This window comes from Neptuniibacter sp. 2_MG-2023 (genome assembly GCF_030547495.1).
GTDB lineage: Bacteria > Pseudomonadota > Gammaproteobacteria > Pseudomonadales > Balneatricaceae > Neptuniibacter.
This window is the reverse complement of record NZ_JAUOQC010000012.1, coordinates 57,672-115,342: the sequence shown is the minus strand read 5'-3', so window position 1 is coordinate 115,342 and position 57,671 is coordinate 57,672. Positions and strand designations below refer to the sequence as shown.

General features: G+C 43.6%; 54 protein-coding genes, 1 other RNA gene and 1 pseudogene (2 of these 56 cut by a window edge). 23 read left to right on the top strand and 33 right to left on the bottom strand.

Translation table 11 applies throughout. The features are described 5' to 3' along the window. Both ptsP and Q4486_RS12320 read right to left on the bottom strand, forming a co-directional pair. A protein-coding gene (ptsP, locus tag Q4486_RS12325) for a phosphoenolpyruvate--protein phosphotransferase (RefSeq protein WP_303418100.1) crosses the window boundary here: on the bottom strand, positions 1-112 show its 5' portion. 2,162 nt of this gene lie to the left of the window's left edge; the window shows 112 of its 2,274 coding nt (coding positions 1-112); it begins with the start codon at positions 110-112; its stop codon lies off the left edge, out of view. Between the two features lie 13 nt (positions 113-125). Next, entirely contained in the window at positions 126-617 is a 492-nt protein-coding gene (locus Q4486_RS12320; RefSeq protein ID WP_067862931.1) for an RNA pyrophosphohydrolase, read from the bottom strand. 244 nt (positions 618-861) lie between these two features. Here Q4486_RS12320 and Q4486_RS12315 point away from each other — a divergent pair, with 244 nt between their 5' ends. Beyond that, positions 862-1,515, top strand: a complete 654-nt coding sequence (locus Q4486_RS12315; protein WP_303519620.1) for an HAD family phosphatase — start codon at positions 862-864, stop codon at positions 1,513-1,515. Positions 1,516-1,570: 55 nt separating this feature from the next. Here Q4486_RS12315 and Q4486_RS12310 read toward each other — a convergent pair whose 3' ends face one another. The 9 genes from Q4486_RS12310 to Q4486_RS12270 form a co-directional block, all read right to left on the bottom strand. Further along, complete coding sequence (locus tag Q4486_RS12310; RefSeq protein ID WP_303418106.1) at positions 1,571-1,978, bottom strand: CBS domain-containing protein; 408 nt, start codon at positions 1,976-1,978, stop codon at positions 1,571-1,573. 109 nt (positions 1,979-2,087) lie between these two features. Continuing rightward, positions 2,088-3,125 carry an NADP(H)-dependent aldo-keto reductase gene (locus Q4486_RS12305; protein WP_303519619.1) on the bottom strand — a complete coding sequence of 346 codons (1,038 nt, stop codon included), beginning with the start codon at positions 3,123-3,125 and terminating at the stop codon, positions 2,088-2,090. 18 nt (positions 3,126-3,143) lie between these two features. Then, entirely contained in the window at positions 3,144-4,340 is a 1,197-nt protein-coding gene (locus Q4486_RS12300) for a class I SAM-dependent rRNA methyltransferase (RefSeq protein ID WP_303418111.1), read from the bottom strand. Between the two features lie 113 nt (positions 4,341-4,453). Further along, positions 4,454-4,846, bottom strand: a complete 393-nt coding sequence (gcvH, locus tag Q4486_RS12295) for a glycine cleavage system protein GcvH (RefSeq protein WP_067862951.1) — start codon at positions 4,844-4,846, stop codon at positions 4,454-4,456. A gap of 42 nt (positions 4,847-4,888) precedes the next feature. After that, on the bottom strand, positions 4,889-5,995 hold the full coding sequence (gene gcvT / locus Q4486_RS12290) for a glycine cleavage system aminomethyltransferase GcvT (RefSeq protein ID WP_303418114.1): 1,107 nt from the start codon (positions 5,993-5,995) through the stop codon (positions 4,889-4,891). 240 nt (positions 5,996-6,235) lie between these two features. Continuing rightward, positions 6,236-7,498 (bottom strand): UbiH/UbiF/VisC/COQ6 family ubiquinone biosynthesis hydroxylase, encoded by a 1,263-nt coding sequence (locus Q4486_RS12285; RefSeq protein WP_303418116.1) that lies wholly within the window; start codon positions 7,496-7,498, stop codon positions 6,236-6,238. 10 nt (positions 7,499-7,508) lie between these two features. After that, complete coding sequence (ubiH, locus tag Q4486_RS12280) at positions 7,509-8,756, bottom strand: 2-octaprenyl-6-methoxyphenyl hydroxylase (RefSeq protein WP_303519618.1); 1,248 nt, start codon at positions 8,754-8,756, stop codon at positions 7,509-7,511. Further along, the gene (pepP, locus tag Q4486_RS12275; RefSeq protein WP_303519616.1) at positions 8,753-10,069 is read right to left on the bottom strand and encodes a Xaa-Pro aminopeptidase; all 1,317 of its coding nucleotides are present in this window, start codon (positions 10,067-10,069) and stop codon (positions 8,753-8,755) included. The genes ubiH and pepP overlap by 4 nt, the downstream gene beginning before the upstream one ends. Further along, a complete protein-coding gene (locus Q4486_RS12270; protein WP_303418122.1) occupies positions 10,070-10,681 on the bottom strand; it encodes a UPF0149 family protein in 612 nt (203 codons plus the stop codon). It abuts the gene before it with no gap. Positions 10,682-10,868: 187 nt separating this feature from the next. Between Q4486_RS12270 and Q4486_RS12265 the strand changes: the two genes are divergently transcribed. The 4 genes from Q4486_RS12265 to Q4486_RS12250 all read left to right on the top strand — a co-directional run bounded on the left by Q4486_RS12265 (position 10,869) and on the right by Q4486_RS12250 (position 12,308). Next, complete coding sequence (locus tag Q4486_RS12265; RefSeq protein WP_303418124.1) at positions 10,869-11,078, top strand: TIGR02449 family protein; 210 nt, start codon at positions 10,869-10,871, stop codon at positions 11,076-11,078. Continuing rightward, positions 11,075-11,398, top strand: coding sequence for a cell division protein ZapA (locus Q4486_RS12260; protein ID WP_303418126.1), 324 nt, complete (start codon positions 11,075-11,077; stop codon positions 11,396-11,398). Before Q4486_RS12265 ends, Q4486_RS12260 begins: the two co-directional genes overlap by 4 nt. A 132-nt stretch (positions 11,399-11,530) precedes the next feature. Continuing rightward, positions 11,531-11,711, top strand: a non-coding RNA gene (gene ssrS, locus Q4486_RS12255) — 6S RNA. A gap of 12 nt (positions 11,712-11,723) precedes the next feature. Continuing rightward, complete coding sequence (locus tag Q4486_RS12250; protein WP_303418297.1) at positions 11,724-12,308, top strand: 5-formyltetrahydrofolate cyclo-ligase; 585 nt, start codon at positions 11,724-11,726, stop codon at positions 12,306-12,308. A 7-nt stretch (positions 12,309-12,315) separates the two neighbouring features. Here the strand turns inward: Q4486_RS12250 and Q4486_RS12245 are convergent, their stop codons facing one another. Together Q4486_RS12245 and Q4486_RS12240 are read right to left on the bottom strand one after the other, a co-directional pair. Next, the gene (locus Q4486_RS12245; RefSeq protein ID WP_269454483.1) at positions 12,316-12,441 is read right to left on the bottom strand and encodes a hypothetical protein; all 126 of its coding nucleotides are present in this window, start codon (positions 12,439-12,441) and stop codon (positions 12,316-12,318) included. Positions 12,442-12,624: 183 nt separating this feature from the next. Beyond that, complete coding sequence (locus Q4486_RS12240; RefSeq protein ID WP_303519615.1) at positions 12,625-13,554, bottom strand: AEC family transporter; 930 nt, start codon at positions 13,552-13,554, stop codon at positions 12,625-12,627. 54 nt (positions 13,555-13,608) lie between these two features. Between Q4486_RS12240 and Q4486_RS12235 the strand changes: the two genes are divergently transcribed. Then, positions 13,609-14,127 carry a glycine cleavage system protein R gene (locus tag Q4486_RS12235; RefSeq protein WP_303418129.1) on the top strand — a complete coding sequence of 173 codons (519 nt, stop codon included), beginning with the start codon at positions 13,609-13,611 and terminating at the stop codon, positions 14,125-14,127. Between the two features lie 149 nt (positions 14,128-14,276). On the opposite strand, the gene argH is transcribed toward Q4486_RS12235, so the two are convergent. Further along, the gene (argH, locus tag Q4486_RS12230) at positions 14,277-15,671 is read right to left on the bottom strand and encodes an argininosuccinate lyase (protein WP_303418130.1); all 1,395 of its coding nucleotides are present in this window, start codon (positions 15,669-15,671) and stop codon (positions 14,277-14,279) included. A gap of 167 nt (positions 15,672-15,838) precedes the next feature. Between argH and hemC the strand changes: the two genes are divergently transcribed. The 4 genes from hemC to Q4486_RS12210 are packed head-to-tail and all read left to right on the top strand — an operon-like array spanning position 15,839 to position 20,156. Then, positions 15,839-16,780 carry a hydroxymethylbilane synthase gene (hemC, locus tag Q4486_RS12225; protein ID WP_303418131.1) on the top strand — a complete coding sequence of 314 codons (942 nt, stop codon included), beginning with the start codon at positions 15,839-15,841 and terminating at the stop codon, positions 16,778-16,780. 3 nt (positions 16,781-16,783) lie between these two features. After that, on the top strand, positions 16,784-17,569 hold the full coding sequence (locus Q4486_RS12220; RefSeq protein WP_303418132.1) for a uroporphyrinogen-III synthase: 786 nt from the start codon (positions 16,784-16,786) through the stop codon (positions 17,567-17,569). Positions 17,570-17,592: 23 nt separating this feature from the next. Next, positions 17,593-18,909: a uroporphyrinogen-III C-methyltransferase gene (locus Q4486_RS12215; RefSeq protein WP_303519613.1), complete on the top strand. Its 1,317-nt coding sequence runs from the start codon at positions 17,593-17,595 to the stop codon at positions 18,907-18,909. Beyond that, the gene (locus Q4486_RS12210; protein WP_303519610.1) at positions 18,909-20,156 is read left to right on the top strand and encodes a heme biosynthesis HemY N-terminal domain-containing protein; all 1,248 of its coding nucleotides are present in this window, start codon (positions 18,909-18,911) and stop codon (positions 20,154-20,156) included. Before Q4486_RS12215 ends, Q4486_RS12210 begins: the two co-directional genes overlap by 1 nt. A 77-nt stretch (positions 20,157-20,233) precedes the next feature. On the opposite strand, the gene Q4486_RS12205 is transcribed toward Q4486_RS12210, so the two are convergent. The 4 genes from Q4486_RS12205 to trxA all read right to left on the bottom strand — a co-directional run bounded on the left by Q4486_RS12205 (position 20,234) and on the right by trxA (position 24,635). Further along, complete coding sequence (locus Q4486_RS12205) at positions 20,234-21,274, bottom strand: FAD-binding oxidoreductase (RefSeq protein ID WP_303519609.1); 1,041 nt, start codon at positions 21,272-21,274, stop codon at positions 20,234-20,236. 3 nt (positions 21,275-21,277) lie between these two features. After that, positions 21,278-22,756: a 4-hydroxy-3-polyprenylbenzoate decarboxylase gene (gene ubiD / locus Q4486_RS12200; protein ID WP_303519608.1), complete on the bottom strand. Its 1,479-nt coding sequence runs from the start codon at positions 22,754-22,756 to the stop codon at positions 21,278-21,280. A 64-nt stretch (positions 22,757-22,820) separates the two neighbouring features. Next, the gene (gene rho / locus Q4486_RS12195) at positions 22,821-24,080 is read right to left on the bottom strand and encodes a transcription termination factor Rho (RefSeq protein WP_067862996.1); all 1,260 of its coding nucleotides are present in this window, start codon (positions 24,078-24,080) and stop codon (positions 22,821-22,823) included. A gap of 228 nt (positions 24,081-24,308) precedes the next feature. Next, complete coding sequence (trxA, locus tag Q4486_RS12190; RefSeq protein ID WP_067863000.1) at positions 24,309-24,635, bottom strand: thioredoxin TrxA; 327 nt, start codon at positions 24,633-24,635, stop codon at positions 24,309-24,311. A 259-nt stretch (positions 24,636-24,894) separates the two neighbouring features. On the opposite strand from trxA, the gene ppx reads away from it, so the two are divergent. Further along, positions 24,895-26,409, top strand: a complete 1,515-nt coding sequence (gene ppx, locus Q4486_RS12185; protein ID WP_303519607.1) for an exopolyphosphatase — start codon at positions 24,895-24,897, stop codon at positions 26,407-26,409. A gap of 80 nt (positions 26,410-26,489) precedes the next feature. Here the strand turns inward: ppx and Q4486_RS12180 are convergent, their stop codons facing one another. Further along, positions 26,490-28,037 (bottom strand): phosphoenolpyruvate carboxykinase, encoded by a 1,548-nt coding sequence (locus Q4486_RS12180; protein WP_303418143.1) that lies wholly within the window; start codon positions 28,035-28,037, stop codon positions 26,490-26,492. 171 nt (positions 28,038-28,208) lie between these two features. Continuing rightward, positions 28,209-29,081, bottom strand: coding sequence for an Hsp33 family molecular chaperone HslO (gene hslO / locus Q4486_RS12175; protein WP_303418145.1), 873 nt, complete (start codon positions 29,079-29,081; stop codon positions 28,209-28,211). A 123-nt stretch (positions 29,082-29,204) separates the two neighbouring features. Here hslO and Q4486_RS12170 point away from each other — a divergent pair, with 123 nt between their 5' ends. After that, positions 29,205-29,993, top strand: a complete 789-nt coding sequence (locus Q4486_RS12170; RefSeq protein ID WP_303418147.1) for a phosphatase PAP2 family protein — start codon at positions 29,205-29,207, stop codon at positions 29,991-29,993. A 66-nt stretch (positions 29,994-30,059) separates the two neighbouring features. Here the strand turns inward: Q4486_RS12170 and hslR are convergent, their stop codons facing one another. Both hslR and yrfG read right to left on the bottom strand, forming a co-directional pair. Then, complete coding sequence (gene hslR, locus Q4486_RS12165) at positions 30,060-30,467, bottom strand: ribosome-associated heat shock protein Hsp15 (RefSeq protein WP_303418149.1); 408 nt, start codon at positions 30,465-30,467, stop codon at positions 30,060-30,062. A gap of 11 nt (positions 30,468-30,478) precedes the next feature. Beyond that, a complete protein-coding gene (yrfG, locus tag Q4486_RS12160; RefSeq protein WP_303519606.1) occupies positions 30,479-31,132 on the bottom strand; it encodes a GMP/IMP nucleotidase in 654 nt (217 codons plus the stop codon). Positions 31,133-31,164: 32 nt separating this feature from the next. Between yrfG and nudE the strand changes: the two genes are divergently transcribed. Then, entirely contained in the window at positions 31,165-31,725 is a 561-nt protein-coding gene (gene nudE, locus Q4486_RS12155) for an ADP compounds hydrolase NudE (protein WP_303418153.1), read from the top strand. Positions 31,726-31,779: 54 nt separating this feature from the next. Next, positions 31,780-32,613 carry a 3'(2'),5'-bisphosphate nucleotidase CysQ gene (cysQ, locus tag Q4486_RS12150; RefSeq protein ID WP_303418156.1) on the top strand — a complete coding sequence of 278 codons (834 nt, stop codon included), beginning with the start codon at positions 31,780-31,782 and terminating at the stop codon, positions 32,611-32,613. Between the two features lie 137 nt (positions 32,614-32,750). Here the strand turns inward: cysQ and Q4486_RS12145 are convergent, their stop codons facing one another. Beyond that, positions 32,751-33,032 carry a hypothetical protein gene (locus tag Q4486_RS12145; RefSeq protein WP_303418158.1) on the bottom strand — a complete coding sequence of 94 codons (282 nt, stop codon included), beginning with the start codon at positions 33,030-33,032 and terminating at the stop codon, positions 32,751-32,753. Between the two features lie 290 nt (positions 33,033-33,322). Between Q4486_RS12145 and Q4486_RS12140 the strand changes: the two genes are divergently transcribed. Then, complete coding sequence (locus tag Q4486_RS12140; protein WP_067863030.1) at positions 33,323-33,904, top strand: superoxide dismutase; 582 nt, start codon at positions 33,323-33,325, stop codon at positions 33,902-33,904. Positions 33,905-33,995: 91 nt separating this feature from the next. On the opposite strand, the gene Q4486_RS12135 is transcribed toward Q4486_RS12140, so the two are convergent. Continuing rightward, positions 33,996-34,616: an arylesterase gene (locus Q4486_RS12135; protein ID WP_303519604.1), complete on the bottom strand. Its 621-nt coding sequence runs from the start codon at positions 34,614-34,616 to the stop codon at positions 33,996-33,998. Between the two features lie 11 nt (positions 34,617-34,627). On the opposite strand from Q4486_RS12135, the gene Q4486_RS12130 reads away from it, so the two are divergent. Together Q4486_RS12130 and Q4486_RS12125 are read left to right on the top strand one after the other, a co-directional pair. Beyond that, a complete protein-coding gene (locus Q4486_RS12130; protein ID WP_303418163.1) occupies positions 34,628-35,317 on the top strand; it encodes an ABC transporter ATP-binding protein in 690 nt (229 codons plus the stop codon). After that, a complete protein-coding gene (locus Q4486_RS12125) occupies positions 35,314-37,806 on the top strand; it encodes an ABC transporter permease (RefSeq protein ID WP_303519602.1) in 2,493 nt (830 codons plus the stop codon). The genes Q4486_RS12130 and Q4486_RS12125 overlap by 4 nt, the downstream gene beginning before the upstream one ends. Positions 37,807-37,887: 81 nt before the next feature. Here the strand turns inward: Q4486_RS12125 and Q4486_RS12120 are convergent, their stop codons facing one another. Further along, positions 37,888-40,617 (bottom strand): DUF748 domain-containing protein, encoded by a 2,730-nt coding sequence (locus Q4486_RS12120; protein WP_303519601.1) that lies wholly within the window; start codon positions 40,615-40,617, stop codon positions 37,888-37,890. A 417-nt stretch (positions 40,618-41,034) separates the two neighbouring features. Here Q4486_RS12120 and Q4486_RS12115 point away from each other — a divergent pair, with 417 nt between their 5' ends. Further along, entirely contained in the window at positions 41,035-41,157 is a 123-nt protein-coding gene (locus tag Q4486_RS12115; RefSeq protein ID WP_303519600.1) for a hypothetical protein, read from the top strand. Positions 41,158-41,417: 260 nt separating this feature from the next. Beyond that, entirely contained in the window at positions 41,418-41,708 is a 291-nt protein-coding gene (locus tag Q4486_RS12110; protein WP_303418167.1) for a hypothetical protein, read from the top strand. A 62-nt stretch (positions 41,709-41,770) separates the two neighbouring features. Here Q4486_RS12110 and rpiA read toward each other — a convergent pair whose 3' ends face one another. Beyond that, positions 41,771-42,442 carry a ribose-5-phosphate isomerase RpiA gene (rpiA, locus tag Q4486_RS12105; protein WP_067863047.1) on the bottom strand — a complete coding sequence of 224 codons (672 nt, stop codon included), beginning with the start codon at positions 42,440-42,442 and terminating at the stop codon, positions 41,771-41,773. A gap of 162 nt (positions 42,443-42,604) precedes the next feature. On the opposite strand from rpiA, the gene ilvA reads away from it, so the two are divergent. Further along, entirely contained in the window at positions 42,605-44,122 is a 1,518-nt protein-coding gene (gene ilvA, locus Q4486_RS12100; RefSeq protein ID WP_303519599.1) for a threonine ammonia-lyase, biosynthetic, read from the top strand. A 14-nt stretch (positions 44,123-44,136) separates the two neighbouring features. On the opposite strand, the gene Q4486_RS12095 is transcribed toward ilvA, so the two are convergent. The 5 genes and pseudogenes from Q4486_RS12095 to Q4486_RS12075 all read right to left on the bottom strand — a co-directional run bounded on the left by Q4486_RS12095 (position 44,137) and on the right by Q4486_RS12075 (position 48,784). Continuing rightward, the gene (locus tag Q4486_RS12095; protein ID WP_303519597.1) at positions 44,137-45,072 is read right to left on the bottom strand and encodes an RluA family pseudouridine synthase; all 936 of its coding nucleotides are present in this window, start codon (positions 45,070-45,072) and stop codon (positions 44,137-44,139) included. Between the two features lie 8 nt (positions 45,073-45,080). After that, positions 45,081-45,581 carry a hypothetical protein gene (locus Q4486_RS12090; protein ID WP_303418174.1) on the bottom strand — a complete coding sequence of 167 codons (501 nt, stop codon included), beginning with the start codon at positions 45,579-45,581 and terminating at the stop codon, positions 45,081-45,083. 190 nt (positions 45,582-45,771) lie between these two features. Next, positions 45,772-47,169: a TRAP transporter large permease gene (locus tag Q4486_RS12085; protein ID WP_303418176.1), complete on the bottom strand. Its 1,398-nt coding sequence runs from the start codon at positions 47,167-47,169 to the stop codon at positions 45,772-45,774. After that, a complete protein-coding gene (locus Q4486_RS12080; RefSeq protein ID WP_303519595.1) occupies positions 47,169-47,750 on the bottom strand; it encodes a TRAP transporter small permease in 582 nt (193 codons plus the stop codon). The genes Q4486_RS12085 and Q4486_RS12080 overlap by 1 nt, the downstream gene beginning before the upstream one ends. A gap of 174 nt (positions 47,751-47,924) precedes the next feature. Further along, a pseudogene (locus Q4486_RS12075) lies at positions 47,925-48,784 on the bottom strand (DctP family TRAP transporter solute-binding subunit). Between the two features lie 551 nt (positions 48,785-49,335). Here Q4486_RS12075 and Q4486_RS12070 point away from each other — a divergent pair. Further along, entirely contained in the window at positions 49,336-50,946 is a 1,611-nt protein-coding gene (locus tag Q4486_RS12070) for a methyl-accepting chemotaxis protein (protein ID WP_303519594.1), read from the top strand. Between the two features lie 115 nt (positions 50,947-51,061). On the opposite strand, the gene Q4486_RS12065 is transcribed toward Q4486_RS12070, so the two are convergent. Together Q4486_RS12065 and Q4486_RS12060 are read right to left on the bottom strand one after the other, a co-directional pair. Further along, a complete protein-coding gene (locus Q4486_RS12065) occupies positions 51,062-52,426 on the bottom strand; it encodes a sigma-54 dependent transcriptional regulator (protein ID WP_303418183.1) in 1,365 nt (454 codons plus the stop codon). Between the two features lie 21 nt (positions 52,427-52,447). Continuing rightward, a complete protein-coding gene (locus tag Q4486_RS12060) occupies positions 52,448-54,703 on the bottom strand; it encodes an ATP-binding protein (protein WP_303519592.1) in 2,256 nt (751 codons plus the stop codon). A 137-nt stretch (positions 54,704-54,840) separates the two neighbouring features. On the opposite strand from Q4486_RS12060, the gene pyk reads away from it, so the two are divergent. Together pyk and gshA are read left to right on the top strand one after the other, a co-directional pair. Beyond that, positions 54,841-56,277, top strand: coding sequence for a pyruvate kinase (gene pyk, locus Q4486_RS12055; RefSeq protein ID WP_303418187.1), 1,437 nt, complete (start codon positions 54,841-54,843; stop codon positions 56,275-56,277). Positions 56,278-56,409: 132 nt separating this feature from the next. Then, positions 56,410-57,671, top strand: partial view of a glutamate--cysteine ligase gene (gene gshA / locus Q4486_RS12050; protein ID WP_303519589.1) — the 5' portion only. It continues 343 nt past the right edge of the window; 1,262 of the gene's 1,605 nt are visible here — the first part of the coding sequence; the start codon lies at positions 56,410-56,412; its stop codon lies beyond the right edge, outside the window.

Here is a 57,671-nt window from a genome sequence, read left to right as displayed (position 1 = left end):
AAACCTGCGTATGCATTGAGCGCTGAATTCTCTGCACAATGAGGTTAAGCACAGTCTCTAAATCAGGAGCTACACTTACCTCTTGCACAATTTTTCTTAATACATTCAGCACTCAATTTCTCCACTCAGGTCTTTTTATCATTAATACGCGATAGCTTTGGAGATAACTCTCGCATTGCCTTTCGGTAAACCTCTCGCTTAAAAGACACAACTTGGCCAAGCGGATACCAGTAGCTCACCCATTTCCAACCATCAAACTCTGGCGAATCAGTGTGATCGATAGCAACAGCACTATCTGTACTTAACATCCTCAACAAAAACCATTTTTGCTTCTGGCCGACACACACTGGATGTGAATTGCGCCGGATCATTCGTTTGGGCAACCTATATCTGAGCCAACCGCGCGTCACCGCGACAATTTCGACATCTGATACTTTAAGTCCTATCTCTTCCCGCAACTCTCTATACATTGCATCTTCAGGTGTTTCATCTTCGTTGATACCACCCTGCGGGAATTGCCAAGCATCTTGGCCTATTCGTCTTGCCCAAAGGACCTGACCCAGCGAGTTTGCCAGAATGATACCGACATTCGGCCTGAACCCATCTGAATCAATCACTGTACAATCCCTAAATTCTTTTCAGCTATTGTTCCACACTTCTTTCATACTCAGCAAATCCTCAGACAAAATATTACCCCTGAATACGACTATTAAGCACAAGAACAGCCTGTTTTAGGCGAAAAAATTATAAAAAGCATATAACCCTCACAAGCTTATACAATGGCGATTGCATTCATTTGCGTTCCTCCCTATGCTCTCGAACTGACATCGTGTTCATCTAATACAGATAGGAGATACCCCATTGAGCTTAGCTATTTTTGATTTAGACAACACCTTATTGGGTGGTGATAGTGATCACGCTTGGGGAGAGTTTTTATGTGAAAAAGGAATCGTCGACAGTGATGAATACCGCCGCGCTAATGACTATTTCTATGACCAGTATAAAAATGGCGGTTTAGATATTTATGAGTTCCTAGATTTTGCACTCCGTCCTCTAGCAACACTCAATAAAGAAAAGCTAAATACACTACATCAGCAATTTATGGCAGAAAAAATAGAGCCCATTATCTTACCAAAAGCCCTAGAACTACTGAAAAACCACAGGGAACGCGATGATTATCTATTAATTATTACAGCAACTAATCATTTTGTTACTGGCCCCATTGCGAACAGATTAGGCGTTGATGCCATTATCGCGACAGATCCTGAGATGATTGATGGCAATTACACGGGCAAAGTAACAGGCATCCCATGCTTCCAAGAGGGAAAAGTCACTCGACTTAATGACTGGCTATCAGCAAATCCCTATACGTTAGAAGATAGCTATTTTTATAGCGATTCCCATAACGATCTACCTTTACTCCAACTAGTCACTAATCCGATTGCTGTTAATCCAGATGAAACTCTAGAAGCCCATGCCAACGAACACCTATGGCCGGTATTAGATCTACGTTAGATCTATTTAAAGCATACTCTGCTTCTTAGCGGAGTATGCTCAGCCTAGATAAACATCACGCTACCGCATTACACTGCTTCAGAGCCTCGTTTAACGTCTTCATCAGCATACTTCGCGTTATTACACCTAGCAATTTACCTTGTTCCACAACCGCATAAACCTTAGGTTTATCTAGAGCCATCTGCTGGGCAAGATCAACAATACTCATAGTCGGCGACACCACTAGCGGATTTTTCTGCATTAACGTCTCAACCGTCACATGACTATCGCAGTGGTAGCTATCCCTTAACAGATGGGGCAGACAGTCAAATTCAGACAAAAAACCCACGACTATTGAATCAACATCCACCACCGGCAACCCCAGATAGCCCGATTCAAGTATCGTCTCTACAGCATAAACCAACGACATATCAGTTCTAAGTGGGCGACTAACGGGATACATAGCGTCTTTTACTTGCAACATAAGATCACCTTATTTGTCTTATCACTAAACAAAGTCTGGCAAAAAACTTACAAATGGCAATAAAAAAGAGATTAGAGCAACAGGACGTTGCTCTAAGATAACCTAACAACTATGGGCAAGGGTTAGGGAAACGAACATTAATTTCCTCAATGGCAGCAAGTAATTCACTGCTTAGATCAACGTCGATAGAATCAATATTATTTTTTAGCTGCGCTATATTGCTCGCCCCTATAATATTGCTCGATACAAAATCGCGACTGTTTACCCAAGCTAGAGCCATAGTGGCCGGATCAAGATCATACTGGCGCGCTAAATCAACGTAGGCCTGCGTTGCTAACTGCCCTTGCTCATTCAAATAACGGGCAAACACAGGATAACGGGTCAACCTTGCCTCTTCAGGACGGGCATTTCCAAGATATTTACCACTCAACACACCAAAACCTAATGGCGAATATGGTAATAGGGACACCTCCTCTCGATGTAGCACCTCAGTCAGACCTACTTCAACACTGCGATTAAGTAGATTAAAAGGGTTCTGTACCGACACACACTTAGGCAGGCCATGCTGTTCAGCTAACTGCAAAAACTTCATAGTTCCCCACGCAGTTTCATTAGATAAACCAACATGACGAATCAAACCCTCTTTCACCAATTCGCTCATCACGTCCAATGTTTCGAGCAACGGCGTACCATCTTTTTCTGGCTGATGCTTATAATTCAACTGACCAAAAAAATTAGCGGCTCGATCAGGCCAGTGAATCTGGTAAAGATCGATATAATCCGTTTGTAAACGTTTAAGGCTATTCGTGACTGCTTCGCGGATATTACGGCTATCTAGCGCCATATCAGGACGGAGATAACTCACCATATCACCCGGGCCGGTCACTTTAGTAGCAACAACCATTTGTTCACGGTTTTGACGAGCTTTCAGCCAGCTCCCAATAATCTCCTCATTACGTCCCTGATATTGAGGTGAGGTTGGAATGGGATACATTTCCGCGCCATCAAGAAAGTTAACACCTTTCTCAAAGGCATAATCCATCTGCTCAAACGCTTCAGCTTCGCTTTGATCACTGCCAAATGTCATAGTACCTAGACAGATAGCACTCACATTGAGATCCGTATTTCCTAATCGGTTATAACGCAAAGCCTATACCCCTTTGATTTATGAAGATGGTAAAACCCGAACAAAGAAAGATTTCAGGTAATCAGTTTCAGGAATTGCAGGATGCACAGGATGATCAGCGCCTTGATGGCCCTGATCAAAAATCTGTGCATTACGATCCAGTTCACGACTGTTACTACGAATAATCTCAACTAAGCGCTGACGTTCAAGGTGCATAGAGCAAGATGCAGACACTAAGATTCCATCTTTTTTCAGCAAACGCATCGCAAAATTATTCATTCGCGCATAAGCACGCTCACCATTACGTATATCCTTTTTCTTCTGGATAAACGCAGGAGGATCAAGAACAACCATATCAAATTTTTCTTTATCGGCGATCAGCGACTTACAAATATCAAATGCATCACCATGGAAACCTTCAAAACGATCCGCTGCATTATTTATACGTGCATTTTCTGCCGCAACTTCCAACGCAAAATGAGAAGCATCAACACAAATCGCTTGGGATGCACCCGCTGCAAGCGCTTGCGCTCCCCAGCCGCCAACGTAACTGAACAGGTCAAGCACACGTTTGCCCTCAACATGACGCTGCATCTGCGCACGGTTGTTACGATGATCATAAAACCAGCCTGTTTTTTGCCCTTTCTGTAGTGGCGCTAAAAGAGAGACCGAGTTCTCCATCAGAGGGCACAACTCAGGAATATCCCCTTGTACAACCTCCGTGTAGGTTTCAAGACCTTCCATATCGCGCATTTTGCCATCATTTCGCAGCAAAATAGCTTTAGGCGTAAACACCTTATTGAGCGACTCTATGATCTCATCCAATACCGCTTCCATCCCCGCTGTGGATATCTGCACAACAAAAATGTCATAGAAACGATCAATAACTAAACCCGGTAAGCCATCACTGTCGCCAAAAACCAGACGATAACAGTCATCGCTAAAACAACTTTCACGCAAGGAAAGTGCAACTTTTAAACGATGGATGATCAAAGATCGGTCCAGCTTATATTTCAAATCACGACTAACAATACGGCCACAAATCAACGTATTTGGATTCACATAAGCCACACCTAAGGGCTTACCTTTATCCGTTTCAACAATCACCTGTTCGCCTGGAGCAAAGCTTTTTAAAGGTGTAGCACGATTATCTACCTCGTTACTGTAGATCCAAAGATGACCACCCCGAAGACGACGCTCAGCGCCACTATTAAGTTTTAGTGTTTGCAGTGACATGTTTTTCCAGCATTTATGGACAGTTTTTATAAACAATTATCCCGGCATAGAGCCGGGACAATAATTTAACTTGTACAGAACCTAAGGTTCCGTAGGCTTATAGGGCTATACGCTTAGGCTTCTGATTCACAAAGACCTGTATAACCTTCCGCATCTAATAGATCATTTAATTCTTCAGTATCGCTTAGCTTGATCTTAAAGAACCAGCCATCACCATAAGGATCGGAATTAACAAGCTCTGGCGAGTCTTCTAACTCTTCATTGATAGCAACAATTTCACCGCTTAATGGTGCATATACATCAGAAGCAGCTTTAACGGACTCAACAACACCCGCTTCGTCACCACCCGCAAGCTCAGCGCCTACCTCAGGTAGTTCAACAAAAACCACATCACCCAGCAAATCCTGAGCGTGGTCAGTTACACCAATAGTAACGATACCGTCACCTTCGACGCGGATCCATTCATGACTAGCAACGTATTTCAGTTCAGATGGGATGTTACTCATGTTTATTTCCTACCCTTGAGGTCTTAGTTCTTATCTAATTTCTTAATCGAAAACTTTCTTGCCGTTTCGAACAAATGATGGTCTTAACACACGAACAGGTACTCGTTTTCCACGAATTTCCACATCCGCCTGCTCTCCTGTTGCGGCTGGCACTCGCGCCATAGCAACAGAAAAACCTAAGGTTGGAGAGAAAGAACCACTTGTGATCTCACCTTCCCCTACACCATCAACAATAACTTTTTGATGGGCTCTCAATACACCTCTAGACTCCATAACTAAGCCAACAAGTTTATCAGTTACGCCGCTCGCTTTTTGTGCTTCAAGGGCTTCTCGACCGATAAATTTGCGATCTTCAGGTTCCCACGCGATCGTCCAACCCATATTAGCCGCTAATGGAGAGATCGTCTCATCCATATCTGAGCCATATAGATTCATGCCAGCTTCTAGACGCAGCGTATCACGTGCGCCTAAACCACAAGGCTTTACACCATTATCCGACAACGCCTGCCAAAATTTGGCTGCTTCATCTTCTGGCAACATGATTTCCAATCCATCTTCACCAGTGTAGCCTGTTCTCGCAATAAACCAGCCTTCAGATTCGAGTCCCTGAAACACACTCAATTGGTCAATCAATTTAGCGCGCGATTCCCCTACGGTCTGTTTACTAAGCTCTATCGCTTTAGGGCCTTGAATGGCAATCATAGCAAGATCTGGTTGCTCAGTTAACGCAACATCATCGAATCCCGCTGTATGATCAGCCATCCAACGCAGATCTTTCTCTCGAGTTGCACAGTTAACAACAATGCGGAACCATTCACCTGAAACACCTGGCTCAGTCATAAGGTAAACAATAAGGTCATCAATAACACCACCATTATCATTTAACATACCGCTATATAGCGCTTTGCCTTTTTCCTGTAGCTTCACAACATCGTTAGCAAGTAGGTAACGCAAATATTCTTTAGCATCAGTTCCGGTAACGTCTACAACCGTCATATGGGAAACGTCAAACATACCTGATGCAGTTCTCACCTGATGATGCTCATCAACCTGAGAACCATAATGGATGGGCATATCCCAACCACCAAAATCAACAAGTTTAGCACCCATTTCCTGATGCTTTTCGTATAGTGCTGTTTTACTACCCATTCTATTAACTCTTATTAAGGGCTTGGCACATCAATCAAATCGCTCTATAGCCTGGCGATGACCAATACCGCTCTTTAATGTTCATTGCATTTTCAAGCATAGATAAATATCAAAAGAGCTTAAAAAGCAAAAAAGGGATGACAATTTATAGGGATTTTCACTTTAGTTCAATCTTTGGGCTAAAAACATCTCTGCAACTATAGTAGAGACCTCCTCACAACCATCTCACAGTCTATACATTTACTCTTTAATTGGCCGTTTTGCCAGTGTAGGTAGATTCCCAGATAATCCCATAGCATCCTGAACAATATGGTTTTTTATAGGAGCTAACTGATCTAGAAGATTCATCCCCATATTTCGTGCCAATCGCAATAAAGGCTGCTCGTTATCAAACAAGCGCTTAAAGCCCTCCATTGCAGCGGACATTTGAAGATTTTCTGTACGTCTCGCACGCTGAAAACGCTTTAAAACGTTTTCACTGCCAATACTCTCGCCTCGATTTTTCGCCTCAAGCAACGTATCCACCAGCTGAGCAGCATCCATTAAACCTAAATTCACTCCCTGCCCAGCTAACGGATGTATAGTATGTGCAGCGTCACCAATAGCCGCAAAATTTTGTTCCACATAGCGCTTAGCATGGCGCTGCTTTAACGGAAAAGAAAAACGTTTATCCACAGATAGAATCTGACCTAAACGCTGCTCAAAGGCCCGCTCAAGCTCAACACAAAAATCTTTATCATCTAATGCCATCAGTGTTTTTGCATGAAGAGGCGATGTTGACCAAACAATAGAGCAGTAATGTTCACGATCATCACTACTTAAAGGCAAGAAGGCCAAAGGCCCATCCTCAGTAAAACGTTGCCAAGCCGTTTCGCCATGCTGCCTTTCTGTTTTGACTGTAGTCACAATTGCATCATGGCCATAATCCCATTCCCACATAGGAATCCCAGCCATTTGACGTGTTTTGGATAGCGCTCCATCAGCAGCAACCACTAGCGAAGCCTTAATAACGCGCCCATCATCCAAACTAATACTTCGACAACCATCTTCACTATTGGAAAGTTCAACAACACTTACACCCAGTTCAAGCTCAATATTATTAGCTTGCTTTATAACCTTATGGAGCGCAGCAAGTGTTACACGGTTCTCGACTATGTGTCCGAGTACAGGCTCATGTAGGTCTTGAGCGGAAAAATGTATATGCCCAGTGCCTTCTCCATCCCATACATCCATAAATTCATAGGGGCTGATGCGACAATCTTGCATATATTGCCAAGCACCTACAGAGGTCAAAATCTGCTGAGATGCGCAAGTCAAGGCACTCACTCTTGGGTCGAAACCTTGTGTCTGCGCATGCAGTACTGCATCGATATCTAACAAGCTATCTATGCGTTGCTCAAGGATAAGAATATTCAGATCATTCGATGCAAGTCCCGCCGCTAAGGTCAAACCGACCATGCCCGCTCCAACAATCACTACATCCACTTGAATCTGTTCTGACATCGACATATTCCTATTTCAGCTTTGGAGCCGGTATATCAAGCCCCATCGCACTGCGGGCAAATAAGGTTTTTGCTGCGGGGCATATATCTAACAGCTGGAGCGCTACACTCCTACCGGTCGCTAACAACGGGTTATGATTAGAGAACAGCTTCATCGTTTGGTCACTAAAAACTACCGTACGTGTCTGATCTAATCGTTGTTGCTCATAAAACGTTTGCAAAAGCGCTAAATCACCCAAGTTCTGTTTGTCTTTTCGAGCTTGAATTAATTTATCCGCCAAAGCAGCAACACCCCGTAATGCGAGATTATAACCTTGCCCTGCTATAGGGTGCAGTGCATGGGCAGCATTACCTAATACTACGAGGCCTCGCCTTACCTGTTCATCCGCTAAGGTCAACTTCAAAGGATAGGAAGATCGCTGACCGACTTTAATAAAATTACCAGCTCGGTAACCGAATCGCTCGTGTAAGCGCTCAATGAAGCTTTGGTCATCTAAACCAAGCAACTCTTCAATCATATCATCCGGTACAGTCCACACTAATGCGCTGCGGTTATCCCCATCATCATTATTCAAGGGCAACAATGCCATCGGCCCACTATCAGTGAAACGCTCATAAGCAACACCTCCATTGGGCTGATCGGCGCTAATATTGGTGACGATCGCATGCTGATCATAAGCCTTTTGAGTATAACTAACCCCCATAGACTCGCGTAACGAAGAACGTCCACCATCCGCCATGACAACCAATTCACAGCTCAGCTCTATACTCTGTTCTTGATAAAGTACAGTGACCCCCATTATTTCTGCGCCACTGCGAACATTGGTCACTTCAGCGGGGCAAATGAAATCAATGTTAGACTGATCCGCTTGCTGCAAATGCTCAAGCAGCACATGGCCTAGCCATTGGTTTTCAACAACATAACCTAATGCAGGCACACCTTCTTGCTGGGCATTCAACCGAGTGATACCAAAACGGCCTTTATCTGAAACATGAATATCACTTATCGGCGATACATGCTTTTTTAAGCGATCCCAGACACCCATTGCCTCATAAATTGAACGGCTGCCATAAGCCAAAGCTGTAGACCTTGCATCATAACTAGGCTGATAAGTGAGAGAACCTTTTGCAGGCAAAGGTGTACTCTCAACAACAGCTATATTGAGATCCAGCTCCTCTGCAACAGACAGTAGAGAGCAAGCTAAGCTCGCACCCACCATCCCGCCACCGATTATCACTATGTCGTAATGCTGCTTCATGCAGAGGCCATCAACGCTTCAATTTCATCAATTTCTTTAGGTACTGACGCCGTTAAAATTTCACAACCTTGTTCGGTAATCAGCACATCATCTTCAATGCGTATCCCAATACCGCGCCAACGGGGCTCAACCTTCTCATTATCAGCCGCTACATAGATACCCGGCTCAACGGTCATCACCATACCCGACTGCAGAGGTCGCCATTGTCCATCAACTTTGTAATCCCCTACATCATGTACATCCATACCTAACCAATGCCCTACACGATGCATGTAAAAATCTCGGTAGCCGCCCCCGTCTATCTCGTCTTCTAAAGAGCCTTTTAATAGCCCTAGATCAATCAATCCCTGCGTTAAAACTTGAACCGATTTCTCATGTACCTCATCCCAAAGCGTTCCCGGCTTTGCAAGATCTATACACGCTTTTTGTGCATCTAAAACCAACTGATAAAGCGCTTTCTGCTCTGCATTGAAACGCCCATTTACAGGGAAAGTACGCGTAATATCACCGGCATAACAATCTAGTTCGCAGCCTGCATCAATAAGAACAAGGTCGCCATCATTAAGAACTTGATCATTCTCTATATAATGCAACACACACGCATTAGTACCGCCACCAACAATGGTTGAATAAGCAGGTTGACGACAACCTTGCATAGCGAAGCTATGTAAAATTTCAGCCTCTAGCTGATACTCCATCATCCCAGGCTTACAGATCTGCATCGCCTTAATATGCCCTTGAGCCGAGATCTCTCCCGCTTCACGCATTACAGCTTGCTCTGCATCAGTTTTTATCAACCGCATCTCATTTAACAGCTGGTCAATCATCACTAATTCAGAAGGCGCTACAGCGCCTTTACGTACATTTTGACGAATAAGGTTTAACCAGTGCCTAACCTGCTGATCTAAATCCTCATCTCGACCAATGGAGTAATAGATACGTGAGATGCCATCAAGAAGCGCAGGCAACAGCGTGTCGATCTCGTCAATGGTATGTGCTTCAGCAATATTATAATCCGCCACAACCCCTTCAGGGCCAGCACGATAACCATTCCAAATTTCCATCAACTTGTCGCGCCCACGACAAAACATGACCGATTCACCGGCGGTACGCCCTGGAATTAACAGCAAAACTGCATCAGGCTCATTAAAACCGGTTAGGTAATAAAAATGACTATCCTGCCGAAAAGGATATTCAACATCACTATTTCGCTGCTTCATCTGCGCTGCAGGAATAATGGCGATGCTACCTGGTAGCATCTTATCCATCAGCTGCTCTCGTCGCTGAGCAAACTGTTCCAAACTAATTTTCATTTAGTGCAACCTGCTATTTTCCGGCTGAACTTGCGCGAACGCTTTTTCTTTATTTTCAACCGCTTGATTACATTCAGTGAAAAGCATAAGCACAGCCATTCGGACATACTCCTGCACTTCCATCAGATCAGACTCATTCTCGTCCAACTCTTCAACATCAATCGAGATTTGAGCAATCTGCCCTAAATCATTCAACGTTTCTTTAGCCTCAGTGGATAATGAAGCATCAGTGTGCTTACCGTACAAACCAAATCCACCTAGAAAACTCTGACACCAACGACCTAAAGCATCAGCACGTTGGGATATTTCATTTTCGTCGTCAGGAAGCAACATTTCGAAATCTAGATCCAAACTTTCTAATGCCTCACATGTCGCCGAATACAAATTAACTAAGGTTACTTTACTACTCTCCTGAGACAGTGAGTCAAGATCCAACAACTCACACGCAGTCTGCAGCAACATGGTCGGTTGTAAACGAGCCCCAGCAGCTAAGTGCCCAGAGATCAAACCATGTAATTCTGAGGGTGAAACAACACGTACACCCTCCTCAACAAACATATTAGCCACAAGCTCAAAATCAGGCAGATCTACCGGTACATTTTCTAAAGACATGAATAAAGTCCATCAATATTAACATGATGCTAATCCTAGCATTTCCGTGAATCAGGTGCAGCGTCATTGACCCATAGGCAACGGCTGATTATAGTCCTGCAGAGAAGAATAAAGCTGCGCTTCTAAAGAATTAACATTTACCGACGAAAAAAGCAGGTTTAAAAAGGTTTAGGAGTCTCGATTCTGCATGGCCGAGCATTATTTTGACGCGCTAGAAAAGAAAGTTGATCAGATACTTGAGCGCTGTACAACACTCGAGCGGGAAAACGCTCAACTACGTGAGCGCGAGCAAACGCTGAAGGAAGAGCGCGCGCAGCTAACTCAAATTAACGAACAAACCCAGAGCAAAATCAAAGCAATGATTGTTCGCCTTAAAGCCTTGGAGCAAAATAGATGAGTCATGCAGATTCTCAAACCGTATCCATTAGCTTATTAGACAAAGAGTTCAGCTTTAACTGCCCAGCTGACGCAGAAGCCGAACTTCTCGCTTCTGCTGACTTGCTCAATGAGAAAATGCGGGACATCCGAAAATCTGGGAAAGTACTAGGACTAGAGCGAATAGCTGTGATGGCAGCCTTAAACCTTGCCCATGAGTTGCTACAATCTCGTCAAGAGGTCAATAGTAACGTTGAACAACGGATTCGCCATTTAGGTAACAAAATTGATGCTGCATTACAGAACAGCAGTAACGCCTTAAACACAGATGAAACACCCTAAACCATAAAGGCACGCTTGAATTTTTTTCATATTTCGTCATTTTGCTTAAAATACATACAGTTACATAGCAGCTAACATAAATTAATTTTATTACAAGACCTGACAGTCAAACTAGAAGGCGTATAATGAACATATGCCCTGGGGTGTTCGGTTGTTAGTTACGTCCCTCGAGCCGATAACCACACTTTTGGAGGTTACTCGTAGTTTCTGGTGTGCATGTCCGATTTATCGGGAAGCCTAACGTTACTCAGTAACCCCCTCCTTGAACCTTCGGGTTCAGGGCCATAACCGACGTCGGCACCTTGGGGATCTTCTTTATTTAGTGATGAATAACCGCAAACAACTTCGCCAGCACATTCGCACCTTAAGGCGATCACTCACCCTCCGCCAACAGCAACAAGCTTCACAGCTATTGCTAACAAATATTCGCCATAGAACTGATTTCCGTCGCGCCAAAAATATTGCCATGTATTTACCTAATGATGGCGAAATCAATCCTGAACCTCTCATTCGCTTATGCTGGAAACTAGGTAAACGCGTATATCTGCCAGTATTACATCCGGTCTTACATAACCGCTTATGGTTTGTGCCTTACACACCAAAGACAGAGATGATCAAAAATATTTATGGCATTAAAGAACCTAAACTTATCCCTCATCATAGACGGGCTGCCTGGGCTTTAGATTTGGTTCTACTACCGCTGGTAGCGTTCGACGAAAAAGGCAATCGGATGGGGATGGGCGGCGGCTATTATGACCGTACTTTTAGCTTTAAGGCATCCAGAAAAGGACTAACAGGACCCAAACTAATAGGGCTGGCTCATGAAATTCAGAAAGTGAAAGAGCTACCCACGGAAAACTGGGATATCCCTTTGTCCTCAATTATCACAGATACTAACAACTACCCATAATGGGTTATTAGCTATTAAATACTTGTTGAAATAATGACGCGAGCTCGAAATCAGCATGTGATACACCGGTCATAACTGACCCTAGCACAAACACAACAACTAATATCAATACGAGATCTGGACCTTTTTTCATTACTCTGCCTATAAAGGTTTAGCGTGCATAAAATAAACGCCCGTTTATCTTATGACTGGCGCGTAGTCTTTCACATTTCAAATATTTTGCAACTATTCGCGAAATATCACTTAAATTAGCGTTTCGGCAAGTTACGTCTTAACTTTAATCCAAAAAGATAGAAAGTACCAATTACTTACTGATTTATAATGATTTTTGCAAAAAAGACAAGAAAATTAATATAAATGGTATGGAAATCATCGAAATTAACGTCTGCCCAGTAATAATAGCGGCCATCATCGGTGCATCACCGCCTAACTGGCGTGCCAATATATAAGACGAAGTTGCCGTTGGTAACGCAGCGTACAACCAAATAATCTCCGCGCTCTCCAGATCTAAAGCCAAAACAAAACACAGCGCAAACGCAATTAACGGCATGAGGCCTAACTTGATAATAGATGCCCAAGCGATCTCTTTACCGCTTTTGACCAGCACTCTAAAACTCAATCCAGCACCAACGGATAGCAAACCTAAAGGCAAGGCCATCCGGCTCAACAATTCAGCTACAGGCTCTAAAATAAGAGGGAAACCTAACCCTGTTTGGTTAAGCAGTAACCCTAACAAGCTACTTATAATCAGAGGGTTCTTAATAATGGCAAGAAAAATAGAGCTTATGTTTCCACTTTTATGTGTAAAAACAGAGAAAACCAACACACAACAAAGGTTCAATAACGGGATCATGATCGCCATCACTACAGCACCTACAGCAAGACCTAAGCTCCCATAAAGCGTTGCAGAGGCGGCTAAACCTACATAAACATTGAACCGGACAGAGCCTTGATAAAGGGAAGTGAAACCCGCCGCATCAAACTGAGTAAAGAGCCTGACTAAAAATGCTAACGCACTCGCGATCAACACCATTAACAATATAGTTAGGCCAACGGCGCCCAAGTCCACCACCGACATATCCGTTGTTGATAACCGCGTAACCAACAAGGTAGGGAAAAGAATAAAGTAGGTCGCTTTTTCGGCCTGTCGCCAAAAATCCTCCCCTGGAAATTGCGCCTTTTTGGCAGCATACCCCAATAGAATCAACGCAAATACGGGCCATAAGGCACTGATTATTTCAAGCATAGTGGTATAGTACTTTTTAAAATAAATAATGATGTAATAGAGTGGAGCAGAATTATGATGACATCTCTTGTATTAACAGTCATCGGCCCTGATAAACCTGGGTTGGTAGAGATGCTAGCACAAACCATCGCAAATAATAGCGGCAACTGGCTTGAATCAGGCATGTCGCGCTTAGCGGGAAAGTTTGCAGGCATTCTAATTACAGAAGTTCCAAAGCAAAACATTGAGCAGTTAATCAATGACTTATCAGCATTAGAGTCTCAAGGGCTTAAAGTTACGGCAGAGCGCTCCGACGCACAAGAAAATACCGTTCCCACGCAGCAGTTCACCTTAGAACTTGTCGGTCACGATAAACCCGGTATCGTACGTGATATATCCAGCGTGCTAGCAAAACATCATGTCAACGTTGAACGCCTCACTACCGAACTCGTATCTGGCTCAATGTCTGCTGAACTGCTCTTTAAAGCAGAAGCCGAACTATTAGCAAGCACTGACTTAGATCTTGATGAGCTTCAAACATCTATTGAAAACATTGCCAACGACTTAATGGTCGATATTGTCTTTAACAAATAGGCGAAACCGTCTGGCTAGGAACACTCACCCTTTTTTCACTAAGGGCAGAGTATGTAAACAATCAGACGAAATTTCAAAAAAAACGCACTTTAAAAGGTGCGTTTTTTTGACTGATCCATCGACTAAAAGCTCTTAACTATTAAAAGCATTTAGCTACGCTGGTCCAGCTTAGCCTGGCCACGCTTAACCGCCGCACGAACTTGATCAGGAGCAGTGCCACCAATATGGTCACGGGCTGCAACAGAACCTTCTAGACTCAGCACTTCAAATACATCCTGCTCAATCGTATCAGAGAACTGTACTAACTCTTCTAAGCTCATTTCACCTAGATCTTTGTTCTGCTCAATACCATAAGCAACGGATTTACCCACGACCTCATGGGCATCACGGAACGGCATACCTTTACGAACAAGATAGTCAGCTAAATCAGTGGCTGTAGAAAAACCACGGAGCGCGGCTTCCCTCATACTCTCTTTCTTCGATTCTAATGCCGGCACCATATCGGCAAACGCACGCAAACAACCTTTCACTGTATCTATAGTGTCAAACAGAGGCTCTTTATCTTCTTGATTATCTTTATTGTACGCCAACGGCTGAGACTTCATTAAAGTTAACAAACTCATTAAATGACCATAAACTCGACCACTCTTACCACGTACTAACTCAGGTACATCAGGATTTTTCTTCTGCGGCATAATAGAAGAGCCCGTGCAGAAACGATCCGGCAAGTTAATGAAGTTAAACTGCGCCGATGTCCATAACACTAACTCTTCAGACATACGTGTCATATGCATTAACAGCACACTAGAAGCGGCACAGAATTCAATCGCAAAGTCCCGATCGGATACAGCATCTAAAGAGTTTTCAGCCGGTGCACTAAAGCCAAGCAGCTCACAGGTTAAATCACGCTGAATAGGGTAAGTAGTGCCCGCTAAAGCAGCAGCACCTAAAGGCATAATATTGACACGCTCACGGCAATCAACAAAACGACTGTAATCGCGGCTTAACATTTCAAACCATGCTAGCAGGTGATGACCAAATGTGACCGGCTGAGCCGTCTGTAAGTGCGTAAAGCCAGGCATAATGGTGTCAGCCTCGCCTTCGGCCAAGGTCAACAAGCCTTGCTGTAAACGCGTAATCTCCGGCAAGATAAGATCGATCTCATCGCGTAGATAAAGACGAATATCTGTAGCCACCTGATCATTACGCGAACGGCCCGTATGTAGCTTTTTACCTGTAATACCGATTTTAGCAGTTAGAGCAGCTTCTATGTTCATGTGCACATCTTCCAGCGCAATAGACCACTCAAACTCACCCCGCTCAATCTCAACGCGAATTTCACCTAAACCACGAATAATGTCATCACGCTCTTGCTCTGTTAACACGCCCGCTTGGGTCAGCATTTTTGCATGAGCAATAGAACCGCGAATATCCTGCAGATACATGCGCTGATCAAACTCTACCGATGCTGTAAAACGTGCTACAAACGCATCAGTTGGCTCATTAAAACGACCACCCCACTGCTGGTTGGTTTTATCACTCATGGGAAAACCTCTACTAACTCAGTTTATGCTGCAACCTAATTCAGGCCAACTCTGTAAATTTGCGCAACATTATATCACGCCCTTTGACTTCACGCGGCTATATCAAGCACGCCAATCTGATACAATTGACCATAAATATTCCAAATGTCGTACTAGAGACAACTTTTATGAGCAGAACAATCCGCATCGCGACCCGAAAAAGCCCTCTTGCCCTTTGGCAGGCAGAGTATGTTAAAGCTGAACTTGAACGCCACCATGCTGACATCAATGTTGAAATTTTAGGCATAGTTTCTAAAGGCGACAAAATACTCGATGCTCCATTAGCAAAGGTAGGCGGCAAAGGCCTTTTTGTTAAAGAGCTAGAAGAAGCTATGCTATCGGGCGAAGCGGATATTGCTGTTCACTCCATGAAAGATGTACCGATGGAATTTCCTCAGGGTTTAGGTTTGGCCGTTATCTGCCCACGCGAACGCCCTACCGATGCCTTTGTATCTAATAACTACAACAGTATTGATGAACTTCCTGAAGGGGCTATCGTTGGCACATCTTCCCTTAGACGCGAAGCACAGATCAGGGAAAGACGTCCAGACCTTAAGATCAACTGGCTACGCGGCAATGTGAATACTCGCTTACGTAAGTTAGATGACGGAGAGTATGATGCAATCATTCTGGCAACCGCAGGACTTCTACGTCTAAAAATGCCAGAACGTATCCGCACGGAAATCTCTGTAGATGTGAGCCTGCCAGCCGGAGGACAGGGCGCCGTTGGCATTGAGTGCCGCACGGATGATGCCGAGTTAATACAGCTACTTCAAGCTCTACACGACCAAGAAACCACATGGAGAGTAACCGCTGAGCGCGCTATGAACCGACGCTTAGAAGGTGGCTGCCAAGTACCCATCGCCTGCTATGCCACTCTTAATGATGATAACAGCGAGCTTTATTTACGTGGTTTAGTGGCAAAACCTGATGGCACACTTATTCTCAGAGAAGAAGAAACAGGCAAACCGGAAGACGCGGAAGCTATGGGTATCGCAGTCGCCGAGCGCTTATTAACTGCAGGCGCTAAAGAGATTTTAGACGCTGTTTATAACGCTTCTAATGCTTAAACTATGCAAAAAGAGCATCTAACTGGCTTGAGAGTACTCGTTACTCGACCACTACATCAGGCCCAACATTTAATTCAAGCGCTCCGCAGCCATGGCGCGGAGCCTATCGCTTTCCCTCTGCTCAAAATTAGCCCGATCACAGAATCTGACACTAACTACTCTGCTCTAAAACAGAAAATATTAGATTTAGATAACTTTCAGCATTTAATATTTGTTAGTCCAAATGCAGTACATAACGGCTATGATTGGATTGATCAGTATTGGCCACAGCTCCCGATAGGCATAAAATGGTTAGCTATAGGCAAGCAAAGCGCTAACGCCCTAAGCAACTATGGTATAGATGCCTATCACAGCCCATTAGGCTACGATTCAGAGACACTGCTTGCCTCTCCAGCACTCGACAACATTCGCGGAGACAAGGTGCTTATCATGCGCGGAGAAGGCGGTCGTGAAAAATTGGCCGAAGAACTACGTGCACGAGGCGCCGAGGTTAGCTATGCTGAACTCTACCGCCGTGAACAACCAACATACAATGATGGCGAGGTTGCTGAAGCCTTATATAACAATGAGCTTGATGCCATTCTTATCAGTAGTGGAGAAGGTTTACACAACTTGATGAGCATAGGTAAAGGAAGCCAACAACAATTCAGCACTGATTCACTATTAAAATGCCATCTTATAGTGCCAAGTGAACGTATTAAGCACGACGCTGAATCAGCAGGATTCACAAGAATAACCACAGCAGCAGGCCCTGATGATCAATCAATGATCACCACCTTGTTGCAGTAACTGACTTTTGCGGAAATCGACAGATGAGCGACAAGAAGAAAACGCCACAGGAAGAGAGCACTGAAGCGCCAGAAACTAACACTCCTGAAGTGTTAGACGAGGCCGCTAAAGAGACAACAAAGGATACAACCGAAGAGGTTGTAGCAGTGGAATCAAAGGACCAGGTCAAAACGACTCCTTCTGCTGAAGACGCTGAGGTCAAAGAGGCGATCGATGAAGCCGTCAAAAGTGCTGAAGTAAACAAAACAGCTGCAGCCAATGAAGCCGCCGCCGAAAAGCTCACAAAAAAAGAGAAACAGCGAGCGACATGGCCGGGTAAATTAGCCCTTCCTCTATCGATTATTGCTCTCGGGGCCGCAGGCTATCTTTACTGGTTATCCCTTCAACAAACGAACAACGTTGAACAAAATAACGCTGCCATTGAAGCCCAAGTAAGCGCTTCACTCAGTGCTGCACAAGGTTCAATCGATCAATCTCTTGCCAGCATGAATCAAAAACTTGGCCAGTTACAAGCACAAAGCCAAGCTGACAAGAATAATATTGATGAGCTTCAAGCCCGCTTAACGAAAAGCATCCAGCAAGTTACCGCAACACAAAGCACCTCCCGTAAAGATTGGTTACTTGCCGAAGTGGAATACCTTTTGCGCTTAGCGAACCAGCGCGTATTGATGGAACAAACGACTGATGGTGCCATCAAGCTATTAAAATCTGCGGATAAAATACTCAAAGAGACGGATGACGTTTCGATCTATGAAGTTCGCAAAGCCCTCGCCTCTGATATCGCGGCTTTAGAAGCCGTACCCGCACTGGATACTGAAGGGGTATTTTTAAAATTAGACGCCCTTAACCAGCAAGTGCCCAACCTACGCCTAATTCCTATTTCCGAGCAGCGCAAGCTACCTGACTTACTGGAAGAAGTCACACCCGATTCTGTTTCTGAATCTTGGACGGCTGGCCTAGAAGCATCATGGGGTAAAGCTGTCGATAAACTTGATAAGTTGGTTGTGATTCAACATAGAGACGAGCCAATTGAGCCACTACTCTCACCTGAGCAATCCTACTATCTGCAACAAAACCTGCATCTAATGCTGGAACAGGCACAACTCGCGCTACTGCAACGTAAACAAGCCTCTTATGACGCGAGCTTAGCAAAAGCACAGGACTGGATCTCTACCTATTTTGAAGCGAAAGACAGTACAACCCAAAGCCTTCTAAAGAACATTACTGAACTACAAAGCGTCAAAGTTACCGCTGAGATGCCTGACATCTCAGGCTCGCTACGCACACTTAAAGGCTACTTAGCCCAGATGGCTAAACTGAAGGAACAGGGAGCATCCTAATGAAGATTTTGTTCCTTATTCTATTAGTTATTTTAGGGGCCGGCGCCTTTGTCGGAGAACTGATGATTCAGGACTCCGGTTATGTCTTGATCGCCTATAATCAGACCACCATAGAAACCAGCTTATGGGTGCTACTGGTAGCCCTGCTCATTACCTTTATCCTCTTGCATTGGATAATCAATGTATTGACCCATACAAAATTACCTACAGCTAAACTAAAAGCGTGGAAAGATCATCGCAACCACCTAATTAGCCGCCGTAAAACGCTGAAAGGACTGACCTCTTTATCGGAAGGAAACTGGGCTCAAGCCCAGAAACAGCTAGCGCAAGCAGCAGAGCGCTCGGATCTACCTTTAGTCAACTATTTAGCTGCCGCACGTGCAGCCCATGAACAAAATAATGAACAAGCAACGGACGAGTTGTTACAAAAAGCACGCAACTCAACGCCCGAAGCAGAAGTGACTGTTGCTATATCTCAAGCAGAGATACAGCTATCACGCGGCCAGCTAGAACCTTGCTTAGCCACTCTTCTACGCCTGCGTACTTTAGCGCCGAAGAATACCTATGTAATGAAGCTCCTAAAAGATATCTACCTACGCCTGAATGACTGGCAGGCACTATCTAAGCTCATTCCAGTATTACGCAAGCATCAAGCGCTAAATGATGAAAAGCTCACTCAGCTTAGCCGTGAGTGCTATAGCCAGTTACTAGATGAAAGCGTCAGCAAGCTCCCTGTTGAAACGAGCAATGACGATCGTCTCAAAGCATTAGGGAAAGCATGGAGCGATCTTCCCAGTGAGCTTTCACGAGATGGAGACTTAGTCCAACGCTACACAGAACTACTTGTCTCCCTTGGGGCAGAGGGGCGTGCTGAACAGAACCTTAGAGATCTTATTAAGCGTAACTGGAATGAACAATTAGTGAACCTCTATGGACGCCTCAGCGGTGAAAACGCGAAGAAACAATTAGATACCGCACGTGGTTGGCTAAAATCTCATGATGATAGTCCAAGCTTACAACTAACCTTAGGGCGACTGTCTATGCGGAATCAACATTGGGGGCAAGCGGTTAAGTATTTTGAGCACAGTCTTGAACTTAGCCCCAGCTCGGAAACCTTAGCTGAATTAGCCCGTCTACTGCGTCATTTAGGTGATGGAGAACGTGCCCAAGCCCTATTACAACAGAACCTTAATCTAGTTGCATCGGGACTACCTGAACTGCCTATGCCAGAACAGGAAAAAGCTTAGCGATTAAAATAGCGCATATAAAAAAAGGGATGCTTTGCATCCCTTTTTTTATAGTGGATAACAAATATCCCGAACTCTTACTTACTTCTTGGCGCGTAAGCAAAAACATCCGAGTGCATATGCTCTTCCTTAAAACCTTTCGCTTCACAAGCTTCAAGTAAGGCATAAACCATCGCCGGCGAACCACTGGCAAAGATCTCTACATTATCAAAATCATTAAAGTCATCCAAAATAGCTTCAGGCAACAGGCCAACCCGCCCGGCCCAATTTGGACTATTTTCAGATTCACTCACAACCCGCTCAAAATGCACATTGGTATGCTCTGCTGCCCACTGCAAAGGAAGATTACCTAAATAGATATCATCCTCTACTCGAGCCCCCCAATAAATATAGATAGGGTTACTAAACTGATTAGCTAAAAGGTGTTCAACCACACTCTTCACTTGTGCAAAACCGGTACTTGCTGCCGCAAAAATTAATCGCGTATCAGGACTGATCTTATGCGCCTGTAAATAACAATCACCCTTAGGGATTTCAACTTCCACCGTACTAGCGCTTTGTAGATGCTGAATAATATCATTAGACATCTCACCACTAGGTACGTGGCGAATATGAAGCTCTAAGTTACGGCCCTGATCAGGTGCAGAACCTATTGAGAACGATGCTTGCTTCCCATTAGGTAGGATTAAATCTAAATATTGACCTGCATAAAACTCAGCAGACATAGATGCTGTAGCAGGTAACTGAAGGCGCACCCGATAAACATCTGCATTCAGTTTTTCAATCGCTGTAATATCACATTGCAGTTTTTTCACTAGTAGCTCTCCAGGGCATTGCAGCCCCTCTATTTTCACCCTAACGTCGCTTAAAGGCCGACATGTACAAGCAAGCACTTCCTCTGACATCTGATTTATTGTTTTATTTAATTTCAGATGCTTTTCAGGGTAATGTTGAATAATCTCGCCATCTATCAGCCTAACTTCACATATTTCACAAACGCCATTTCTACAACCCACTCGAAGTTGATAGCCATGCCGCCAGAGACTCTCCAATAAAGTTTCGCCGGATTGACCCATAAGTATACGGCCAATATTTTCGATCTCTATCTTATGAACCATCAATCAATCCAGAATGCCTAGGTCATCCCACAGGTCATCGACTTTTTTCTGTACTTCAGAATCCATTTCAATCGGCACGCCCCACTCACGAGTGGTTTCACCTTCCCATTTATTGGTGGCATCCATACCCATCTTTGAGCCTAACCCCGAAACGGGCGATGCAAAATCAAGATAATCTATAGGTGTATTATCAATCATCACTGTATCGCGCTGGGGATCCATACGTGTAGTAATCGCCCAGATCACATCATTCCAATCTCGTGCATTCACATCATCATCACAAACAATGACAAATTTTGTATACATAAATTGGCGTAAGAAAGACCAAACTCCTAACATAATACGCTTTGCGTGCCCTGGGTATTGCTTCTTGATCGTCACAACTGCCATACGATACGAACAGCCTTCTGGTGGCAGATAGAAATCGACAATCTCAGGAAACTGTTTTTGCAAAATAGGCACAAAAACTTCGTTCAATGCCACCCCCAAGATAGCGGGTTCATCTGGCGGCCGTCCTGTATAGGTACTGTGATAGATAGGATTACTACGATGAGTAATACGCTCAACAGTAAAAACAGGGAAACTATCTACCTCATTATAATACCCAGTATGGTCACCAAACGGGCCTTCATCAGCCATTTCATCTGGCTGAATATAACCTTCTAAAATAAACTCTGCACTTGCGGGCACCTGCAAGTCACTGCCTAAGCACTTAACCACTTCAGTTTTACCACCGCGCAATAAACCGGCAAAACCGTATTCTGATAAGGTATCAGGCACCGGCGTTACTGCACCAAGAATAGTAGCTGGGTCAGCGCCTAAAGCCACCGCGATAGGAAACGGTTCACCAGGGTGCTCCTGTTTCCATTCACGAAAATCTAACGCCCCGCCGCGATGAGCCAACCAACGCATGATCAACTTATTTTTCGCAATCAGCTGCTGACGGTAAATACCTAAGTTTTGACGCTCTTTATTAGGCCCACGGGTAATAACCAATGGCCATGTAACTAAAGGTGCGGCATCGCCAGGCCAGCAGGTTTGAATAGGTAATTTATTCAGATCCACATCATCGCCTTCGATAACATGTTTCTGACAAGCCGCTGTTTTCACGACTTTAGGGCCCATATTCAAAACCTGTTTAAATATAGGCAATTTATCCCACGCGTCCTTCATTCCTTTTGGAGGCTCAGGCTCTTTCAATTGCGCTAAAAGCTTTCCAACCTCTCGCAAAGCTACAACACTGTCTTCACCCATGCCCATAGCAACCCGTTCCGGCGTGCCGAAAAGGTTAGTCAACACGGGGTAATCATAGCCCTTAGGGTTTTCAAACAAGAGCGCAGGACCACCCGCTTTTAGAGTCCGGTCACTAATCTCTGTCATTTCAAGATTAGGATCAATCTCCTGTTTAATCCGCTTAAGTTCGCCACGCTCTTCCAGCATGTGGATAAAGTCGCGTAGATCTTTGTATTTTGGAGTTGCCATATATAGAACCTAGTAAAAACAAAAAAGGGCAAGCATAAGCTCACCCTTTTATACGTAAACTGGTTTATTTCCGTTTCATCGACAAGAAGAATTCATCATTTGTTTTAAAGTCTTTCAACTTATCAATCACAAACTCTGTTGCTGCCGTATCTTCCATTGGGTCAAGCAGCTTGCGTAGAATCCACATACGCTGCAGCTCTTCTTCAGAAGTCAGCAAGTCTTCACGACGAGTACCCGAACGACGGATATTAATGGCAGGGAACACTCGTTTCTCAGCAATCTTACGATCGAGGTGAACCTCAGAGTTACCTGTACCTTTAAACTCTTCGAAAATAACTTCGTCCATTTTGGAACCTGTATCAACCAACGCTGTAGCGATAATTGTCAGACTTCCACCCTCTTCGATATTACGTGCAGCACCGAAGAAACGTTTAGGACGTTCAAGTGCATGAGCATCAACACCACCTGTTAACACTTTACCCGATGAAGGAATAACTGTGTTGTAAGCACGCGCTAAACGTGTGATCGAATCCAGCAGGATCACTACATCTTTTTTATGCTCAGTCAGGCGTTTTGCCTTCTCAATAACCATCTCAGCTACTTGAACGTGACGTGATGGAGGCTCGTCAAACGTTGATGCAACAACTTCACCACGAACGGTGCGCTGCATCTCAGTTACTTCCTCTGGACGCTCATCAATTAGCAAAACGATTAGATGGGTTTCAGGGTTGTTACGCGTAATGCTGTTAGCAATATTCTGTAACATTAAGGTCTTACCCGCTTTAGGTGGAGATACCACCAATGCACGCTGACCTTTACCCATAGGGCAAACAAGATCGATAACACGGGCAGTCAGATCTTCTGTACTACCATTCCCGATCTCCATTCTCAGACGATCCTGCGCAAATAGCGGCGTCAGGTTTTCGAATAGAATTTTGTTCTTGGCGTTGTCTGGTTTGTCGTAGTTAATCTCATTAACTTTCAACAGAGCAAAATAACGCTCACCATCCTTCGGCGGACGAATCTTGCCTTCAATCGTATCACCCGTGCGCAGATTAAAACGACGGATCTGGCTTGGTGATACATAAATATCATCAGGACCGGCTAGATATGAGGAGTCAGCTGAACGTAGAAAGCCAAAGCCATCCTGTAAAATTTCAAGGACACCGTTGCCATAAATATCTTCGCCACCTTTAGCATGGCGTTTCAGGATAGCAAAAATAACATCCTGCTTACGGGACCGTGCCAAGTTATCCATTCCCATGCCTTTGGCAATATCAAGTAGCTCGGGAACGCTTTTAGTTTTTAATTCGGTAAGATTCATAGTTTGAAGGAAATAAGCACTAAGCTGATTTTTTTATTTGGATGGAATTTAGGAAGAAATACGAAAATGGCCTTTAGGCACAACGCTAAAAAAAATTAAAGAAGGATAAAATTCTAGCGGGCTGGCCAAACTTTAGACACTATAGAAGGAAGAAAACCGCCTGTCTATAGTAAACGTTAAGAAAGTGTAATGTTTTATAAAACATCACACTTTACTAAGCTTACTTGCTTACAAATTAGCTTCGATGAAAGCCGCTAATTGTGATTTTGACAAAGCACCAACTTTAGTTGCTTCGACATTACCACCTTTAAACAACATCAGAGTTGGAATACCACGAATACCAAACTTTGGCGGTGTTTCGCTGTTTTCATCAATATTCAGCTTACAAATTTTAAGCTGATCACCATACTCTTTTGCAATCTCTTCAAGAACTGGAGCAATCATTTTACAAGGACCGCACCACTCAGCCCAATAATCCACTAAGACTGCACATTCAGCCTTGAGAACATCTTCGTCGAAGGAAGCATCTGTAACATTTACAATGTTTTCACTCATGGGAACTATTCTCCGCTGCGCCCAACACTTTAATCAGACCGCCGATAATAACACCCAACAGGCCATTGTGTAACGGGGTTGTAGCCAATTAGCGACCATTTTCTCACTCAAAAACATGTTTGACGCCAATAAACTGTTTCAAAACAAGCATCTACTACACCGTCACATTATGTTAACGAAAAGCGACTGCAGCCAAAGCCTTCTTTTGGTACTCTACTCTCCAATTCCTCTCTACTATCATCTATGAGGCTTTTTTGTAATGACCGAGCAGAATACTGCTAGCGAGAACATTGAAGAGCAATTTCTCGCCGCCATAGACCTTGGCTCCAATAGTTTCCACATCGTTGTAGCACAACTCAGCCAAGGCGAATTACGAACGGTTGACGTAATGTCTGATAAAGTTCAACTCGCGGCTGGCATTAATGACAAACGCTACCTAACCGATGAGGCAAAGCAAAGAGGCCTTGAATGTTTAAGTCGGTTTGCTCAACGCATCAAAGATCTACCAAGAGATGCCGTACGGGTAGTCGGTACAAACGCACTACGCGAAGCCAAAAATAGCCGAGAATTTATAGAAGAAGCTGAGAGCATCCTTGGCACCCCACTTGAGATTATTGCAGGACGAGAGGAAGCGCGCCTCATATACTTAGGCGTGGCCCATACATTAGCAGATGACAAAGGCGCTCGTTTAGTCGTTGATATAGGCGGTGGCAGCACCGAATTTATCATTGGGGAACGTTTTGAGCCTAACATGATGGAAAGCCTGCATATGGGTTGTGTTAGCTTCACTCAACGCTATTTTCCTGATGACATCATTAGTGCAAAAAACTTCAAACGCGCCCAAACCGCAGCACTTCAAGAGCTACAGTCAATCAAGTTTTCCTATAAAGACCATGGCTGGAATAGCACAGTAGGTTCATCCGGTACAATAAAAGCGGTTCGTAACGCTTGTATCAGCAACAGATGGAGTGATGACCGCATTACCAAAGATGCGCTACACACACTTAAAGATAAAATCTTAAGTTTTGACAACAGCAATGATATAGATATTGAAGATCTAAAGCCTGAGCGAAGAAAAGTCTTTCCAGCCGGAGTTGCGATCCTTTGTGCCGCATTTGAAGCGCTTGATATTGAAGAGATGCACTTCTCAGAAGGCGCACTCCGCGAAGGGCTGCTTTATGATATGGCCGGGCGCTTACGTCATGAGGACGTTCGAGACCGAACCATCAATGCCATTATGCAGCGCTACCACGTAGATCAAGAGCAAGCAGATAGAGTCGAACAAACTGCGCTGATCGCTTGGGCTCAAGTAAAAGAGGAGTGGCAGCTATCGCGTAAACACTACGACATGCTTAGCTGGGCTGCAAAAACCCATGAAATTGGCCTAACCATTGCTCATAGCCAGTTCCACAAGCACAGTGCCTACTTACTAACCCACGCAGACCTACCTGGCTTTACGACACAGGAACAGCTTCAACTAGCAACCTTAGTTCGAGGTCACCGTCGAAAATTCCCAAAAGATGACTTTAAAGCCTTACCAAAACGCTTACAGGAGCCCTACACCCGCCTTTGCGTACTACTACGCATTGCGGTCGTACTCCATCGGAGTCGCTCAAAAGACAGGCTTCCTGCTATCTCTTTTTCTATCGATAACAAAAAGCTGATTATCGAATTCCCTGAAGGCTGGCTAGAACACCATCCCCTAACGCTTGCTGATTTAGAGCAAGAGACTGAATATCTGAACAGTGCCGATATAAAGCTCCGCGTACAGTAAACAGGCTCCAAATAAGCAACGCAGATACAAAAAAGCCCCTGCATTTCTACAGGGGCTTTTCTTTTACCGACGAAAACTAATTAAAGCTTAGGACCCGCAGCAATAATATCTTCAGATACACCATCGAACTTTTTAAAGTTCTCAACAAACTGACCTATCAGGTCTTTTGCTGCTGCATCATAGGTTGATTTATCAGACCAAGTTTCACGTGGATTCAACAAAGAAGAATCTACACCTGGAACAGAAACAGGAACGTTAAGGTTCAAACCATCTAACTTAACAGTCTCAGCATCCGTCAGGGCACCATTCTGTATAGCACTAATAATACCGCGCGTAGTTGGAATACTGAAACGCTCACCAGTACCGTAAGAACCGCCAGTCCAACCTGTATTAACAAGATAAACTTTAGAACCGAACTCTTCGATACGCTTCATTAGCAATTCAGCGTAAACATGCGCTGGACGCGGGAAGAAAGGAGCACCAAAACAAGTAGAGAAGGTAGATTTAATACCACCACCAGAACCCATCTCAGTAGAACCTACAAGTGCTGTATAACCAGAAAGGAAGTGGTACGCAGCCGCTTCTTTAGTTAATACAGAAACAGGTGGCAATACACCGGTTAAATCACATGTAAGAAATACGATAGAATCAGGCTCATCACCCATATTCAGCTCGGTACGTTTCTCAACATGCTCTAGTGGGTATGCGCAGCGACCATTTTCAGTCAGTGACGTATCATCATAATCAGCAGTACGCTTCTCATTCAATGTTACGTTCTCAACGATGGCACCAAAACGAATCGCATCCCAAATGATTGGCTCATTTTTCTGGCTTAGGTTGATAGTCTTCGCGTAGCAACCACCTTCAAGGTTAAATACAACGCCTTTACCCCAACCATGCTCATCATCACCAATAAGGTAACGATCTGGATCGGCAGAAAGTGTCGTTTTACCTGTACCTGAAAGGCCGAAGAACAATGTAGTGCTGTTATCTTCACCTACGTTTGCAGAACAGTGCATAGGAAGCACATCTTTTTCTGGTAGCAGGAAGTTCTGAACAGAGAACATCGCTTTCTTCATCTCGCCCGCATAACGCATGCCCACAAGCAATACTTTACGCTTAGCGAAGTTAAGAATGACACAACCGTCACTGTTCGTACCATCACGCTCTGGCTCACATTCGAACCCAGCCACGTTTAGTACTTGCCACTCTTCTTTCGCTTTTGGATTGTATTCCGCAGGGCGAATGAACAGGTTTTGACCAAACAGATTCTGCCACGCAGTCTGAGTTGTCATTTTAACAGCAAGATAGTGACTTGGATCAGAACCGACATGTACGTTAGATACAAAGTGTTCTTTATCCGCTACAAACTCTTCTACACGAGTCCATAGGGCATCAAACTTATCAGCATCGAAAGGACGATTAATATTACCCCAATCGATTGAATCTGAAGTACTTGGCTCATCAACGATGTAACGATCCATCGGAGAACGGCCTGTACGTTTACCTGTTGTTACTACTAAGGCGCCTGAATCAGCTAATATCCCTTCACCATTTAAAATGGCTTTTTCTACTAGCTCAGCTGGGCTTAAATTTTGGTGTGCAATGTTCAATGAATCTTTGGTCATTACTGGGTTCCCTTGGCATAGGCGCCAATAACGTTTCCTAAATAAGGCGTAAGGTATATGTATATATCGTATTTATAAGGACGCGTATTATGCACAAAAATCGCACGAAACGCCATTACAGAAAGCGATTCTAAGTTGACTTAACGCAAATTTGAGCTAAGGACGACATAATTAATGTACATTTTGTGAATTATCTGTCGTCCCTGCTTCAGAAAATAGCGCCTCAACATCAGTTTGATCAAAGATGTAATGGTGATTACAAAACTGACAACTCACATCAATACACCCCTCTTCCTCGATCAATGATAACAAATCAGCCTTACCCACCAGCTTCAAAGAACTTAAACTCCGCTCTCTTGAACAAGTACACTTAAACTGCACACTGTCTGGTTCATAAAGCCGACATGTTTCTTCATGAAACAAACGGTATAGCAAGGTTTCGTTATCCAACTCAAGTAATTCGATACTTTTCAAAGTAGAAGCTAAAAAACTGATACGCTCCCAATCATCTTGACCTGAACCTTCCGCCGGTAGAACTTGCAACATTAAGCCTGCCGCTGTCTCGCCATCGGAAGCCAACTGCACATAAGTAGGTAACTGCTCAGAACTGACGAAATAACTCTCTAGGCATTTTGCCAAGTTCTCACCATCTAAAGGCACTACACCCTGATAACGTTGCCCATTTTCTGGTTCAATCGTTAACACTACCTGACCTTGAGGCAACAATTCAGTAAAAGTCGCATTATCAGGAACATCCCCTTCCAAGCGGGCAATCGCTCTAACATCACGATGCTGATTAGTTTCAGCCATCAAAAGACGCACATTCCCCTGCCCTTGGGCTTGAAGGATTAGACGGCCTTCAAACTTCAGATTAGAACTAAGCAAGCTAACGGCAGCCAACATCTCACCTAGCACCTGCTTTATAACTGGAGGGTAGTTGTGGTTTTCAAAACAGTCACTACAGGTTTTCTTTAAACCTGAAACGACACCTCTTATATCCAGCTCATCAAACATAATGCGTTGGATCTGATCAGGATTGCTCATATAAATAAAATCTATTCACTTGTTCGGAATAAACTTGAACACCTAAATTGATATTCAAGACAGGGAACTTATTTTATCATACCCTCCCTACTATTCGAGCCGACTACAGACACAAATATAACAATGACAAATATTAGCGTTTTTAATACTCAGTGGAATTTCAAAGCCCTAATCATAAGCCACCTACTGGCCGCGCTTTGGCTAGGTTTTTTCCTAACGGATACAGGTTTTGCTTTCTGGCGAAGCATTGATCAAAACATCTTTTTTCTATTGAACGGCACTTTAGCTGAAGATAATGGCTGGACACGTTTCTGGGCTTGGGCCAATGTTCGTATCTTCGATATTATTCCACTCCTCATTATTTTAGTTAGTGTTACTTTCCCTGGTATGGGGATAAAGCGCGATCGGCTACAGCAAAGCTTTATTGGCTTTGTTCTCTTACTGGTATTGATGTTTCCTATACGCGAATCCGTTTACGAATATGCACGAGCTATAGATTTAAGCGGTAACAGCCCTTCATTAATGCTTGAACCTGCGTTTAGATTTAGTCAGATTGTGCCTGATATACCAGCCAAAGATTCTGCAGGTCATAGCTTCCCTGGGGATCACGCTGCAGTGGTATTAACATGGGCGGGATATATTATATTGAATGCGAGAAATGCACTTTCAATAGGCGCGTTACTTTTAGCCCTATTATTTATGTTGCCCCGTATAGTGGGCGGTGCTCACTGGGCCAGCGATAATTTGGTAGGGGGCGCTTTCTCGGCAGCCATTACATTGAGCTGGGCATTTTGCACGCCACTTATGCACTACTTAACACTCGGCGCACATAAGCTATTAAGCCCTTTGATTCGTTTGTTTGGAAAAATCCCACTACTGAATCAATTACCCATTCTAAAACAACCCAATTAAAGCGCATGCTGAATGCGTTAGTCGTCCTCTAAAAGAACGTCACGGCTAACGCAGTAATTCCAAGTACTACTTATCAAAAATACCGCGCCCTTCATCTTTAAAAGATATGATCTGGCGACGTTCTTTCTTATTAGGGCGATTTCGCGGATTCAAACCACTTCCCATAGCCTTACGTTGGGCTGCATTTTCTTCCCGCTTTTTAATACTCGCTTCGGTTTCTTTATAAAGCTTTTGCGCATCAGGAGCGCCTCCTCGACGATCAGACAGCTCCACAACAACGATCTCTTTTTCATCGAAGCCTTGGCGAATCGTTAAGGTGGCCCCCACCTCAACATGACGACTACACTTAGTTCGCTGCCCGTTATAGTGTACTTTGCCACCATCAATCATCTGCTTAGCAACTGCTCTGGTTTTATAAAACCTAGCGGCCCATAGCCATTTATCTAAACGAACCTTATCTTCAGGCTGTGTCATTCTCTTCCGTTCTATTTCGGTGTAATTTCATTGAAATGATCGATTGCAGAAAAACCATCGATCTCTCTTTTTGGCTGCTGACTATCCGGCTGAAAGATTGAGAGCAGATAGCGAATTCCATATTCACGAGCACTTTCAAGTACCGCAAAACTATCATCCACCAGCAACGTTCGATCTTTATTAAACGGCTCTACCTCTTGCAGTCTATCCCAAAAACCAAATGTTTCCTTAGCCAAGCCAAAGTCATGTGAGCAGATCACATGATCAACCAACTGGTCTAAATTGGTTGTTTCAGCCTTAAGAGATAAACTATCCTGATGAGCGTTAGTCACTATGACAGTACGGATACCCTGCTGCTTTAAAGACAAAAGGAAGTCCTGCACATGGGGTCTGAAAGCTATCTTTTGTGCCACCTCTTTTTTTAATTCGGCAACAGGTACATTAAGTTCTCGCGTCCAAAAATCTAAGCAATACCAATTGAGCGAGCCCTGCTCCTCTATGATACGCTCATGAAGCCACTGACGAGCTTCTTCTATCTCCATGGAGTGTATCTGCGCATAGCGTAAAGGGAGATGCTCAAGCCAAAAAAACGTGTCAAAGTGTAGGTCAAGAAGCGTGCCGTCCATATCTAACAACACGGTATCGATATTTTGCCAATCAAACATTACTCAGGCCATTTGTAGGAGGAAACTTCAGTATGCCGATTAAACCTGAGATTTTAAAGATTACGAACACGGCCAACAGCCGATTATTTAAGATAGAAGAGATTGAGCTCCGTTTTTCCAATGGAGCAGAACGCATTTATGAGCGTCTAGCCAATCGTGGCCATGGTGCGGTTATGATCATCCCCATCACAAATAACAATGAAGTATTACTGATCCGAGAGTATGCGGTCGGCATAGAGGATTACACCTTAACCCTACCTAAAGGCTTAATTGATCCCGGCGAAGATGAACATACGGCTGCAGATCGAGAGCTAAAAGAGGAGGCAGGCTTCGGTAGTAATCGCTTACATACACTGAAAGTCATGTCCTCTGCACCAAACTACATGGGTCATACTGTCACCGCCGTTGTAGCACAGGATCTCTATCCATGTAGATTAGAAGGCGACGAACCTGAAGAGATGGAAGTTGTCTGCTGGCCACTAGATAAGCTAGAGCAATTAATTGAAGACCCTGACTTTACCGAAGCACGCGCAATAGCCGCTTTATATATGGTTAGAGACTTTTTGACTAAACAATCGACAAAAGGCGACTAATATAAATACAGAGATAGGTCTATGCTGGTCTTATAACTAGAAGAAAGGGCCATAATGATGAATCATCAAAAACTCATCAAATCGCTTCTCCCTCTATGTGAGCAGGCGGGCGCAGCGATCATGCAAGTCTATAAACATAAAGACTTTGCAATTGATACTAAGCAGGATCAATCCCCCGTGACCTCCGCAGACCTTGCAGCGCATGAAATCATCCAGCAAGGACTACTTGCTCTTACCCCCGATATTCCACAGTTGAGCGAGGAAGGTAAAACCGTTTCCTTTGAACAACGCCAGCAATGGGATAGGTTTTGGTGTATAGACCCATTGGACGGCACTAAAGAATTTATTCAAGGTAACGATGAGTTCACTGTCAATATTGCGCTCATTGAAAACAATAAACCTGTGCTTGGCATCATCTATGTTCCTGTATCAAAAACCTGTTACTGGGGCAGTACACAGCTACAAGCGAAAAAGCAAATAGATGGCCAACATTCTGTTCATATTCGTAGCCGACCACTTGGACAAGAGCTAGTGATCACAGCCAGCCGTAGGCATGGTCAGGACAATAATGACAGACTACTCAAACAGCTATACAAGCATTTTAGACATGTACACAATCACGCGATGGGAAGTTCTTTGAAGATGTGCCTTATTGCTGAAGGTGTCGCAGACTTTTATCCCCGATTATATCCAACGTCCGAATGGGATACCGCCGCTGCCCAAGCCATCGTTGAAGCCGCTGGCGGGCGTTTAGTTAATGCGACTAACTTGCAGCCTCTTGCCTACAATGAGCAGGAATCATTGGAGAACCCTTTCTTCTACGTGTGTGGCGACCCACAGTTTCCACTCGAAGAGATCACTCTACGTGATAAAACAATGTCGATCTAAACCTTAGATATACACTAGATCGTGCTTGGAGGTAGGCAGGAATATGCATTTATCCGCATATTCCTGTCCATAGGACTTCACTCGTAGCGAGACCCCGGCTTAACCCCACTCAAAAAAGAAAGCTTTTTACTTAAAAATTATTCTGCAGCACAAGCAATTGAGCCACTGTTGACCACTTCCTCAACCTTCAGTTTAAAATCTGGATCGCTAAGCTGATTAGACATGATCAATTTCACTTCGTTATCACTAAAATGCTTATGAACATATTTTGCCAAACAATCACAACGTTCCTCTGTTGCTCCCTCCCCTTGCATGCAGCCCTCTTTAAAAGGCTCAAAAGTGTCAGAGGTTAAAAACTGTGTTTTAACAGCCAAAATACCCAATGCAACAAACGCAATCCAAATAAGAACTTTATACATTGTTAAATAATCACTTTTTTATCGTTATATAAAATAAAACAGCCGTCATTCTAGGGCTAATAAGCAACAGTTTCAGCAAACTTTAGTCGCAGGACAACCCTGAGCATCGACATTTGATAGCAAATGAACGATTAAACACACTTTTTGTACCATGAAATATAGAGTATTGAGTGCTATCATTCACCCGAATTAGTTTTTACTGGCTGCCATATCATAGTGAGAGTACTAAAATGATGAGCAGCTGCCTGATAATCTGTCTAAATATAGACTGACAAAATAAGGTGACACTTATGAGCTTTGAACTTCCGCCGCTACCTTATGCTAAGGATGCTCTGGAACCACACATTTCTGCAGAAACTCTGGACTTCCACCACGGCAAGCACCACAACACATACGTTGTTAAGCTAAACGGCCTTGTTCCAGGTACTGAATTTGAAGGCAAAACGCTAGAAGAGATCATCACTTCTGCGCCTGCTGGCGGCGTATTCAACAACGCAGCACAGATCTGGAACCACACATTCTACTGGAACTGCCTAGCACCAAATGCAGGTGGCGAACCAACAGGCGCTATTGCAGATGCAATTAACGCTAAATGGGGTTCTTTCGCTGCGTTCCAAGAAGCACTTAACGACAAAGCCGTTAACAACTTCGGCTCTAGCTGGACTTGGTTAGTTAAAAACGCTGACGGTTCTCTAGAAATCGTTAACACTAGCAATGCTGGCTGCCCACTTACAACAGGTCAGACACCTTTGCTGACTGTTGACCTTTGGGAACATGCTTACTACATCGATTACCGTAACGTTCGTCCTGATTACCTAAAAGGTTTCTGGGCGCTGGTTAATTGGGATTTCGTAAACGCAAACTTCGCATAAGTTTTCGTTTTACTATAAAAAAGGCACCTAAGTTAGGTGCCTTTTTTTTGCCGTAGCTCATCGCTCTATGAATAACTAAACACTGAAAGCCCTAATCTATATTTTCCAGTAAAGCTTCAAGGTGAGGCCAAACAGTCTCTAACAAGTAAGGCTGCCCTTTAGCATTAGGGTGAATGCCATCAGCCTGCATACGTTCTGGCACAAGCGCAACCTGCTCCATAAAAAAGGGAACGAACACAGCGTCTGTCTCGTCTGCAATATCAGGATAGATCTCTCTAAACGCTTCCGTATATGCAGCACCATAATTAGCTGGTAGTTGAATACCCAACAGGACAACATCCGCTTCAGCATCTTCAACCATATCGATCAGCCGCAGTAGATTGTTACGAATAGCAAAAGGTGGTGTACCCCTTAAGCCGTCATTACCACCCAATTCAATAATAACAATATCTGCATCAATCTTTTGCAATAGCAATTTGAGACGCGCTATTCCATTTTGCGTAGTATCTCCACTAACACTGGCATTAATAACATCTAATGCATAGCCTTCACGCTGTATACGTTGCTCTAAAAGATGCACCCAACCTTGTTCTGGTTTCATGTTGTGTGCAGAGGATAAACTATCCCCTAAAACAACAAGGGAACCTGCACTAGCCGGTAACGTCAAAGCAAAATGACCTAGAATGAAAAGTAGTGAAAGTAGAATTCGCACAGGGACACCTAATGAATCACAAAAAAGACACAGTTATCAGTGCTCAGCATCTCGCAAAACAGTTTAAGACTCAAGCAGGGAATTTAGAGTTATTTAAAGATCTTAATCTCGACATTCAGCGAGGAGAAACGGTAGCTATTATTGGTCCATCAGGTACAGGGAAATCATCCTTGCTGGCTATCTTAGCGGGATTAGATCAGCCCAGCGCAGGCTCGATACTGCTCAATGATACAAATCTAGAACATTTAAGCGACAAAGAGCGCGCCGAATTTCGTAACCAACATATTAGTTTTGTTTTCCAAGCCTTCCATCTACTACCCGATTTAACTGCATTACAAAATGTCATGCTCCCATTACAGATACGCAACAGTAGAAATGCAGAACAGGAAGCTACCCGTTGGTTAGAAAAAGTGGAATTAGGGGCTCGTCTACATCACAAACCCGCTGAGCTGTCTGGGGGGGAACAGCAGCGCGTTGCTATTGCCCGTAGCTTTGCTACACAACCGACTCTATTATTTGCAGATGAGCCTACAGGCAACTTAGATGAGCAAACTGGAGAGCAAATTATCCAGCAGCTATTCTCATTAAATACAGAACAAAATACGACGCTGATTTTAATCACCCATGACCCCTCCCTCGCTAAACGTTGCCAACGGGCTTTACGATTACACAATGGCGAGCTAACTGAGATAAGTCTATGAGTGCAACAACACCTATTAAATTAGCCGCCCAACAAAGTATAAGCTGTCTTAAACTCAGCGAATGGCGCTCCCTAATTATCGCATTAGTCTTAGCTATTACTATCGCAAGCCTAATGGCTGTTTTAGGCGAACGTATTGAACGGACATTACTGCGCCAAGGTAGCGACATATTAGGCGCAGATCTCATTCTTAGTAGTAGCCGCGAGCTTACGGATAACTCAGCGCTTGTCGCCGAAGAAATGGGAATAACGTCAAGTGAAGTCGTTCAACTCGGTACTATGGCCAGTAGCGGGGGAAACTTTTTATTAGTCACTATACGCGCACTTCAAAACACTTACCCCCGTGGCACAATCGTTCTAGACCCTCCCCTAGATAGCGAAATACCCAATCTAGGAGAGGCTTGGGCTGAGCAAAGTGCATTAGATCGGCTAAACCTTAAACTAGGCGATCAAGTCACTTTAGGGAGCACTGCTTTTACTATCAGCGCCGTTATTAAATCAGCGCCCGACCGCGGGCGAGGTTTTATTAGCTTTAACCCGCAATTAATCATTAACCGGCAACAATTAGAGCAAACAGGCTTGCTTGGCCCCGGCGCTAGATTAAGATATAGCCAACTTTTCGCGGGTACACCTGAGCAGATTAACGCGCTAGAACAAAGCTTAGAACAACACCTAAAAACCGGCGAGAAGCTCACCTCTATAGCCTCGGAAGAGGGTCAGCAGAATAGCGCTCTAAGCAAAGCATCCTCCTACCTACGACTCGGGGCTCTCTTTGCACTGCTGATCTCGGCAATGACCATTTTTCTCAGCCTTCGGCGCTTTACTCAGAGTCAATACAAACGTGCAGCATTACTAAAAACCTTAGGCGTAAGCGACCATCAAATACTGCTGCTGTATATCACACAGTTTATCTTCGCTTGGGCCTTATGCTCTATAGCGGGAGTCTCCCTTGCACTCCTATTAGAAAATCTAGGTCTGACCCTTTTACAAGGTGTTCTTCCTCAACCAGTTCCAGCAGCGTCCTCTTTTACCTATTTATCGGGCCCCTTGCTGGGGATAAGCATCTTGCTATGCTTAGGTCTGCCCTCCCTCTTTAAGCTACAAAAAAGTAATCCACTGCAACTTATTCAAGATCAAACGGCCTCGCTTAGCTGGGGGAGCAAGCTGCCTTACCTGATCGCTATTGGCCTACTGATCATTTCGACCACTTGGTATCTCAACAATATTCTATTAACGATCAGCTTAATTCTTTGCTTGCTCCTAATTGGAGGGCTCCTTGGTAGCTTTGGTGCTTATATCAGCAAACAGATTACCAAGAAATTGGCTCCTCACCATCCTATGGGGAATTTGCTTCTTAGCCGTGTGCAACAGCAGCAGCGCTGGTATAGAGTACAGATCCCCGTGATCTGTCTATTATTCTCCCTGCTAAGTATTAACCTTATCGCTTTAAACGATTTACTCAGTCGTTGGCAGGATCAACTGCCAGAAGACACCCCTAATCATTTTTTAATTAACATTCAGGAGTGGGAGAAGGACGACCTACAAGTATTGTTACAGCAAAATAAGATTGATAATCCGCTGTGGCCTATCTATCGCGGCCGTTTAAACAGTATTAATGATCTGCCGCTGTCAGAAGCCCTAACAAAAAAACAGCAAGATCACCCCTCACTTAATCGCGAGCTCAATTTAACCTCTACCGCTACGATGCCCGCCCACAACACCTTAATAAAAGGGCAATGGGACACCCAGACTAAAGCAGCTGAGACACAGGATACTCAACCAGCCTCTGTTTCCATAGAGGAGAAAATCGCCTCGGAGTTAGGACTAAAATTAGGTGATATTGTCGGTTTTAATATTGGGGGAATCGAACGTAAGGCTGAAGTCCAAAGCATACGTAGAGTTCAATGGGATTCATTCCAGCCCAACTTCTATTTTATCTTCTCTCCAGGGCTGCTAGAAGACCTATCCGCCAGCTATTTAACCAGCTTTCATTTAGGCAAAGATGACGCTTCAGTTAGCCGACAGTTAATGGAAACCTTTCCAACCTTAACGCTAATTGATGTACGGCAAATACTGGAACAACTGCAACACCTGCTAACTCGGTTATCAATGCTATCAAGTTTATTAATGCTACTGACGACAAGTGCAGGACTCATACTACTGTATGTCACGCTCACCCAAGAGCTTGAACAACGCCGCTATGAAAATGCACTTTTACAAACACTCGGTGCAAGCCAGCAGCAATGTAGGCAACTTGATCGTATGGAGATGGGATTAATTGGTTTAATTAGTGGATTTTTAGCGGTGGTTATTACCGAAGTTAGCTTATGGCCAATTCATCAACAACTCTTAAAACTTGATCCAGTCCTGCATCCTTACCTGTGGATAAGTTTGCCTCTATTGAGCTGTGCACTGTTTATGCTGATTAGCAAACTGAGTCATCGTCAACAAAGCTTAGCCAAAAGTTACAACACTCTGATCAGTCGCTAAGTCAGTAACCTGTTAGTTTTTATCACAGCCCCACAGTTCAAATACCTAACTATTTGAACTGTGGGGCGCTTACTCTAAGCTTTATAATCCTAAAGTTACTTGTGGCTTCTCTTTAGTTTGCAGATCAACTTTAGGGTAACAGCTAAATAATCGCTCTATATCAACCCCCTGTTTATCTGAAAGCTCGCTCTTAACCGCATCGCTACGCTCCTGCGCTAAAGCTTGCAAAGCGGGTTCTAACTCAAGTAACAAGATCTCCTCATCTACAGGCTTATCCCGTTCTTTATTCTCAGCCTGTAACTGCTCCCATATTGCAGGCTTATCCGCAATAACAGCTAAACCGCAAATATTCATACGCATCCCTTTACGCTCATTCATCATCTCAGCCAATTTAGCCATATAAAGTTTTGATTCGGATGATAGCGTCGTTTGCGCAGGGGAGAAAAAGACAGGCTGCAGCTTAATAAATGAACCTTTATCTTGAGCATCCATCACCATCTGGCTAATAGAAATCAACGCGCCAAAAGGTTGAAGTGCTTTAGTTAGATAACCCATAGCTGCATTTTTAAGCCCTTTTCCTGCCAGCTTATTAATAACCGTCTGATAACCAAATTTAGGGTCATCCAAAGAGCCATCTAAAGGTATTTGTAGATCAATATTATTATCATTATCTTGAAGAATCATGATGGCGGTGCCTAAAGGCATAGATACTTTTTTATCGAACTCTCCGCTACGTTTATTGTTACGTGCTTCCACCTCAAGCTTGTTTAGACGAATATCTGAATCTCCATCTAACTTCCGATCTTTAATTGAGCCTTTAGTGGTCAATGTTAGTTGACCACTTTGTAAATAATAACCGGTATATTCTAACGAATAAGGGCTAACTTCTGGTAACTCAAGCCCTTTAATCACCGCATCCCAATGACCACCGTAATTGCCACTAAAGAGCTCCATCGCCCCTTTTGCAGTAATCGTAGAAAACTTGCTTTTGGCTGCTAACTCAAAACTCGTTTCACCTTTCGACCCTGTATCTAAAGACCGCAGATTAATTTTGCTAATATCAAGTTTTGTTTTAAAAGCGGGTTTTACACCCTGATCAACAACACTGACCTGATTGTTGCCGGAGAGTAATACTTGATTAAGTTTAACGCGAAAAGGTTTGCCACCCGCTGCTGTACTTTTAGACTCGGAATCCCCTTTGCTTGATGGGACATGAGCCAACAACCAATCTAGATCCGACAAGCTACGCGTAGACGTTAAATGTAAGCGGGTTTGACTATCATTTAAAAGGAGCTGATTAATACTAAGGGTCTGTAATTGGTTTAGCTGGATTTTTTTCGCACGAATACCCTTCCACTGAGTGAACACCCCTCCATCCCCAGCCACTTTTAACTGTTCAGTGTTCAGTTCAGCTAATGTCATCTGATCTAAACCCTGTAAAGAAGCTGACGCCAGAGTTAACCCTTTTACTGAAACAAGCGAGTCACCGGATACTGATAGGTCAACATCTGTTACATCCAGTTTAGGTACAGATAGTTGCAACTCAGGTAAGTTTTCAGCTTCAGATCCAAGTTTATGCTGCAATGATGCCGATGCTAGCGCGACACCTTTAATCGAGATCAAAGCATCTGCCGCAGATAAACCAACATCCGTTAAATTTAAGCTGGGTACAGACACTTTCCAAACATCCATATCTGCTGTTTCAGCACTGGCAGTAAGATCTAGAGCATCTATATTTACAGCCTGATCCGCTTGTGAAAGCTTTAATTTACTCAGGTTAAGGGCTAAATCAGAGACGTTAAGTTGTTTTAAACCCTGCAGGTTAATCACTGAATTTAACTGCAGGTCATCTAATGACAACTGACTTCCAGCCTGAGTTAAATTTACCCCTTTAACTGCTAGTTTTCCCTTAGTATTTAAGGACTTTAATTCGCTTTTGAGTAACGCCAGATTAACGCTACCGCTCCACGCTAAACTTTGCTCATTGATCTTTAAATCGTCTTGCTCAAAGGCGAGGTTACGTACCCGTATAGATCCATTCTGCACAACATTAGTTAAATGGCTGCCTATATTACTCTGCGCTTTAATATTTAAATCAAGGTCTATATGGGCACGAAGTGTCGGTAAAAAGACCCCTGTAACACTGTGCAATGGGAAGTTTTCTAATTTAACTTTAAGCTCTGAGCTCTTCTCTTCAGGTAAAGGTAAAGAACTAGAAGAGAGAGTTATTGGTGCATTGTTTAACTTACCATCTAGATCAATAGAAACGAGCTGATTCTGATCCCATAGATAAAAGTCAGCAACACGACCCGTCTTTAATTGCAGCTGATGCTTCTGACCTGCTATATCAGCAGACCACTTAATATCAGTTAAGCGCAATTCAGCTAAACCAAAGCTCCAATTAGATGGTTCATCATCGGTTTCCTCTTCAGGCTCTGCAGGACTATCGCTCTGCGTTAATCCATTAAGATCAATAGGGCCCAACCACAGACTTTCACCCTGCTCACGAAGACCTAGATTAATACCCATTAGCTCAACAGCAGTTAATACTATCTTTTCATCTTTTAATTGCGAGTAATCTAAATCAACGCTGAGCTGATCAACCACTAACGCCGGTTTATCTGGCGCTGATGCTTTAAGTCCATCAATAAGGATATGACCGGTAAACCAGTTAACTTTAATTGCCTTTAATTCCGCTTGCTCTGCGCCATTATTTAACAACCAAACAACAACCTGATCTCTAACAAGATAAGGCACACTGTGAAACAGTAAAGCAAGAGTAACAATGGAGATAAGAAAGAAACGCAACATAATTATTTTTCACTCATTAATCTAACGCTAGTCTGTTCATCATAATAGAATTTTATGAATAGGAGCCTAACGTTCTATAAAAAAATCAATATATTAATCACTAACAGATCAGATCTTGTCAGCTAACGCAAAAACCTCACAAAAAGTAATGATATAGCACCACTATTAAGTGCTAATACACCAATATAAATAACCTATTAAATTTTAAACAATCCTGTTAAAATCCCGCGCAATTGGCGAATCTACTATAGACCACCAAGACAGTTCTATGCACATTAACACGGTTTTAGCCGTTCTCTACACCCTGCCAAAAGAGGCCCTTAAGGGCTCAGGCTTAAAATGGGTTGAAGTAATCTCTATTGATTTACTTCACAGAACAGGCTGGCATCGTTATATCTTAAATTAGGGGTGACTATCATGGCAGAACATAACGAAGATTTCCGCGACTCCTCTGGCTTCTCTTGGATCATTATTAACTTAATAGCTATGGCTTGGATTACTATGCCAGCAAGCATTGCTGTTAGCCGAATGACGTTCTAAGCATTATAAGCAACTGATAAAAAAAGCATTAGGCTGCTTTTAAGAAAGCAGCCTAATATTCCCGCCTTCGCTTATATATCCTTCTAAGCTCCACAGCTCTCTGTATATCCTTAGTATCTCAACACTAAAAGAGACGGATAGTTTGCTTAAAAGCAGCCAACAGTAAGTCCTATTTAACCTCACCGTAATAAAATCTTAATATCATCTGTAACCGGTTTATCGACCTTAACTATAGATTGAACCGAGCACTTTGGAGCCCCATGGAAAATATAACCCCTATTGCCATTTTACTGAGTTACTGGCTGACCATTGGCCTATTGGCAAAATGGTGCGTAAAAAAAGAACAACCAACTTACGTTGCTTTTGCCATAGGAGCGATTACCTGCGTTATCAGTGCGGGGCTAGTCTTGGGCATATCAAGCATCTATCACGAAAAACTGATGCTGATAAATAACAGCCTAGCAATGACCCTATTTCTTTTTGCAGGACTTGCGATTATGGGGGGTTGGCGCTGTACCGATAGAGTAAAAAAGGCAAGCCGATCAGAATAAGTTATCCATAACAAAAAGCCCCGCAGATGCGAGGCTTTGAGCTATATAAGAGTGCCAGCGAGTTATAGAGTAATTGTCTCTACACCCGTCTCTGTGCCCATCAAGACGACATCAGCACCACGATTCGCAAACAACCCGTTGGTCACTACGCCAACAATGTTATTTAGCTGCGTCTCTAGTTCTTTGGCATGCATAATTTCCATATCATGGACATCCAAAATCAAGTTGCCGTTATCAGTAACAAAACCTTCCCGCCACTCAGGCATACCATCTAATTTCACGATTTCACGTGCCACATAAGAACGCGCCATAGGGATAACTTCTACCGGCAACGGAAAAGCACCGAGCACTCCCACCTTCTTAGTACCATCCACAATACAAACAAACTCTTTCGCCACAGCAGCAACAATCTTCTCGCGAGTTAATGCGCCACCACCACCTTTAACAAGGTTTAAACCGGAGTCAAATTCATCCGCACCATCAACATAAACGTCCATTTCAGAAACAGAATTAAGATCAAACACCTCAATACCATGTCCTTTTAGGCGTTCAGCAGTCGCTTCTGAGCTTGCAACAGCGCCATCAAACATATGCTTTATTTCAGCGAGTGCATCAATAAAGAAATTTGCAGTAGAGCCTGTACCTACACCAACAATACTCTCTTTGCTTAGTTTAGGTTTGATGTATTCTACAGCAGCATCGGCAACTGCTTTTTTCATCTCATCCTGCGTCATGATTGGCACCTGTGCTTAACGGGCAGTTAAAACACCCGTATTTGCTAATAAATGTTAATTTCTGCGTAAATTATACGCTGCATCGCCTCCATCGTGTAGACGCAATACCGCTTTGCCTTTACCATTTCTACCCTATTTGGTTTTTCAGATGAAGTTATCCCTATGCCAGACCGTTATATAAAGAAAATTTTAGAAGCCCGCGTCTACGATGTAGCTATAGAAACCCCATTGGATGAAGCCAAAGGGCTCTCTGAACGTCTGGAAAATCGAATTCTACTTAAGCGTGAAGATAAGCAACCCGTTTTCTCATTTAAGATTCGTGGCGCTTACAACAAAATGGCTCAGCTCTCTGAGAAACAAAAAGCATGCGGTGTTGTTGCCGCCTCCGCGGGCAATCATGCGCAAGGCTTGGCAATGTCAGCTAAATACCTCGGTGTTAAAGCAACCATCGTCATGCCAAAAACCACACCCGACGTAAAAGTAAATAATGTACGTCGCTTAGGTGGCAAAGTAGTTCTGCACGGAGATGCATACGACGATGCGGCCAGCTATGCCCAGAAACTCGTCAAAGAGAAGGGAATGACCTACGTCCATCCTTTTGATGACCCTGATGTGATCGCGGGCCAAGGCACCGTGGCAATGGAGATTCTGCGTCAAGAATCAGGCCCTATAGATGCGATCTTTGTTCCTGTAGGCGGGGGCGGTTTAATCGCAGGTATCGCTGCCTACGTTAAGTACCTTCGCCCAGAGACAAAAATCATTGGCGTCGAATCTGAAGACTCCGCTTGTCTAAAAGCTGCATTAGATGCCGGTAAGCGCGTTACACTGGATCAGGTAGGCATTTTTGCTGACGGTGTTGCTGTTGCCATCATTGGTGAAAATACCTTTGAGGTTGCCAAAAAGTATGTCGATGAAGTAATCACTGTATCGACCGATGAAATTTGCGCAGCGATTAAAGATATCTATGATGACACCCGCTCTATCTGCGAGCCGGCAGGCGCCTTAGGTGTCGCGGGTATGAAGAAATATGTTAACCGAGAGAAATGTTCAGATAAAACACTGATCGCTATAGATTCTGGTGCGAATGTTAACTTTGATCGTTTACGTCATATTGCAGAACGTTCTGAACTGGGCGAAAAACGTGAGGCGATTATTGCCGCCCGTATCCCTGAGCAAGCAGGAAGTTTTAAAAAGTTCTGTTCAGCCTTAGGTAAACGTAATATCACCGAATTCAACTACCGCTATAGCGATGATAGCAATGCGATTGTTTTCGCAGGAGTGCAGCTAACACCCAACAGCAATGACCGTACTGAACTCCTCACTGAACTCCGTGAACAAGCTTATGAAGTTGAAGACCTAACAGATAATGAGATCGCCAAACTCCACGTTCGTTATATGGTGGGAGGGCACTCACCTGACAGCCTTAATGACGAGGTTATTTATCGATTTGAGTTCCCGGAACGTCCTGGGGCACTGATGAATTTCCTTAGCAAACTAGGTGGTAAATGGAATATTTCCATGTTCCATTACCGTAACCATGGCGCAGCTTACGGACGCGTATTAGTTGGCATGCAAGTCCCCAACGCTGAACGCGACCAAGTGGGTAAATTCCTATCTAAAATCGGTTACAACTACTGGGAAGAAACGGACAACACTGCTTACAAACTATTCCTTGGCTAAATCAGGAGAATTAACTACAGGTGCGAATAGGCATCTGTAGTAATTTCCACCTTTTCGTCTGGTAGTGACAGAACAACCTTAACCGCTTCTAATCGCTGATAGGGACTGCTTAGACATTGATAATCCAATGCTGAAAGCCCCTCTGTTAATCGCTGAAGATAATACCGCCCTTGATGAGCATATATTTTATCACCCAAAATGGGATGACCTAAGTAGGCTAATTGAGCTCTAATTTGATGTTTACGCCCAGTACATAATTCACACTCAATCAGCGTATAGCCTGCTTTACGCTGCAACACTGTAAATATTGTCTTACTGTATTTAGGCTTTTTAAAAAGATCAGCACTATCTGGTTCAACAACGTATACCTGACTACGAATTAAGCTACCCTCTTTTTCTGATAACTCACACTCAAACCGATGAACATCCCAGCTTGGTTCACCACTTACCCACGCATGATAAATTTTTTTTATCATCAACTGATTAAGTTTAGGCTTCCACTTTCGATCAGCAGCCCGATCTTTAGCAAGCAGAATCACCCCCGCTGTTTCCGTATCCAAGCGATGTAGTAATTGGCACTGATCGTAGACTGTTTCACGCCGAGCCAAAGAGATAAGTGTGTGGTAAAGATTGCGCGTGGTACGACTTACAGGTAAAAGGTGAGGCTTATAAAGAGCAAGTAGCTCTGTATTTTCCCATAGTAGTTTCCAGCGAGTATCGACAACCTCCTCCTGATGCTCTGGCAGGAAAACGGTCACCTTTTGCCCAGCATCTAAAGCTTGATTTAAAGAAGCCGGTTGATTATCAATAAGAATACGATGAGAACTAAACAGATCGGCTAACTGTGCGCCGTGAGCATCAACTAAGCGGTGATGCAAAAACTGGAAAACTGAACGCTGAGCAGAAAAAACCCTGAACGTTAAGGAAAACTCATCAGATTCAGGAATCATGTTTGCCGTTAAGGCATCTCAGGCGAGTGCTCAAAACTCTGCCCAAAAAAAGCTTGTAAGGTAAACAGAAATAACGATGTCACGCCCCAAACTAAACCGGTAACAACGCCTAAATCGATAATCCCTCGCCAAGGCTGCTCAAGCTGATGAACAAGAAGAACCATCCCGACAATCCCTAACGTCAAGCAATAGGTCACTATCATCCTTTTACGCACAATGGAGAAAAAGCCCATACAAAACAACGGTGCTAAGAACACTCTCAAGGGAGAGACGTTCTGAGAAAGGTATAAAATACGTGCAGCCACCCGCGGAGCCCAAGCTTTTTGGAATCCACGATAACCTTCAGCAAACCCCATAAAAGCAATACAAACGGCCATCGCCAACCAATGATACCAATTCAGCTCATATGCAAAGGTTTGCCAACCTATCGAACTTAACCGATAAATCGCACTGCCTAACAATAAACTGATGCCGGTAATACCCCACAGCGCTGCTAAATAACCTAACACCCTAGTATCTCTTTTCTGCCGTAAATAGTTTGAACGGCGGATTATACCTGTTGCAACACGAACTGCCCAATAGTGCTAAATAACAAAGTAGCACTAAACAAAAAAAACCACCGCAAGCGGTGGTTAAATGCACTAATCAACAGATTAGAAATGGGAAGTTTTAAGGGAAACCTCCCAGGGACGAGATTAATTAATAACCATTTAATTGGTCGATATATTCTGGCAGGAATAATGATATCTGAGGAACATAAGTAATCAGCATCAAGAAACCTAAGAGCAAACACAACCAAGGTAGGCACGCCTTGATAACCCATATCATGTTTTCCCCGGTTATCCCGGCTGTGACAAAGAGATTGAGCCCCACCGGCGGGGTCAGCATCCCTATCTCCATATTCACCACCATAATGATGCCTAAATGGATAGGATCGATACCCAGCTTCATAGCAATCGGGAACAAGATAGGCGCCATAATCAACAAGATTGCTGAAGGCTCCATAAAGTTACCGGCAATCAATAACAAGATATTGACTACGATGAGGAAGCCCCAAGCAGGTAAGCCCCAAGCAATAATTTGCTCAGCAATAGTATGAGGAATACGTTCTGTCGTCAGTACATGAGCAAACAGCATTGCGTTGGCAATGATAAATAGCAGCATCATTGACACTTTAGACGCATCCAGCAGCACTTTACGCACTTCTGGATCACTGATGGACTTAGGAATGGCAATAATCATCTGCACAGAGTTACGTACCGCTGCAGCAATGATATTCTCTCCCGACTTCAGCCAAGGAATGCCTTTCATAGGACCTATATCTCGGTACCCCATCACAGCAATAAAATAGCCATAAACCGCCGCAACAGCCGCAGCTTCAGTTGGCGATGCCACACCACCGTATATAGAACCTAATACGATGATAATCAGCATTAAGCCGCCTAAAGCAATCAAACCCGATTTAGCCAGCGCTTTAAAACCAGGGAAAGGCTGAGAAGGCAACCCTTTAACTCTCGCTACAATATAGATAGCGATCATCAAAATAAGACCCATCATCAAACCTGGAAGAAAGCCCGCCATAAACATGCGCGATGCAGATACTTCTGTAGCTGCAGCATAAACCAGCATCACAATCGAAGGCGGTATCAAAATACCTAAAGTACCCGCATTGGCAATAACGCCCGCAGCAAATGCTTTTGGATAGCCGGAACGCACCATGCCTGCGATACAGATAGTACCTATAGCCGCCACAGTGGCAGGCGATGAACCTGATACGGCTGCAAACAGCATACAAGCCATAACCGATGCCATCGCTAAGCCGCCTCGAATATGACCAACAGTATCAACTGCAAAGTTAATCAATCGTTTAGCAACACCACCCGTTGATAGGAAGGATGAGGACAAAATAAAGAAAGGTATAGCGAGTAATGTATAGTGTTCTGATGTCGCTTCAAATAGCTTCAACGAGATTGAAGCAAGGGAATCATTTGAAAACAACAGAATCGTTGTTACAGAAGATAAACCTAGAGCAATAGCGATCGGCATACCGATCAACATGCAGCCAAAAAGCATGATAAATAACACGGCAATAGTCATTATTTATCCCCCTCTTTAGATACTTTCTGGGGCGGCTCATCACCAAGCGCTGTCTCTTTTAGCTCTTTAGCGATCTCCATAGACTCTTCCGCTTCATCAGCAAAATGAAAACCATCCGCTTGATTAGTCACAACCTTCCAGCCTAACTGCAAGAAACGAATAATTAGCAAAACAAAACCAATGACAAGAATACTCATAGGAATCCACTTAGGTATAGGTAGATCCTCCAACTCAATTCCGATCATTTTCATCTTGCTTAGGTAGATCCAAGAACCGTAGAGAAACAGCCCGCAATAAACCAAGCATAATGCTACGGCCACTAACGTAATAAAACGGTGTGTATTTTGAGGTAATAGTTTTACGAACACATCAACACCGATGTGAGCACCTACTTTAACGCCATAAGAGGCACCAAAAAGGACAAACCAAGCCGCAAGAAGAAGCGTTACTTCCTGCGCCCAGTGGATGCCTGCATTAAAACCAAAGCGAGCAATTACTTCAGCAAAAACAAGCAAGGTCATTGAAACTAGAAGCGCAGATAAAAAGCCCTCTTCCAGCTTAGTTACGAGATTACGTACCATAATGGCCCCCGTAGCGACTCACGTCGTTCGATTAGAATAGTTAGGTGAAACAACATTCACAGGACAACTCCAATAAATAATATTGGTCTGTCTGAAGCTCTCCTCTGAATGTGGGAGAGATAGATACCGGGTAGAAGGAGCGAGGTTCCTACCCGGTGAGAGTCCCAACTTATATTAGTTGTTAGACGCTTCGGCAGCTTTGATTAGATCGGCACCGATCTGATCTTCAAACTTTTTCCAAACTGGCTTCATCGCTTCAACCCACTGAGCGCGTTCAGCGTCAGAAAGTGTTAGCACTTCAGAGCGTTTAGAATCAATAATCTTCTGCTTATCAGAATCCGCTTTCTGAGCAGCAATAGTATTACCATGCAGAATTGCTTCATCTAGCGCTTTCTTAACTTCAACTTTCAGATTGCTATCCAAGCCCATCCAAAATTCAGCAGAAGTTACCACTAAGTAATCAAGAACACCGTGGTTCGATTCTGTGATGTACGGCTGTACTTCGAAGAATTTTTCGAGTAGATGTTAGACCATGTATTTTCTTGGCCATCAATCGCTTTAGTCTGAAGTAATGTGAATACTTCGGAGAATGGTTTTTTCAATGGTACGGCATCAACCGCTTCAAACTGCGCCTGAAGTACATCAGATGTCATGATGCGGAACTTTTTACCTGACGCATCACCTGGTACTTGTAACGGGTTGCTTGAAGAAAGCTGTTTCATACCATTATGCAGATAACCAAGACCGACAAGGCCCTTCTTCTGCAAAGCGTTCAATAATTTCTGGCCTTCTGGACCGTTCTGAAATTTCTCTACCGCTGCCATATCTTTAAATAGGAACGGAAGGTCAAAAATCTGAAGCGTTTTAGTGTACTTCTGGAATTTAGATAGTGAAGGCGCAGCCATCTGCACATCACCTAACAACATAGCTTCAAGTACTTTGTTATCACCAAAAAGCTGAGAGTTAGGGAATACTTTTACTTCAACCTTACCAGCAAGACGCTCATCAATAAGTTCTTTAAACTTAATTGCCATCTGGCCTTTAGGTGTGTTTTCAGCAACTACGTGTGAGAACTTAATCTCTACTGGAGCAGCGGAAACCGCTTGCGCTCCAAAAGTTAAAGCTAGGGTAGTGACTGCAGCAGTCAGTAAACGCATGTGAAATCTCCTGTTATGGGACTTTTATTTATCGTTTTTGTTTTTAAATTCAGCGCTATTCCGCTTTTTTTTACGCAGACTTGTCTGAATCTATACACCCAATACAGCAAAAAGAAGGCCAACTCAGGTAAAAAAGCATATCTCTAAGCTGGAGAACCCATAGTTACTAATATAAATAGATAATCTACGGTTTACCGAAAGCGCTACTCTTACGCCAAAAGTGGCGGATAATCACACATTCAAACAAATTTTAAGGCGGATACTGACCCTTTTTGTGAAACAATGGTGGGCGCAAAACCTTTTCCTATAGTTGTTTGATCTGCATCTATCTTATTGAGCTATAAGCGGTATACGAAAATATCACTTCACCTTAGTATAAATATGCAGCTAATATGATCCCTGAACCTATGAAAAACAGGAGCTAGAGTGTGAAACTAGATGGCCTTTCAATTCAAACAAAAGTAAACCTCTCATTAGCGGCTGTTTTTCTTATTATCTTAGTCAGCTCCCTAACCGCCATCTATAGAAGTGAATCGGGACTAGTTTCAGAAGTGGTAAAAAAGAACACCAGCGATACAGCAGATTCCTATTTTGACAGTATAAATATACTGATGCTCAGCGGCGCAATGTCGAATCGTGAAACACTTCAAAAAAAGATTTTAGCCAACCCCGATGTTTTAGAAGCACGAATTATTCGCGGAGATATAGTCGCCAATGTCTATGGTCCAGGCACTGCGGATTCAAAAATTGAAGATGAGCTTGATCGTAGGGCAATGGGTGGCGAACATATAGTTGAGGAGATCAATGACACGCAAGGACACCGTCTCACTATTATTACTCCCATGAAAGCCCTACCTGATTACAAAGGGACCAATTGCTTACTCTGCCATCAAACGGAAGAGGGTAATGTTTTAGGTGCAGTACGCGTAACCTATTCTTTTGAAAATTTAGACAACACCATTCGTAGCAATCTAATTAGCGTTGCCGTCACAGAACTAGTGCTCTTCATTGGCGGGCTCATCCTTATCAGTTTACTTTTGGGTCACCTGGTTATCCGCCCTGTACGCAAAATGGGTGACACTATTAATACCATCCATAAAGATTCTAACCTTAAGCTCAGAATCGAGGTCAATTCCAAAGATGAGATAGGCACGATGTCTAACTCTCTAAATGTCATGCTGGAAGATTTCCACGGCAGTTTAAGCAAAGTAAGTTCCACCGTTCACCAACTAAGTACATCAAGCACCTCGATTAATGATATTGCCGACTTAGCGAATAGCGCTGTTCATAGCCAACAGGTACAAACCGATGCGGTTGCGGTTGCAATGGAACAGATGGAAATATCCACCCAAAATGTAGATACGAATGCCAGCAACACAGTTTCAGCTTCTGATATGGCATTAAAACAAAGCCAAGAAGGCACCCTCATCACAGAGCAGGCACTGAATGCTATCGAGCAGCTAAAAAATAATATTGATCGAGCTCTCGAAGTTATCAATAAACTTGACCAACAAAGCCAAAGTGTCGGCACTGTTCTTGAGGTAATTCAAAAAATAGCAGAGCAAACCAACCTCCTCGCACTTAACGCCGCAATCGAAGCAGCACGCGCTGGTGAGCAAGGTCGTGGCTTCTCCGTAGTTGCAGATGAGGTGCGTACTTTAGCCAGTAAAACGCGCTCCTCCACGGAAGAGATCAATACCATTATCGAAGAACTGCAAGAAAATGCTAAAGACGCAGTAACGGTCATGGATCAAGCACATATTAGCGCTGAGGCGGGTGTCACAAAAGTACAAGAGACCTCTGTGGCTCTTACAAAGATCTCTGACGAGGTACGTAGGATCAACGATATGAACCATATGGTTTCATCTTCAGCAAAAGAGCAAACAGTGATGACGTCTAGCGTAGATACAAGCGTCCAAGAGATTGCTCGAACAGCTGCACAAACCTCATCCCGTGCTGGAAAACTAAATCAAGTGGCCCATGAACTGAATACTTTAGCTGGGCAGCTCGAATCTATGGTGCAAAAATTTAAACTTTAAAAATCCTACAAACCAAAAAGCCCCTAAATCTAAATGTTATAGGGGCTTTTTAGTATATGGGATCTCATAAGAGCAATCTAAGTCAGTACAAACAACTTAGTTTCACCTATTCGAGCTATTTAAAATCTTTCTTATCTAGGCCATATTTCTTCATTTTGTCGTACAGTGTTTTTCTTGGTAGGCCTAAACTGATTAATGTTTCTTTGATAGATCCTCCACAACGAGATAACTCAGCTTGGATCAACATACGTTCAAATTGATCTACTTTATCAGGCAAGGTCATATGGTTGCTTGCGTTAACATCAGTAATCGGCCTATTTTCAAAATCGAATGAACAGCTCTCCCCCAGTAATACATAGCGTTCAGCCAAATTACGCAACTCACGCACATTGCCGGGCCAATCATGCATCATTAAACTATGCATCCGTTCAGGGGATAATAAAGGTACCTCTCGGCCATATTGAGAAGATGCGATTAAGGCAAAGTGTTGAAATAACATGCCAACATCATCTCTACGCTCACGTAAGGCTGGAATATCAACCCGCACTACATTTAAGCGATAATACAGATCCTCTCTAAATTCACCTCGCTCCGCCGCTTCCTTTAAATCCACTTTAGTGGCCGCGATTACACGCAGATCCAGAGGGATAATCTCATTCGCGCCTAAGCGCTCTATCGACCTATCTTCCAATACCCTCAATAACTTAATCTGCAAAGTCATCGGCATGCTCTCTATCTCATCGAGAAATAGAGTACCTTCATTGGCATATTCAAATTTTCCGATCCGTCGAGCCTTGGCATCGGTAAACGCCCCTTTCTCATGCCCAAAAAGCTCAGACTCAATTAAGTTTTCAGGGACGGCTCCACAGTTAATCGCAACAAAATTTTTATCACTCCGATGGCTATGCTCATGGATATAGCGCGCGAGCAGATCTTTCCCTGTACCTGTTTCACCTAAAATCAAAATATCAGCAGGGGTATCCGCGATGGTATGCACTAAGTTTCGTACTTGGGCGATAGGTCCTGTTTTACCAATAATCCGAGGACCCGGTACACTTTGCGCTTCGAGTTCCTGCTTTAAACGACGGTTTTCAATAATAAGATGGCGCTTTTCTATAGCTCGACGCACCACATCAAGCAACAGCTCAGAGGAAAAAGGTTTTTCTATAAAGTCATAAGCACCATCGCGCATAGCACTAACGGCCATAGATATATCACCATGCCCAGTAATCAAAATAACGGGCAGCGTGGCATCTAAAGCCACCACTTGCTTCATCAAATCTAAACCATCTATACCGGGTAGATTGATATCGGTAATTAAAATCCCTGGCCAATCAGATGTAATAATACTCAACGCTTGCTCGGCTGTTTCTAGCGTCGTAACGTCATACCCTCCAAGCTCTAAAGCCTGCCCCGCTGCCAAACGGATATGCTTCTCATCATCAACAAGAATAATGGGCAGGGGACTCTGATCACTCATATAAGATTCCAACTATCTATTTTAAGAAATAACATTATCAGGTGCTTGAGCTATAGGTAAACAAATCTTAAAGACAGCACCACCTTGGGGATGATTCTCTACTGATAATTGCCCTCCCATACTTTCAATAATTCGGTAGGAGATTGATAGTCCTAAACCTAAACCTTGCCCTGCTTTTTTTGTTGTATAAAACGGTTCAAAAACTCGATTTAAATCATCTTCAGGAACCCCTGGTCCATGGTCTCTCACCAGTAGAACCGTCCACTTTGGTTCGTTATATAGTTCGATATCAACCACGGGGGCTTGCTCGCTTTCCATCGCCTGAAGTGCATTACTGATCAGGTTCACTAGCACTTGCTCTAAACGCACAGTATCACCCATTACATAACTATGATCTAAGTCATGTGGCCAGTTAACTTGGGCTTTAACCTTATTAAGGCGGCCATACATTATCGACATCGCCCCATCATGTACGTTTTTAAGACAAACAGGTTCAGCATTTCCTGACGTTTTTCGTGAGAACTCTTTCAATGGATGGATAATTTTAGCCATCCTTTCCGTTAATTTACTTATCTCATTCAAATTCTTTTCAGCCGTATCCATACGCCCGAGCTTAAGAAAAGCCTGCGCATTATCAGCATAAGTACGAATAGCCGTTAGCGGTTGGTTAAGCTCATGGTTAATACCTGCTGACATCTGCCCTAATACCGCCAGCTTTGCCGTCTGAATCAACTCATCTTGTGTATTCTGATGCTTTTCAACCTCTTCCAACAGCTTTCTATTCGCATCGGTTAGATCAGCCGTTCGCTCTTCAACGCGGTGTTCAAGAAGCTCTCGCGCATGCTTTAGCTCCTCTTCATACTGCTTACGTTGCGTAATATCGTGGATCGTGACAATAAACCGTTTAATCGCACCATAGTCCATATGCCCAATAATTAATTCAATTGGAAAGACCGAACCGTTTTTACGTAAACCCCGCGCCTCGGTGAATAACTCATCTTGGCGGTCCTCATCTGATGCGGTCAGATGTCGCCAGCAGATCGCTCTATCTTCTTGGGCTAAGAGTTTACTGATATATGCAGATCTAACATTGACCTCATCATATCCAAATAGCTTCTCACCCATAGAGTTCATGCTTTCAATCCGCCCTTGAGCATCTAAGGTAATCAAACCTGCTTGGGTATTATCAATTATTGCCCTAACTCTCGCTTCATTCTCCTCGAGTGCTTTTGTTTCAAGTAATTTAAAACGTGCCCGCTCCCGGGTAATACGCTGCCGAGTCAGTAATACCATGATCAACAAAACTAATGCGATAAAGATAAACCCTATAGTCAAAGCGGTATAAAACATTTTAACTTTGACAGATTTTGTACTCGCTAAGACAACAACCGTAAGACCGCTATCTTCTAAGTCTCGACTTTGTAGAAGAAATTCTTTCGCTTTAACCCCGTCTAAGGCTTCGTTATTGATCCTATCCCCATCCACCAGTGTGACGAGTGTACCGCCCTCTTCGCGCTCTTTTTTCTCAATAATATCTAGGGCTGTTAATTGATGATCTCCGTACCTTAAACTTTCGGCTATTCGCTGAATCGCTTGTTGAGATAAAGGTTTAAGAGTTCGAAACTTCCAGTCGGCCTGAGTTGATATAAAAATCACCCCATCTTCATCCGTCACTAAGATATCTAAATCAGGATCCGTCCAATCGGACTCAATCTCGTTTAAATCAATTTTGACAACAACGACACCTATAATTTGGTTATGTCTATAAGCGGGAAAAGAGAAGTAATAACCTCTTTTTTTCGAAACAGAACCTAACGCAAAATAACGCCCAGCCTTTCCTTCCATCGCATCTTTAAAGTAGGGCCTAAACGCATAGTTCTTCCCTACAAAAGAGCGCTCATTCGCCCAATTGCTTGCAGCAATAGTCATCCCGAGGTTATTCATCAAATACACATCTGCAGCATTGATCGATTGATTAACCTGTTCCAGATAGATATTAGCCCGCTGTGTCGATAAATTATCCGGCCACTGAAGCGCATCGGTCAAAGTAGAATGAGATGATAAAAGTTTAGGTAGGTCTTTATAGCGATCCAGTTTTTGCTGAAGGCTCAGGATATAACGATTTAAATCGGCACTAGAACGATGCTGCAGTTCATCCAGCCCCTGAGTACGACTGATTAACGTTGTTTGCACAACAACAACGACAAAAGTAGAAACCAGAAAGGTCACGAATAGTAATCGGTAACGACGCCAAGTTGTCGATAAAATATGAGACATAAATTTATGGCCAGTAAGGTTATCTGCTCGTTTATTAAAGCTCTTTTTATACTTAGTATCGAGAAATACTTAATTCGTACACTTAGTAGCACTATACTAGAGTCTAATGTTTCTCAAATACGGAGCAAATTTTTCTCATGTTGAAACGTACAAAAATTGTTGCCACTTTAGGCCCATCCACTGACCAGCCTGGTGTATTGGAAGAGATTCTTCGTAATGGAGTAAACACAGTCCGCCTAAATTTCTCCCATGGCAGCGCAGCAGATCACCGAAAAAGAGCCAGCGACGTTAGAAAAACTGCACGTAAATTGGGCTTATCCATCGCAATACTTGGTGATTTGCAAGGTCCGAAAATTCGTATTGCTCGTTTCAAAGATGATCGCATTACTCTTAAGAAAGGTGATCAATTCACATTAGATGCACAACTCGGCAACCAAGATGGCGACCAACAGCAAGTCGGAATAGATTATAAAGCGCTTCCAGAAGACAGTTCGGCTGGAGATATTCTGCTGCTAGATGATGGCCGCGTGCAGCTCAAAGTTTTGAGCATTGATGGAAGCCGAATTCTGACAGAAGTTATGATTGGCGGCCCTCTTTCAAATAATAAAGGCATCAACCGTCAAGGCGGAGGCCTTTCTGCGGCCGCCCTAACAGAAAAAGACCGCAGAGATATTAAAGTTGCTGGCGAAATCGATATGGACTACATCGCCGTATCTTTCCCTCGTAATGCAGAAGACCTACACGAAGCCCGTAGATTATTGGATGAAGCAGGAAGCCGTGCGGAGATAATTGCTAAAATTGAACGTGCAGAAACCGTTGCCAGCAATGAAGCGCTCGATCAAATTATCCTGGCTTGTGATGGGATTATGGTTGCGCGTGGTGACTTAGGGGTAGAAATTGGTGATGCGGAGCTTATCGGTGTACAAAAACATCTGATTCAACGCTCCAGGGAACTGAACCGCTTTGTCATTACAGCAACACAGATGATGGAGTCTATGATCGAAAACCCAATGCCTACCCGTGCAGAAGTTTTCGATGTTGCTAACGCTATTCTTGATGGAACCGATGCCGTCATGCTGTCAGCAGAGACCGCAGCAGGTAAACACCCTATAGAGGTCGTTAAATCAATGACCTCTATATGCCAAGGCGCGGAGAAACACCAAATAGCACGCCCAATGGAGACAAATATCTCCATGAAAATGGAACGTTTTGACGAAACTATCGCACGGTCTGCAATGTATACGGCCAACCATCTCATCGGTGTAAAAGCGATAATCTGCCTAACAGAATCAGGGTCTACTCCATTATGGATGTCACGTATCCGCTCGGGCCTACCTATATTTGCGCTGACTCGCAATGAAAGAACTATGCGCCGCACCGCACTTTATCGAGGTGTTGAACCTATCTTCTTTGATGCAACCCAGATCAGTGAAGATAAACTTAATACCGAGGTCCTTGCAGGCCTAAAAGCGCGTAATCTCCTCCAAACCGGCGACCTTGTTATCCTTACCCGTGGCGCAACCTTAGGGAAAGATGGCGGCACCAACTCAATGCAGGTATTAAGCGTATCCTGAGCAATTTTCATTGGAGCAGGTATTTTCTTTACCTGCTCTAATGAATTATTTCATTTAAATCCGGTCAATATTGCGAACAATTCGTTTCATTGCAGCAATTTAGCGTTTGCTCAATTATAATGCCCCCCTTCAATGAGTGACTTAAAGGATCAGCGTTTGTCTTCCACAACATCCTATTCCCAACTACAGCAGAAGCTCAGCTGGTTAAAAGAAAGCGGCCACGTTAATTTATTAACTCAGCTTCAGCATGGTTTAGAGAAAGAAGGTTTACGTGTAGATCTTGATAAAGAACTCGCACAAACTTCTCACCCTGTAGCCCTTGGGTCTGCTCTTACTCACGAGTATATAACTACGGATTATTCTGAGTCGTTACTGGAATTTATTACCCCAGTCTTTGAACAGTCATCTGATGCATTACAATTTTTGGCGGATCTACATCGCTACACCTACCAAAATTTGGACGAAGAGCTGATCTGGCCAGCCAGTATGCCATGCCACCTTTTAGATGAATCAATAATTCCAATTGCCCGTTACGGCGATTCCAATGTAGGGAAGATGAAATACATCTATCGCGTAGGTTTAGAAAACCGCTACGGTAAGATGATGCAAACCATTGCCGGTATTCACTATAACTTTTCAATGCCTACCGACTTTTGGCCGATACTCCAAACCTACATGGGCGATAGTGGCTCCCTGCAAGAGTTCAGATCAGCCTCCTATTTTAGCCTTATTAGAAACTTCCGCCGCTACTCTTGGTTGTTAATCTATTTATTTGGTGCATCACCTGCGCTTTGTAGCTCTTTCCTAAAAGGGAAGAAACACGCACTAGAGAGCTTATCAGGAGATACCCTCTATCTGCCTTATGCAACCTCTTTACGCATGAGTGATTTGGGTTATTCCAACAAAGCACAAGCAGGCCTTAATATCTGCTTTAACCACTTAAATACTTATGCAAGCTCACTGAACCGAGCGATCCGAACACCCTACAAACCTTATGAAAGCTTAGGTGTTAAGGTCGATGGGCAGTACAAACAGTTAAACGCTAACATACTGCAAATTGAGAATGAATATTACAGCGATATCCGTCCTAAGCGTGTTACACAATCTGGCGAAAAGCCTGTACACGCATTGATTGCTCGCGGCGTGGAATATATCGAAGTTCGTAATACCGATATAAATCCATTTTTACCTCTAGGTATAGATCAATGCCAAGCGGATTTCTTAGACACCTTCTTGCTAACCTGCCTTCTAATGGAAGAAAGAGAAATTAGCACCGAAGAGTGCGATCAGATTAGTGAAAACCACCAGCGCGTTGTTAGCCGAGGCAGAGAACCAGGATTAACTCTTCTCAAAGATGATCAGGAGATCGCTCTACACCAATGGGGTAGTGAACT

Coding starts and splice junctions, on each gene's coding strand:
- hslR (WP_303418149.1), bottom strand. CDS start 30,467: ATGACACAGCCTGAAGATAAGGTTCGTTTAGATAAATGGCTATGGGCC.
- Q4486_RS12145 (WP_303418158.1), bottom strand. CDS start 33,032: ATGTATAAAGTTCTTATTTGGATTGCGTTTGTTGCATTGGGTATTTTG.
- Q4486_RS12210 (WP_303519610.1), top strand. CDS start 18,909: ATGAAGATTTTGTTCCTTATTCTATTAGTTATTTTAGGGGCCGGCGCC.
- Q4486_RS12310 (WP_303418106.1), bottom strand. CDS start 1,978: ATGTTGCAAGTAAAAGACGCTATGTATCCCGTTAGTCGCCCACTTAGA.
- Q4486_RS12215 (WP_303519613.1), top strand. CDS start 17,593: ATGAGCGACAAGAAGAAAACGCCACAGGAAGAGAGCACTGAAGCGCCA.
- Q4486_RS12250 (WP_303418297.1), top strand. CDS start 11,724: ATGAATAACCGCAAACAACTTCGCCAGCACATTCGCACCTTAAGGCGA.
- nudE (WP_303418153.1), top strand. CDS start 31,165: ATGCCGATTAAACCTGAGATTTTAAAGATTACGAACACGGCCAACAGC.
- ilvA (WP_303519599.1), top strand. CDS start 42,605: ATGCCAGACCGTTATATAAAGAAAATTTTAGAAGCCCGCGTCTACGAT.
- Q4486_RS12140 (WP_067863030.1), top strand. CDS start 33,323: ATGAGCTTTGAACTTCCGCCGCTACCTTATGCTAAGGATGCTCTGGAA.
- hslO (WP_303418145.1), bottom strand. CDS start 29,081: ATGAGCAATCCTGATCAGATCCAACGCATTATGTTTGATGAGCTGGAT.
- cysQ (WP_303418156.1), top strand. CDS start 31,780: ATGATGAATCATCAAAAACTCATCAAATCGCTTCTCCCTCTATGTGAG.
- argH (WP_303418130.1), bottom strand. CDS start 15,671: ATGAGTGATAAAACCAACCAGCAGTGGGGTGGTCGTTTTAATGAGCCA.
- ubiH (WP_303519618.1), bottom strand. CDS start 8,756: ATGAAGCAGCATTACGACATAGTGATAATCGGTGGCGGGATGGTGGGT.
- Q4486_RS12235 (WP_303418129.1), top strand. CDS start 13,609: ATGATGACATCTCTTGTATTAACAGTCATCGGCCCTGATAAACCTGGG.
- Q4486_RS12080 (WP_303519595.1), bottom strand. CDS start 47,750: ATGGTACGTAATCTCGTAACTAAGCTGGAAGAGGGCTTTTTATCTGCG.
- Q4486_RS12120 (WP_303519601.1), bottom strand. CDS start 40,617: ATGTTGCGTTTCTTTCTTATCTCCATTGTTACTCTTGCTTTACTGTTT.
- Q4486_RS12170 (WP_303418147.1), top strand. CDS start 29,205: ATGACAAATATTAGCGTTTTTAATACTCAGTGGAATTTCAAAGCCCTA.
- Q4486_RS12260 (WP_303418126.1), top strand. CDS start 11,075: ATGAGTCATGCAGATTCTCAAACCGTATCCATTAGCTTATTAGACAAA.
- Q4486_RS12130 (WP_303418163.1), top strand. CDS start 34,628: ATGAATCACAAAAAAGACACAGTTATCAGTGCTCAGCATCTCGCAAAA.
- hemC (WP_303418131.1), top strand. CDS start 15,839: ATGAGCAGAACAATCCGCATCGCGACCCGAAAAAGCCCTCTTGCCCTT.
- Q4486_RS12180 (WP_303418143.1), bottom strand. CDS start 28,037: ATGACCAAAGATTCATTGAACATTGCACACCAAAATTTAAGCCCAGCT.
- rpiA (WP_067863047.1), bottom strand. CDS start 42,442: ATGACGCAGGATGAGATGAAAAAAGCAGTTGCCGATGCTGCTGTAGAA.
- gcvT (WP_303418114.1), bottom strand. CDS start 5,995: ATGGGTAGTAAAACAGCACTATACGAAAAGCATCAGGAAATGGGTGCT.
- Q4486_RS12285 (WP_303418116.1), bottom strand. CDS start 7,498: ATGTCAGAACAGATTCAAGTGGATGTAGTGATTGTTGGAGCGGGCATG.
- pepP (WP_303519616.1), bottom strand. CDS start 10,069: ATGAAAATTAGTTTGGAACAGTTTGCTCAGCGACGAGAGCAGCTGATG.
- Q4486_RS12110 (WP_303418167.1), top strand. CDS start 41,418: ATGGAAAATATAACCCCTATTGCCATTTTACTGAGTTACTGGCTGACC.
- ubiD (WP_303519608.1), bottom strand. CDS start 22,756: ATGGCAACTCCAAAATACAAAGATCTACGCGACTTTATCCACATGCTG.
- trxA (WP_067863000.1), bottom strand. CDS start 24,635: ATGAGTGAAAACATTGTAAATGTTACAGATGCTTCCTTCGACGAAGAT.
- rho (WP_067862996.1), bottom strand. CDS start 24,080: ATGAATCTTACCGAATTAAAAACTAAAAGCGTTCCCGAGCTACTTGAT.
- Q4486_RS12270 (WP_303418122.1), bottom strand. CDS start 10,681: ATGTCTTTAGAAAATGTACCGGTAGATCTGCCTGATTTTGAGCTTGTG.
- Q4486_RS12065 (WP_303418183.1), bottom strand. CDS start 52,426: ATGAGTGATCAGAGTCCCCTGCCCATTATTCTTGTTGATGATGAGAAG.
- Q4486_RS12245 (WP_269454483.1), bottom strand. CDS start 12,441: ATGAAAAAAGGTCCAGATCTCGTATTGATATTAGTTGTTGTGTTTGTG.
- pyk (WP_303418187.1), top strand. CDS start 54,841: ATGTTGAAACGTACAAAAATTGTTGCCACTTTAGGCCCATCCACTGAC.
- Q4486_RS12205 (WP_303519609.1), bottom strand. CDS start 21,274: ATGGTTCATAAGATAGAGATCGAAAATATTGGCCGTATACTTATGGGT.
- Q4486_RS12125 (WP_303519602.1), top strand. CDS start 35,314: ATGAGTGCAACAACACCTATTAAATTAGCCGCCCAACAAAGTATAAGC.
- gcvH (WP_067862951.1), bottom strand. CDS start 4,846: ATGAGTAACATCCCATCTGAACTGAAATACGTTGCTAGTCATGAATGG.
- ppx (WP_303519607.1), top strand. CDS start 24,895: ATGACCGAGCAGAATACTGCTAGCGAGAACATTGAAGAGCAATTTCTC.
- Q4486_RS12060 (WP_303519592.1), bottom strand. CDS start 54,703: ATGTCTCATATTTTATCGACAACTTGGCGTCGTTACCGATTACTATTC.
- Q4486_RS12300 (WP_303418111.1), bottom strand. CDS start 4,340: ATGTCACTGCAAACACTAAAACTTAATAGTGGCGCTGAGCGTCGTCTT.
- Q4486_RS12240 (WP_303519615.1), bottom strand. CDS start 13,554: ATGCTTGAAATAATCAGTGCCTTATGGCCCGTATTTGCGTTGATTCTA.
- Q4486_RS12265 (WP_303418124.1), top strand. CDS start 10,869: ATGGCCGAGCATTATTTTGACGCGCTAGAAAAGAAAGTTGATCAGATA.
- Q4486_RS12085 (WP_303418176.1), bottom strand. CDS start 47,169: ATGACTATTGCCGTGTTATTTATCATGCTTTTTGGCTGCATGTTGATC.
- yrfG (WP_303519606.1), bottom strand. CDS start 31,132: ATGTTTGATTGGCAAAATATCGATACCGTGTTGTTAGATATGGACGGC.
- Q4486_RS12095 (WP_303519597.1), bottom strand. CDS start 45,072: ATGATTCCTGAATCTGATGAGTTTTCCTTAACGTTCAGGGTTTTTTCT.
- Q4486_RS12220 (WP_303418132.1), top strand. CDS start 16,784: ATGCAAAAAGAGCATCTAACTGGCTTGAGAGTACTCGTTACTCGACCA.
- Q4486_RS12115 (WP_303519600.1), top strand. CDS start 41,035: ATGGCAGAACATAACGAAGATTTCCGCGACTCCTCTGGCTTCTCTTGG.